Raw genomic sequence first — 57,671 nt, 5'->3', positions numbered from 1 at the left:
CGACCTGGCCCGCACGTCGCCCTTCGAGTGGGGTCTCGCGGTGGTGGACGCCGCCTTGGGTCGCGGTCTCAAACGCGACTTTCTCCAAGATGAGCTGCACAGGCATCCCCGGCTTCACGGGGTGAGGCAGGCCAGGCGGGTGCTGGCGCTCGGCGACGGACGGGTGGAGTCTCCCGCCGAGTCGCTGAGCAGGTTCCACATGATGCGGGCGGGAATCCCGGCTCCGGAGCTGCAGTTCGAGATCTTCGACGCGAACGGCGAGTTCGTCGCCCGCACCGATTTCGGCTGGCCCGAGCACGGGCTCGTCGGGGAGGTCGACGGACGCATCAAGTACCGGGAGCTGCTCGGCCCCGGCCAGTCCGCGGCGGATGTCGTGATGGCGGAGAAGCGTCGCGAACAACGCATCCGTGCGTGCGGGTACTGGATCGTCCGGTGGGGTTGGCGGGAGGCCAACGACCAGGCCTCGCTCACGGCCCTGTTGAATGCCGGTTTCGCGAGCGCCAGCCCCGCCTGGACCGCCCGTCGCAGCTCCTGACCCCGATTTGCTGGCCTTACTCCTGATTCGCTGGCCTTGGCAATGGTTTGCTGGGCTTGTTCACGTTTGCCTGCGCTGTGAGGCCAGCAAACGTGAACAAGCCCAGCAAAACCGGATTAAGGCCAGCGACCCTCAGATCTCGACCCTCGCCTCCTCCTGCGGACGACCCAGTTGCGTCAGGCAGCCCTCCAGCACCCGCATCACCTCGACGGTGTCGGACAGCGGCATCGTCGCCGACTGGGTGCGCCCGGCGAGCAGGCAGTCGCTGACCTCCATCAGCTCGTGGGCGTATCCCCTGCCGATCTGCTTGGCCTCGATGATCCGCGGCAGCACCCCCGAGCGGTGCACGGAGATGGTGGTCGGATGGTGGAACCTGGGCTGAGCCTCCACCCATCCCTTCGTCCCGAGGATGATCATCCGGCCCGGCCCGTGGACGTCGAATCCGCAGGTGAGCGCCGACGTCCCCCCGCCGACGTAGGCGATGTTGATCGTCGCCGCCGACTCCACCCCGTTCGGCGCGTACCGCCCGGCGCAGTGCACGTCCCGAGAGCTTCCCAGGAAGTCCTGGGCCATGGAGATGACGTAGACGCCCAGGTCGAGGAGGGCCCCGCCGCCCGTGGCGGGATCCCACAACCGGTTCTTCGGGTCGTAGGGGCGGAACGCACACAGGTCCCCCTGCATGCCGAGCACCTGCCCGATCCTTCCCCACGCCACGACCTCCCGGGCCGCCTCCACCGCGGGCAGGAACCGGGTCCACATGGCCTCCATCGCGAACACCCCGGCATTGGTGGCGGCCGCGACCACCTCCTCGGTTCCGGCGAGGGTGGCGGTGAAGGCCTTCTCCACCATCACCGCCTTTCCCGCGGATATCGCGGCCAGGGCGATGTCACGGTGATGAGGATGCGTGGTCGCGATGTAGACGACATCCACACCGTCGGACTCGATCAGCGAGCGGTAGTCTCGGTGAATCGCGGGAATTCCGTGTCTGCGCGCCAGTTTCCGCGACCTCTCCAGGTCACGTGACGCCACCGCGACCAGTTCGGCCTGGGGCACGAAAGCGAACTCTCCCGCAACGGTGTCCGCAATGCTTCCGGCCCCGACGATTCCCCATCGAATGCTCTCCATGGCCCAAGGCTACTCTGGAACATCGGGGGCTGACCATAACTTTGAGATGACAAATTTCGGGACGCGGACACCGCGACACCTTCGGGTTCCGCCCAGCCTCCGCTCCCGTGGGAAAATGCCGACGATGCAGTTTCAGGAACCAGCCAGAAGAATGCGCCGACTGATGGGTTTCGGCGTGGGTCTGGCCGCGGCCCTGCAGGGCCTGACCCCCGTCGAGGACCTGCTGACCCCCGGTTTGGACGGTCTCGCCGTGTCCGGGCTCGCGCTGATGGCGCTGGCCCATCTGTTGGCCGCGCTCGGGGCCTTCCTCGACCTTCCCCTGGTCTGGCCCGTGGCCCTGGTCAACACCATCGGGTTCTGGCTCGCCGGCGCCGGTATGTGGCTCGGTGAGGGCCCGGTGGTGTGGCACTCCAACCTGTGGGTCTGGACGATCCTGATCTACCTGCTGCAACACCGGCGCGACAGTCACGGCCCCTGGATCCTCATGACGGTCGGCGCGCTCGCCCCGATGATCGTGCTGCTGCCGCGCCTCGACTGGCGACAGCAGCTCCTCGACATCGGTTTCACGATCGTCGCGATCGGCATCATGACGTTGGCCTACCGCACCATGCAGGCCCAGCTGCAGGACCTCGAGGACAGCGTCGCCGACGATGCCCGTCGCCGGAGCGTGGAGCATCGCACCCGGCTGTTGGAGAGCACCCGCAGGGAGAACATCCGTCGAGTCCACGACACCCTCCTGCACCTGTTCCAGCAGGTCGCGAGCGGACGCGGGGAGATCACCCGCGAGGAGGTGCTGCGGCTGGGTGAGGAGTCGCGGGCAGGGCTGGGCACCTCCGACCTGGATCTGGAGGCCTCTCCCCTGTTGAGCGCCCTGGAGCAGGCCGTCACCGATGTCGGCTGCCCCGTCGCGCTGCGCATCGAGGACGAGGCCAGCCTGCCGTCCAAGGTGACCCGCAACATCGCCGAGGCAACCCGGGAGGCGGTGCGCAACGTCGCCAAACACGTTCCCGGCGGCACCGCCCAGGTGACGGCCCGCACCTCCGGCAGTGGCTGCACCGTCGTCATCAGCGACTGGGGCCCCGGTTTCGATCCCAGCGAGGTGCCGCGCAGCCGCATGGGCATCAAGGAGGGCATTCACGGGCGCATGGCGGAGGTCGGTGGGCACGCCACCATCCATTCCGACGTCGTCGGCGGCACCGCCGTCACCCTCACCTGGAACCCGATCCCGCACGCGGCCCGCATCGGCCCGTCGGGCCGGCGGTGGTTGTCACTGATCGCGCTGCCGAGCCTGTTCGGGACGGGCCTGCTGCTGATGTTGCGGAACGTCGGGCCGAGTCCGCTCATGGCATGGACGCTCTTCGTGGCGACGGCGTTCGTGGTGGCGCTGACCAGCCGCGTGCTGCGCAGGCGCGGCCTGCACATCCACGAGGCGATCCTGGCCAACGTCTGGGGCATCGGGCTGCTCATCGCGAACCACGCCTGGTTGTCGACGGCCTCCGGCAACAACCGCTACGACCTGTGGACCGTCGGCCTGACCACCGCCCTGATGGTCCTCACCATCCCGGGACGGCAGTGGAAGGAGGCCACCGGGTTGGTGCTCGCCAACGTCGCCGCCAGCATCGCCGGGGCGCTGGGACTTTTCGGGCGGGTACCGGAGGGCACCGACATCGGCTCCCCCGGGGTCGTCATCACCGCCGGTGTGGTGACGCTGGTGTTGGCGCTCGGCGCCTCGGACATCGGGAAACGCGCCCACCAGGCGCAGGAGGAACGCACCGAGGAGCAGCTCGCCGAGCAGCTCAGGAACGAGCGGGTGGCGGAGCAGGAGGCGTGGATCGCGGCACTGGACCGGATCTGCGGCCCCCTGTTCACCGGGCTCTACACCGGGGCCGTCGATCCCGCCGATCCCGCCGTGCGCGTCGAGGCCAGGCACGTGGAGTCGCGGCTGCGCGACGCCCTGCGGTTGTGGCCGGGGGGCATTCACCTGGCCACGGCCCTGGACCGGTTGCGTCGCGCGGGCTGGGGATGCCTGCTCGACGTGGAACAGGTGGAGGCCTTCGAGGCGACGAGATTCGCCTCCCTGCTGAACCAGCTGGACCCCGCCGTCCCCGGCCAGCACCTGACCATCACCCGCCGTCAGGGCACTCTCGTGGCGACTGTTGCAGAACCGGGTTTAACGGAGACGCGACAGGCAGGCCTCACAGGTGCCAGAATCTTGCTTACCGATCCGGATTTCACCCAGTTCAGTTGTGAGGAGGACAAGCCGTGAGCATCAAGGTGGCAGTCCTCGATGACCACGAATTCATCTGCCGCGCCATTTCGGCGCTCGGTCGCGACTACCCGGAGTTGGCGGTGGTGTACACCAGCACCTACCCCGAGGAGTTCCAGGCGTGGTGCCTCGAGAACCATCCCGACGTGGCCATGGTGGATTTGATGTTGCACGGCCAGTTGGCCGGGCACGAGACCATTCGAGTACTGAGTCAGGCGGGCATTTCGTGCCTCGCCTTCACCGCGGACCATCGTCGCGTCCCGATCAGCATGGCCATGCGGGCCGGCGCCCGGGGCCTCGCCCTCAAGGACGAGTCGCCGGACAAACACTTCGAGACGTTGCGGGAGATCCACGAGACGGGATGGTCGCCGTCCTCGGCGATGGCGGCCGCGCTCATCGAGGACGCGGCGGAACTGCCCGCGTTGTCGGCCCATGAGCTGCGCTGTCTGCGACTCGCCTCGGAGGGGGTTCCCATCAAGGCCATCGGCCGCCAGTTCAATCCCATCATCTCCCTGTCCACCGTCAAGACCTACCTGGCGCGGGCCTACGAGAAGTACGCGGCCGTCGGCAGGCCGGTCGGCAACACGACCGCGGCCGCCACCCAGACCTGGGAGGACGGCTGGTTCGATCTCGACGGGACGGCGGAATCCAACTGAGGGGTGGGGCCATCCCCGGGACCTGATCCCACCCCACCCGCCGGTTTGCTGGCTTTACCGCCGGTTTGCTGACCTTGTTGATGTTTGCTGGCCTCACAGCGCAGGCAAACGTGAACAAGGCCAGCAAACCCGGATCAAGGCCAGCGAACGCGGGACGGGAACCCGCGCAGGGGCGCCTCCCGTCGGCTCGTTTTCAGCGAAGATTGCTCATGCTGGACGGGATCTGGGGGTTCCCGGCCTCGTCCGGTAGCCTTCCCTGTCGGTGAAGGAGGTTTGCGTGGGACGCATTGTTCAGAAGTACGGTGGCTCCTCGGTGGCCGACGCCGAATCCATCAAGCGCGTCGCCCGGCGGATCGCGCGCACGCGCGCCGACGGGCACGAGGTCATCATCGTCATCTCGGCGATGGGCGACACCACCGACGAGCTGATGGACCTGGCCCTGAAGGTGAGCCCGAACCCGAAATCCCGTGAACTGGACATGCTGCTGACCACCGGGGAACGCCAGTCGGCGGCGCTGCTGGCGATGGCCCTGGCCGACCTCGGGGTCGAGGCCGTCAGCTACACCGGCTCCCAGGCGGGCATTCTCACCACCCCCACCCACGGCAACGCGCGCATCATCGACATCACCCCGGGGCGCGTCGTGCGTTCCCTGGAGGAGGGCAGCGTCGTCATCGTCGCCGGTTTCCAGGGCGTGGCGCAGACCACCAAGGACGTCACGACGCTGGGTCGCGGCGCCTCCGACACCACGGCGGTCGCGCTGGCCTCGGCCCTGGGCGCCGACCACTGCGAGATCTACACCGACGTCGACGGCGTCTACACCGCCGACCCGCGGATCGTGCCGAGCGCCCGCCGGATCACCGAGATCGGCTACGAGGAGATGATGGAGCTGGCCGCCTCCGGCGCCAAGATCCTCCACCTGCGCTGTGTCGAGTACGCGCGCCGCGAGAACGTGAAGGTCCACGTCCGTTCGTCCTTCAGTGACAAACCGGGCACCTGGGTGAAACCCCACGACGAGGTCAGGAAGGCAGGCAAAATGGAAGAAGCCATCATCACGGGCGTGGCCCACGACCGCAGCGAGGCCAAGATCACCGTCATCGGCGTCCCCGACCAGGTGGGTGCGGCCGCCTCGATCTTCGAGGTCATCTCGGACGCGGGCATCAACATCGACATGATCGTGCAGAACGTATCCAGGCTCTCGGACGTGAAGACCGACATCTCCTTCACCCTGCCCATGTCCGACGGCCGCAAGGGCATCGAGGCGCTCGAGGCGAACAAGAACAAGATCGGTTTCGAGGAGGTCCTCTACGACGACCAGATCGGCAAGGTCTCGATCGTCGGCGTCGGGATGCGGTCCCATTCGGGTGTGACCACCACCTTCTTCAAGGCCTTGGCGGCCGAGGGCGTCAACCTGCAGATGATCTCCACATCCGAGATCCGCATCTCCGTGGTGGTCAGCACAGACGAAGTGGACCGCGCCGTCCGCGGCGCCCACGCCGCCTTCGGCCTGGACGGCGAGGAGGAGGCCGTCGTCTACGCCGGAACGGGCCGCTGAGAGGACACGGGGCCGGCAGGACCGGCCCCCGGGCGCGCTCCTGGTGGGACACCGCTCCTGGTGGGACACTCGGATCGCCCGATCCAGCGCACCGCGACCGGCGTGACGTCCTAAGCTGGGGCCATGCTCACCCGACTCCAGGTCGACGGGTTCAAGAACCTGCTGGGACTCGATGTCCACTTCGGCCCCTACACCTGCATAGCGGGCCCCAATGCGGTGGGAAAGTCGAACGTCTTCGACGCCATCGAGTTCCTGTCCCTGCTGGCGGATCACACCTTCCTCGAGGCGGCCCAGCGCCTCAGGTTGCGCGGCGGGCAGGTCGTGGACCCGCGGTCCCTGTTCTGGAACAACGCCGAATCCAGTGATCCCGTCATCTCCTTCGGTGTCGAGATGATCGTTCCCGCGGAGGTGACCGACGACTTCGGTCGCGAGGTGTCGGCGACCACCACCTTCCTCCGCTACGACCTGAAGCTGCGCTACCTCCCACCCGACCCGGCCTCCCCCCGGATCGGGAGGATCCAGCTCGAACACGAGAGCCTGACCCACATCAATCTGGGCGACGCCCCCAAACATCTTCCATGGACCCGTGGTAAGAAGCAGTTCCGCGACGCCGTCGTCAGGGGGAGGCGCGCCGGTGTGGCCTACATCTCCACCACACGAGGGGAGGCCGGGGAGGCCGTGGTCAACGTCCACCAGGACGGGGGCAGCCGGGGGAAACCGCGCCCCTCGGCGGCCGCCCGGGCGCCGCGCACGATCGTGTCCACCACTACCGCCGCCGACGACCAGACGATCCTGTCTGCCCGCCGGGAGATGCAGCAGTGGCGGCTGTTGGCGCTCGAACCTTCCGCCATGCGCGCCCCGGACAGCACTCTCGTGGATCCTCACCCCACGACGTCTGGGGCGCACCTGGCGGCGACGCTGTATCGCATGGCCAGGGAACAGGGCGACGACGTCTACGCCGAGGTCGCCTCCGAGGCGGCGGTACTCACCGACATCCGCGGCATCACGGTCGACTACGACGAGCGCCGCGACACCCTCACCCTGATGGCCTCCATGGGCACCGGCCCGTGGCTGCCGGCACGTTCCCTGTCCGACGGGACGCTTCGTTTCCTCACGCTGTGCATCATGCGCGTCGACGACTCCTTCGGAGGGTTGCTGTGCATGGAGGAACCCGAGAACGGCATCCATCCGGCCCGCATCGAGGCCATGGTCGATCTGGTCCGTTCCCTCGCCGTGGACCCGCAGGATCCACCGGGGCCGGGGAATCCAATGCGCCAGGTCATGGTCAACACCCATTCCCCCCATTTCGTCCGCTATTACGACGACAACCTGCTGGCTGCGGTTCCCACCCGGGTTCGCAGGGACGGGAGGATCACGACCACGGTGCAGCTGCGCCCGCTGCCGGAAACATGGCAGGCGATACAAGGGGCACGCACCGTCCTCAAGGCCTCCCTGTCGGACTACCTGACCGAACCACCGAACACGCTGTTGTCGATCGAGGCCGTCTCGTGACAGTCGGGAGCATTTCCTTCGTGCTCCTGTGCGAAGGGTCGTCCGACGAGGGGCTCAGAGCGCACCTGGAGACCCTGTTGATTCATTTCGGCGCCCGGGAGGCCACCGGAATGACCGACGCACGGAAGGGGCCGATCGCCACACGGCTACGACAGCTGCTCAGGGAAGGCGCGAATCTCGACATGGTGTTCATCCACCGGGACTCCGACGGTCCCGATCGTGACGGACGGGAACGCGAGATCCGACGCGGAGTGGAGGACAGCGGTTTCCCACACCCACACGTTCCGGTCATTCCGGTGCAGGAAACCGAGGCCTGGCTTCTCCTGGACGAACAGGCGATCCGGGATGTCGTGGCCTGTCCAAAAGGGAAACAACCCCTGAAGCTGCCGAAACCGAATGCCATCGAGGGCATCAGGAATCCCAAGGAAATCCTGAAGAAAGCGCTTCTCGCGGCGAGCGAGACAGGCGGACGGCGGTTGCAGAAGCAGAAGAACGGCTTCAACCGTCACCGCGGGGTGTTGCTGCAACGCCTCGATCCCTTCGGCGCCGTGCGGGGCCTGCCCTCCTGGCAATGCCTGGAGCGCGACATCCAAAGGGCCCTGGCGCAGCTCGAAAATCAGAACTGAAGGGAACAGCCCGTGCTCAGCCACTTTCCCACCTGGTCCGTCCGGAAACCGGAACGCACCCGGCCCGATGTCGTCTGCAAGGTGGGCGGAGCCCCGATCGGGTGGTCGCGGGACTGGCCGGTGTGTGCCTTGTGCAACCTGCCCATGAGTTTCCTCGGCCAGTTCACCGGTGACCCCCTGGCGCCCCGGCTCCCGGCCGGGCACACGCTGTTCCTGTTCACGTGCGAACGCGACTTGGTCTGCGACTTCTGGGCTCCCGTCAACAGCGCCAACGCCTGCGTTCTTATCCCCCACGACGAGCTGGGCGCGCGCCCGACGCCCAGCTCGGAGGACACCTCCGTGCTGCTGGAACTGTGGGTGAGCGGCTGGGAGAGCAGGGACGACGGCTTCACCGCACCGTCCAGCTGGACGACGACGCGGCATCCATCGCGAACTTCTGCCTGGACGGCATCGGTTTCGTCATGACCCACGCGGGAGACCCGGGGTTCTACTTCATGATCAACCGCTGATCCCGCACGTGCGGGATCGGTGTATCCCGGTTCCACCCGGTTGCGCAGCACTCAACCCCGAAAACCGCCGCTGATGGCGGAAAATCCGAGTTGAGTGCTGCACAACCGTGATGTGGACACCGCAGCTTGGCGTCATTCCGGTTTCCTGGACCAGTGCTCGACCATCAGTCGCTTCGCATCCGGTTCCGACAGATTCGCTATTTCCTCCATCGGCAGGTGCAACTCCTCCCGAAGTCCCCTGACGAGCCAATCCGGTAATCCGGCAGGTTGGGTGGGTTCGGGAGTTGCAGGAATATCGCTGTACAGCCTTCCCATGCGCTCAAGCACCTCGGCGAGTGGTTTCGCCTGCGGATGTCCTGCCTTCCGCGCCTTTTCCACCCTGCGTTTCATCTCCGAGTAGACCTCTCCGTCCTCGCGGGCCCCAGCGGCCCAGACCTCGGAGATGTCCAGCACGGGGTTGTTTCGCACGTCCGTCGTCTCACGCCACACGATGCGCCACGAGCGATCGCCGACGACGAGCTTGCGGAACCCGACCAACGCGCCGACGAGAGGCTCACCCGCATCGCTCACCCGTTCGAGCAGAAGCATTTTTGCGAACAAGTCGCGCACGATCCGGGGATCTTTCCTGTGCAGCCTGCGGAGGTCGTCAATGGCGTCGTCGGTGAGGCGCACGCGCTTCGCGTTCTTCGTCACGGCAGGGTGTGCAGGCCGGACCTGATCTCGGACTCGAGTTCATCCCGGTTGATTCCGAAAGCCTCCATCGCGTCGTCGAGCTCCGTCCGATTGCCCGAATCGGTGATCATCCGGGTCATGACGAGGACGACATCGCGGAGAGTTTCCCGGTCACGGCGGAGCAGGTCCATCTCTTCCCGGGAAACGATCTCGGCAACAGGTTTTCCGTGACGGGACAGGGTCACCACCCGCCCGGATTCCGCGGAACTGACGAGCCCGGAGATTCCGACGCGGTTCGCATCAGTTATGGAGAACACGCTCACGACGACAATTCTACCTGGAAATCTACCTGGAACAACGAGGCCCAGGGGATCGTGGTCGCCACTCGGCCGCGCAGACTGACAACCACAGTGACACACCACATCGACAATTGTCACTGTAGATGTACATGTGTCACTGTGACGCGAGCTGCACAGCAGGGCATGCGCGGAACCAGAAGGCTTATTCACAGGCGGGGCACCGGTCAGCACAATCCTCTGGTGGTCACGTCCTGGGGATTGCGGCGGGCCCTTAGTGGTTTCGACACGGACTGCTCCTTCGTCGCGGTCCGGCTCAACCAGCTTCAGAAAGGCTGTGATAAGCCTCCAGGTACCGGTTCACGACAAGGTCACCCGGTTGCGCAGCACTCAACCCCGAAAACCGCCGCTGATGGCGGAAAATCCGAGTTGAGTGCTGCGCAACCGGGATTCCCCGCCGTTCAGGCCTCGGCCACCGGCCTGAGGAACTGGAACAGCGGCGTCTCCTCGCCGTCCGGGTGCAGGATCCGCACCTCCACCCCGTAGACCTCACGGATCAGGTCCTCGGTCAGCACGTCCGCGGGACGCCCCAGGCACACCGCCCGGCCCTTGCACAGGACCAGCACCTCGTCGCAGAACGTGGTGGCGAGGTTCAGGTCGTGCAGGGCGACGACCACTCCCAGGCCCGTCTCCCGCAGGGTCGCGAGGATGTCCAGCTGGTGGGAGATGTCGAGGTGGTTGGTGGGTTCGTCCAGCAGCATGACCTGCCCGTCCTGGGCGAACGCCCGGGCCAGGTGGGCGCGTTGCTGCTCACCCCCGGAGAGGGTGTGCCAGTCACGGTTCAGGAGGTGGTCGATGCCGGTGCGGCGGGCGGCGGCCTCCACGACCTCGCGGTCGCGGGGACTGGGACCGGCCCAGCGACGGCGGTGCGGGATCCGTCCCAGGTCGATGACGTCGCGCACGGTGACGTCCTGGTCGGTGGTCGCCTTCTGCTGCACCACCGACAGCACCCGCGCGATGTCGCGCGGCGCCCAGTCGGCGTAGGGGCGGTCGTCGAGTCTGACGACGCCCGTGCGTGGCTGAATGGTGCGGGCCAGCATCCCCAGCAGCGTCGATTTTCCCGACCCGTTGGGTCCCAGCAACCCCAGAATGCGACCGGGCATCGCGGGCACGTCGATGCCGTCGACGATGATGGCCGGACCGGCGGCCCACGACAGGTTCTCTGCTTCTATCTTCATCGTTTCCTGGTCCTGGCGAGAATGGTGGCGAAGATGGGCACGCCGAACAGGGCGGTGATCACCCCGACGGGGACCTCCAGCGGAGCGAACAGCGTCCGGGCGATGGTGTCCGCCCACAGCAGGAAGATCGCGCCCAGCAGCGCCGAGACCGGCAGCAACCCCCGGTGCCTGGAGCCGACGAGCATCCGGGAGATGTGCGGCAGCACGAGCCCGACGAAACCGATCGATCCCGACGAGGAGACCACGACCGCCGTCATGAGGGCCGCGCATCCCAGCAGCACCACCCGGGTGCGCTGCACGGACACCCCGAGCGAGACGGCCTCCTTCTCACCGAACATGAACGCGTCCAGGGAACCGGCCATGCCGATGGTGAGCACGAGGAAACACCCCAGCACCGCGGCTGTGAGCGCTACCTCCTCCCAGGAGACGTTGGCGAAGGAACCCATCAGCCAGTACAGGATGCCCCGGGTGACGTTGGCGTCCGCGCCGATCATGATGATGAACGACGTCAACGCGGAGAACCCCTGGGTCACCGCGATGCCCGCCAGCACGATCTTGTCGGTGGTGCCACCGGCCAGCCGGGACAGCAGCAGGGTCAGCGCGAAGGCCCCCAGCGACCCCACGAACGCGCCCGCCGAGAAACTGATGACCCCACCCCCGAGACCAGCGATCAGCACCAGGACTGCGCCGGTGGAGGCGCCCGAGGAGACACCCAGCAGGTAGGGTTCGGCCAGCGGGTTGCGCAGCAGCGACTGCATGATGACGCCGCACAGGCTCAACCCGGCACCCGCGACCGCGGCCAGCAGCACACGGGGTAGCCGCAGCTGCCACACCGTCGCGGTGCGCAACGGACTCAGTTCGGGGTCGGGTCCCAGCCCCAGTTTGTTCGCGACCACCCCCCAGACCTCGCCGATGCTCAGGTCGGAGGGTCCGAAGGTGATCGCGTAGAGGATGGACCCAACCAGCAGGACCAGTCCGATCAGCAGGACCGGTGTCACCGGAAGCCGCCGGCGCCGGCCCCGGGTCGTCGCGGATGGCGTCACTTGAGGCCGAACTGCTCGATCCCGGCGACCAGCTTCTCGGCCAGGTCGACGGTGCGGATCGACGGGTTCATGTCGCCGCCCGCGACCTTGATAAACCGCTCGTTCTTGACGGCGTCCATCTGGGAGGTGACCGGGTTCGACTTCAGGTATTCGATCTTCGCGTCCGCGGTCTCCGCAGTCTGGGACTTGCGGGTGAGATCACCCATCACGATGATGTCGGGGTTCTTGGCGGCGACGTCCTCCCAGCTGACCTGCGGCCACTCGTCGCGCTGGTCGGAGTAGATGTTGGTGATGCCGAGCTGGTCGCTGACGAACTGGGACGCACCGGAACCGCCCGCCAGGTAGGGGGCCTCGGAGTTCGCGAACCAGAACATCACCTTGACGGGCTTGCCGGGTTTCTGCGCTACCGCCTTCTCCAGGCGCTGCCTGAGCTGGGCGACGAGCTCCTTGCCCTTCTCGGGCACGCCGTGGATGCGGGAGAGTTCATCGACCTCCTGATACACCTTCTCAATGGTGAAGTTCTCCGCCGGGGCGTCGTCGCCGCTCTTCTTGCCGCACTGGTTCGGCGCCAGGTAGGCGGGCACCCCGAGGGATTCGTACTTCTCGTAGCTGCCCGCGACCTTGTCGGTCAGCGTGCTCGGGAAGGATGCCGTGACGAGGTCCGGTTCCTTGGCGATGACCGCCTCCGAGGTGGGGCCGCCGTCGGAGATCCGCTCCACCTTCGCGTTCTCGCTCTCCAGCGACGACAGCACCGGATCGGTCCAGGTGGCGGTGCCCACCATCTTGTCGGCGATCCCGAGGGAGAGCTGGATCTCGGTGGAGGACTGGTTCAGCGACACCGTCCGTGCGGGCGCCTTCTTGAACGTCAGCTGGTGTCCGCAGTTGTCGATGGTGAGGGGGAAACCGGCGGCGGAGGCCCCGGAGGACTGGTTGGCGGAGGCGTCGGCAGGCTGGTCCTTGGCCGCGCCCGCGCAGCTGCCCAGCAGCAGAGCCGACAGCAGCGCGAGCGAACAAACGGACTTATTCACGTGCATCTGGGTGATTCCCTTGAGTTGTGAGATGTTTTGGGGGTGACGGCAGCCACTGGAAATGGCACACAGGATCTTGTCTCGGGGGCCGTTGCGCGAGGCCCTGAACGGCAGGGCACGGTGGTTCGCGTGCCCATCGCCGATCGGTCTTCGGACTCGGGTTCTGCCACCGGACCGCCTTCCCGGGCAGGTCGCCCAGTGGCTTGATGATCCGGTGTCACCCTCACCGCTGCGCGTCAGTTCCGGAGTCGCACCGGATTCCCTGCCCGTGGGCGCTCGGCGACGCCGACAAGGCTAGCCCTCCCACCGGGTGCTGTCCACACATCGGGACGCGGTGGCGAAGATGCCGCTGCAAGGCCCCACGTGCTCGATCACCTTTTCAATCGTCTCGGCGATCGGCCCCGCTCGGTATGCCCCGCCACCGCACCTCCCCCGCTCTCCATCAAACCCTTCCGGGCGCGACGGAACCCCGCCCGGCTGGACCGCCGAAGTCGGTGTTAGGCTGCCCGAGGAAGCGGACAAGGGAATCCGGTGAGAATCCGGAGCTGACGCGCAGCGGTAACGGCGTTGTCGCCAAGTACGCCACTGGACGGGATCGTCTGGGAAGGTTCTGGGGACGGGAAAGCTGAAGCCCGAATACCTGCCGTCTCCGGTTGGTATCCCCCGGCCTCGCGAAAAGGCCCTAGCCAAGGACAGGATCGTCGTGCCCACATCCCGTGTTTCCCGAAAACCCCACCTCACCCTCGCAGCGCTGAGCGCAGCAGCCCTGCTGGTCGCCGCCTGCTCGTCCGGTTCCCCGTCGCCCCAGGCCTCCACCTCGGGTTCCGGCCCCGTCACCCTGACCAACTGCGGCACCGAGGTGACCTACCCCAAACAGGCCTCCCGCATCGTCGCCACCAGCAACTCGGCGAACATCGGAACCCTGATCCGCATCGGCGCGGTCCAGAACCTGGCGGCGGTGTCGCTGCAGAAGGGAAACGACGAGGTGCTCTCCGCCCTCTACAGCCCCGGCATCGAGAACGTTCCCCGCCTGCAGAACCCCATCTCCATGGAGTCCATCGTCTCCACCGAACCGGACCTGCTGATCGGCTCCTACAGCGGGCTGTTCTCCGGTTCCTCGGGTGTGACCCCCGAGGCGGCGGCCGAGCAGAACATCCCCACCTACGTCATCAGCGACTCGTGCAGGCAGGATCCCGCCGCCGGTTCCTCCTCGAAACTCGGCACCATGGACCCGTGGGACGCGGTGCGCACCGACATCCAGAACTACGGCGCCCTGACCGGCAGGACCGCCGAGGCCACGGAGGCCCTCACGGAGTTCAACACGCAGCTCGCGGAGCTGCAACAGGCCCCGGCCCCGACGAAGAAGCCCCGCATCCTGCTGTTCGACAGCGGCACCAATGAGCTCTACACCTCCGGGCGCAACGGGCCGCCGCAGGGCATCATCGACGCGGCGGGCGGCGTCAACGTGTTCGAAAACCAGGACACCACCTGGTTCAAGGCCAGCTGGGAGTCCGTGGCGGAAACCCAGCCGGACGTGATCGTCGTCCTCGACTACCGCAAGGGCGACGCGGACGAGATCAAGAACAAACTGGAGACCATCCGCACCCAGCCGGCGCTCGCGAACCTCGACGTGGTCAAGCAGAACCGCATCATCGTCCTGCCCCTCGTGCTGTTCACCAGCGGATACCCGAACCTGGAGGCGGCGGTGCAGATCCGCAAGGGTCTCGAGCAGATGGGCATGGCCCCCGAGAGCCCGGTCAAGGGCAAACTCCCGGAAAGCCTCGGCTACGGCGTTCTCAAGAGCTGAACGGCCCGGGACCCCTCCGGTGAACGTGAAAACCCGTTCCAGGACCGGCAGGGATCAGGTGACCTCTTGGCGAGCGCCGGTGGCTCCCCTGATCGTCTGCCTGCTGATCGCCCTGGTGGCCAGTCTCGTGCTGGCCACCGGTTTCGGCCCCAGTTCCGTGTCCCCCGGCACCGTCGTCGACGTGCTGATGGCGCACCTGACCGGCAGCCCCGATGCACCCCAGACGGCCAACACCATCGTCTGGAACATCCGCGCTCCCCGCGTGCTGCTGGGAAGTTTCGTCGGCGCCGGGCTGGCACTGGCCGGTTCCGTCATCCAGACCCTCGTGCGCAACCCCCTCGCCGATCCCTACCTGCTCGGCATCTCCTCGGGCGCGAGCGTCGGCGCCACCGCCGTGATCACCATCGGCTTGTTCAGCTCGCTGGGCACCCTGGCACTCACCGCCGGCGCCCTGGCGGGGGCGCTCGGGGCGGCCGTCGTCGTGTTCGGCATCGCCATGGCCCAGGGCGGCCTCACACCGCTGAGGCTGGTGCTCACCGGCACGGTGCTGGGCTCAGCGTTCTCGGCCATTGCGAGCTTCCTGGTCATCCGCAGCCAGGAACCGCAGGCCGCCCAGTCCGTGCTGTTCTGGCTGCTCGGCAGCCTGACACGCGCGAAATGGGATCAGCTGCTGTTCCCGCTGGTCGTCGTGGTGCTGGCATTCATCGTCATGATGGCAGGCAGCGGCTGGCTGGACGCCCTCGCGAACGGTCCCGACGTGGCCGCCAGCCTCGGTGTGCCGGTGAAGCAGGCCCGCAACGCGGTCTTCGTGCTGCAGGCCCTCCTGGTCGGCGCCCTGGTGGCGGTCGTCGGCGGGGTCGGTTTCGTCGGGCTGATCGTCCCCCACCTGGCCCGGCTCATGGTGGGGGCGCGCCACCGCTGCGTGCTGCCGGTGGCTGCCCTCATGGGGGCTCTGTTCATGGTGTGGGTGGATGTCGCGGCCCGCGTCATGGCCCCACCCATGGAGGTTCCGCTGAGCGTCGTGACGGGCCTGATCGGCGCCCCGGTCTTCCTGCTGCTGCTCGGCAGGCGCCACTACCACTTCGGAGGTGCCGGCTGATGAACACGATGCTCGCCACGCAGGACCTGGGCTGCGCGCTGGGGAAGTATCCGATCCTGAACGGGGTCGACCTGGAGGTTCCCGAGGGGGAGATGATGGCCCTGGTCGGCCCCAACGGAACCGGCAAGTCGACGTTGCTGCGGACCCTCGCGGGGCTGCTGCCGATCCCGTCGGGCAGGGTGCTGGTCGCCGGTCGTGACCTCGTGAAACTGAGCCCGCTGGAACGCGCCAGGACCTTGGCGATGGTCGGTCAGCAGGAGGAAACCCCCGCTGACCTGCGGGTCGCGGAGGTCGTCGCGCTGGGGCTGCTGCCCCACCGGCCGCCGTGGTCGGGTGGCGGCCGCAAGGAACGCAACGCCGTCGCCGAGGCCCTGGAACAGGTGTCGATGACCGCCTACGCGAACCGGGGTTTCCACCAGCTCTCGGGAGGCGAGCAGCGCCGGGTGCTGCTGGCGCGTGGCCTGGCGCAGCGCACGGAGCTGCTGCTGCTGGACGAACCCACCAATCACCTCGACATCCGGCACCAGCACGCGCTGCTGCGGATGGTGCGGGGGCTGGGACGCACCGTGATCGCCGCCATCCACGACCTCGACCTGGCCGCCACCTATTTCGACCACATCGTGGTTCTGAACGACGGCGGGGTCGCGGCGGACGGGAAACCCTCGGAGGTGCTCACCCCGGAACTGGTCGGCGACGTGTTCGGAATGGCCGCCTCGATGGTGACCGACCCGGCCACCGGGGAACCCCGGCTGCTGCTCAGCTACCCGTGAACGAGGAGCCCCACCCGGTTGCGCAGCACTCAATCTCAAAAATCGCCCCAGAAGGGGCGAAAATCGAGTTGAGTGCTGCGCAACCGGGATTAGGGACGCGACGCATCCCGGTCTTTCCGCACAGCAAGAGCAAGGCGTCAAGGTAAACTTGCAGAAGCCGACCACCCGCAACAATGTTGAATGCTTGATGATGACGGATCGGGGCAGCCCTCGAAATGCGGTCCCGTTTCCTCTCTCGCCCACCGTCTGAGCGCCGTTTGGGGAATTGAATGACGACCAGAATCACGTGTCACGGCATAACGAAGTCGTATGGCGAGAACGTCGTGCTCAAGGATCTTGATTTCTGGGTCGACGCCGGTGAGTTGGTGACGCTCGTGTCGCCGTCCGGCGGTGGGAAAACCACCTTGTTGAACATACTGGGAGGTTTGACCACGGCGGATCAGGGCGTCGTCGAGGTGGCGGGGCAGGACCTCAGCCAGTTGGACGAGGACGGCCGGGCCGGCCTCAGACGTCACGCGATCGGCATCGTCCACCAGTCGAGTTATCTGTTTCCCTGGCTCTCGGTGAACGAGAACCTGGAGATCGGTCCCGACCCCCGCGCTCCCGCGCCGTGGCTCGCGGAGGTCAGGAGAAACCTGGGAATCGACGACTTCCACGACACCGAGATCAACAAGCTCTCCGGCGGGCAGCGACGCCGGGTGTGCATCCTGAGGGCCCTGCAGATGGAGGCGGAGGTCCTGTTGCTGGACGAACCGACCACGGGCCTCGACGACCACCTGGCCTCCTGCGTCCGGCGGGCGTTGCGGGATCTGGCCGACCGGGGCTGCACGGTCGTCGTCGCGACCCATGAGGAGGCCACCTCAGCGGCGGCGGATCGCGCGGTTGCTCTCCGCGGAAGGAGGACCATCCTATGAGCACCTTCGCCCTGGTGAGACGCAGCCTGGCCAGGACCGTGCGGCGGCACAGGTTGATCGCGGTGCTGGTGCTGCTCCTGGTGTTGGCGACGGTTGTCCTGTCCTGGCTGGCCCGAGGGGCCACCCACGGCACATCCCGGGGATTGACGGAAAGCCTCGGCGCCAAGGAGATCGAGGTCATCCAGGGCTACGGCAGGCCGGACAGTCCACCGCTGAACACGGACGCGGTCAAGCAACTGGGGGAACTGGACGGTGTGGAGCACGTGTTCCCGTCGGGCATGTCGGGAATCGACCCGCCCGCGGACATCGCCGACTCCGAGGACGGCGCGGGGCCGTGGTGGTTGATGCCCCGCAACCCGTTCGACGACCGGATGAAGGACGCCCACGGCGATCCCGCCGCTTTCCCGGAGCCCGGTCAGATGCTGGTACCCGGAAAACACGAGAACCTGGTGGGAAAGACGATCGAGGTCAACGTCACGCGGGCGGTCAGTTCCAACAGCGGAACGGGCGAGGCGAAACAGTTCGAGGTGATCGGCACCTACGACCCGGCAACCATCCAGGGGGAGCCCCCGGACGCGGTGTTCATCAACTCCTCCCAGTTCAACGAGATCCAGGCGGCAGCACTGCCACCGGACACGCCTGGCTACAGCTCCATCTACCTCTACGTCGGGGATGTGAACGACGTCGCGAAGGTGCAGAAGTCGGTGGAGGACCTGGGCTACGGCACCCGCAGCGCCATTGGCTCCGGGGTCCAGCTCGACAGGGCCCGGCAGGGACTCGCGGTGGCCTCCGTCCTGGTGCTTTTCGTCACCATCCTCGGGGCGCTGTTCGCGGGCACATCCGTGGCGGGAACGTGGATGACATCGCGCATCGAGGAGATCGGGTTGTTCAGGTCCCTGGGGTGGACGCGACGGGCAATCGTGAGGTTCTACCTGCTGGAAGCCCTCATCTTTGCGCTGTGCGTCTCAGCCATCGGGGTGCTTCTGGGCACGGGGCTGGTCGTGGCACTGGCGGCGCTGCCGTCCCTGCTGACGTCGGTGACCGGCTTCAGCATGGATCCCGGGGCGTTGCTGGCCCAGGCCTGGGTGGTCGCGGTACCACTGATCGCCGTACCGCTCGGTTTCATCGCCGGAGCGGGTCGCAGGGCCGCCACGCTGCTGCGCGTCGACACGGACACGCTCCTGCGTCAGATCTGACCCAAGGCCCCGGACACCCTCACCATGGTTTCGACACGGGCCGCTCCTTCGTCGCAGCCCGGCTCAACCAACTTCAAGAAGGACAAAGCTGGTTGAGCCAGCACGTGAGCGCCAGCGAACGGCTGAGTCGAAACCGCCCCGTCACCCGGTAGACAGGCCCGACCTTTATCGCCGCCTGCCCGTGCCGAACAGGCCCCGGACGATCTCCCGGGTGACGGTGCGGATCACCTGCATGATGCCGCGGCTGGCGATCCGTTCCACCGCCGACGTGCGACCACGACCCGATCCCGACGACCGCTCCTCCGAGCGTTCCGCCTGACGCTGTTCTTTCTCCTCCTGGGCGCGGCGTTCGGCCTCGGCTTTCTCCGCCTCGGCGCGCTGCCGTTCCTCCTCGGCCGCTTTCGCGCCGGCCTCCAGTTTCGCGGTGAGGATCTCGTAGGCCGACTCGCGGTCGATGGCCTGCCCGTACTTCGCCATCAGCGGCGAGGCCGCCACCGCCTGCTGCATCACGGCGGCGTCGGTGGGTTGCATCGACGTCTCGGGGGCCCACAGCCGGGTCCAGGCGACGGGGGTGGGTGCGCCCTTGGGGTTCATGACGGTGACGATCGCCTCGCCGATCCCGAGGCCCTGCAGCACCTCCTCCAAGTCGTAGCCCGACTTCGGGTAGGTCGACACCGTCGCCCTCAACGCCTTGACGTCGTTGGGGGTGTGGGCGCGCAGCTGGTGCTGCACGCGGCTGCCGAGCTGCGCCAGGACGTCCTCGGGCACGTCCTTGGGGGTCTGGGTGACGAAGAACACCCCCACCCCCTTGGAGCGGATCAGCCTCACGGTCTGGGTGATGGAGTCGAGGAAGGCCTTGGATGCACCCTTGAACAGCAGGTGCGCCTCGTCGAAGAAGAACACCAGTTTCGGTTTGTCGGCGTCTCCGATCTCGGGAAGGGAACTGAACAGGTCGGCCAGCAGCCACATCAGGAAGGTGGAGAACATCTCGGGTCGCGACGCCAGGTCGGGCAGCTCCAGCAGCGACACCACACCGCGGCCATCGTCGGCGACGCGCAGCAGCTCCGAGGGTTCGAACTCGGGCTCCCCGAAGAACACGTCACCGCCCTGCTCGGAGAGGCCGACGAGGTTGCGCAGGATCACCCCGGCCGTGGCGGCCGAGACCCCACCGATCCCCTTCAGCTCGTCCTTGCCGTCGTCGGAGGTGAGGAACTTCAGCAGCGCGACGAGATCCTTGAGGTCGAGCAGCGGCAGGCCGTTGTTGTCGGCGTAGTAGAACACCAGCCCGAGGGAGCTCTCCTGCACCTCGTTGAGCCCCAGCACCTTCGACAGCAGGATCGGGCCGAACGACGAGATCGTCGCCCGCACCGGGATTCCGGTGCCCTGCCCGCCGAGCGCCAGGAACTCGCAGGGCGCGGCCTTCGCCTCCCACGGCTGCCCCTGCGCCTCGACCCGCGCGGCCAGTTTCTCGCTCGCCACCCCGGGGGAGGCCATGCCGGACAGATCGCCCTTGATGTCGGCGGCGAAGACGGGAACACCCGCCTTGCTGAGGGCCTCGGCCATCAGCTGGAGGGTCTTGGTCTTGCCGGTGCCCGTGGCCCCGGCGACGAGTCCGTGCCGGTTGAACATCGCCAGCGGAATCCGGATGGGCGCCTCGACGACGGGGGCGCCGTCCAGCAGAACGCCCAGCTGCACCGCGTCGCCGTCGAACCCGTATCCGGCCTGAATCGTTGCCACCAGTTCTTCACTCACCCCCCTAGGGAAGCACTGATCGGCGCCGTTCCCGGCGAGGACACCCCGGGCGGGAGAGAGGGCTTTCCGACGCGGGGCCTCCGTCGTCGCGCACCGACTCGACCGATGCCGAGCGAATTCCTGTCCGCGTGGCCCGTTCGACACCTCGTACGGGAAGGCGTTGCCCGGGTTGTATGCCGGTGAGCCGATTGACACGATGATGGCTAAACTGACCGGTGTGATCTTCAAGCGTGTCGGCGATTCCCGCCCCTACCCGGACCATGGCTACGTCCAGAAGCAGTGGGCCGCCATCGCTCCGCACCAGGTGCGGCTGGATGAGCTGGTCACGACGAAACGCACCCTCGACCTCGAGGCCCTGCTGGAGGAGGACTCCACCTTCTACGGCGATCTGTTCGCCCACGTCGTCTCCTGGCGCGGCGACCTGTACCTGGAGGACGGTCTGCACCGCGCCCTGCGTGCCGCGCTGCAGCAACGTCAGACGATGCACGCCCGCGTGCTGGAACTCTCGTGAGAGCCTGCTGAATCGTGCGCGCCTTCCGACTTCTCGCCACCCCGGCCCTGTTGATCGGTCTGCTGATCTTCCTGATCTGGGGGGCGAACCTGGGATGGAACGCCCTGACCGCACCGATTCCCAGCCCACCACCGACTCCATGCGTCACCCAGCAGGTGAGCACGCTCACACCGAATCAGGTGACGGTTCTGGTGTACAACGGCGGTTTCACCAGCGGCCTGGGCTCGAAGGTCGGGCAGGCGCTGAAGACGGCGGGCTTCGAGGTGGCGAAGACCACCAACACCAAGGAACGCGTCACGAAGACCATCATCCGCAGCGGCGAGAACAACACCGAGGCGGCGAAACTGGTCGCCAGCTACCTGACAGAGCCCACCGTGGAAACCGACTCCCGGGTCGACGGCACCGTCGACGTGCTGGTCGGCTCCGATTTCGCGGGCCTGGCGGAATCCGGCCTGACCGAGATCCCGATCGAATCCGGCACCATCTGCCTGGCGCCGAGCCCGTCGCCCTCCGCGCTGCCCAGCTGAAAACCCTGCCTGCGCAGCACCGATCACCCAACGGATCGTTCCGAGGCGCAACCAATGCTGCGCAGCCGGGGTTCCGCGCTACCACGATTCTCGTGACACAACGCCCTTCGAGGCTTGTTCACCGACGGGACAGCCGCCAGCGCAATCCTCTGGCCAGGGGTGCAGCTGAGGGGTGGAAACCGGTTGAGGTGGACTGCTTCTTCGTCGCGGCCCGACCCAACCAGCTTCAGGAAGGCTGTGAACAAGCCTCCTTGGCCGCGTTCCATTCCCACAGCAGTGAACCCCTCAGCGACTAAAATGATGCAATGCGACACCAAAACCATCGCTGTGGTTTCCCTTCGCGCTCACCGCAATTCTCGTATTCCTGTCAATCCTCGTTCTCGCCCAGTCGCCCGGGAAAGCCGTGTATTACGATTACGATCAGTCCGGCACCAGGACCTCCCCGGACAGACGAGAGGTGGCGTGCAGGCCTTTGCCCGATCCCAGCAATGGTTTGTACTGCGTTCCCGCCCGGCAAACTCACTTGGCCTGGCTGATGTTCCTGGGCCCCGCCGCCGTCGGGAGCATCGCCTACACCGGCTGGACGTACCGGCGATTCCTGCAAGCGGAATGGGAGGAGGATGAACAACGCAATAGATCCCGGGAAACCCCGAGCGACAAAAACTCATCTGCCACGTAATTCCCGAAAATCCCGTCACGGTTTTCCCGTACCGGACGAGCACTGCCTTTCGGAGGGAGCACGTTGGCCGCGAGGGCTCTGAGGGGTCACCTGCGAAGCACTTCCGCGACGCTGGCACACGGGCTTGAACCCGCGCGCGGCTACCATGTATGCATGACCGACGCGAAGCCTCCGTCAATGGCAATACCCTTCATTCTCACCGGGATTCTGATAGTTTTGAGTTTTCTCGTCATGAACCACTCCCCCCCAGAAATCCGAGATGGTTTTAGACGGCAGGACAAGTCAGCTGGTGTGCCACTCCTTGACGAAATTGACAAATGACACCGGCATAGGTGAACGTGATGAACGGAGAAGCTCTTCTTCGGGAGCACAACTGACCGAGAGTGAGGTCAGAGGGATTTTGAAGGGGCAGCTGGAGGACGTTTCCTACTGCAACTCCGCTCGGCAGGGGCTCCTTTCCTGGATGATGTTCCTCGGCCCCGCCACCATCGCCAGCGCCGCCTGCACCCTGCGGCGCGGCCGCCAGGTGTGGAGACACTGGGTGACGCACTGAATCCCCGGGGTCCGATACCCAGCAGCTCAGCGGCGCATGGTGCGCGGTGCAAGTCCAGGGCGACGATCCCAACACGGGGTATCCCTGCGTCGGATCAGGCATCTGATCGGTGAACCGGTTTTCGATGGTCCACCCGGAGGGATACACCGCACATACCGGGAAACAAGGATATTGAGGCTTATTCATGGGGTGTAGGCGAAGACGAGTCCGGTGACGGCTTGTATTGTGGTTTCAAAGGTGTCGTACGAGCGGCGGTAATCGGCGTGCAGAACACGCCAGGTCTCGAGGTTCGCGATGACACGCTCAATGAGATAACGGACACGGTTGATGGCCGTGCTGCTTCTCCTGTTGCTGTCGGCGAGTTCACCGTGAGCGGGCTTCTTCACGAGGGTGATCATTCCCAAACCGACATAGCCCTTGTCCCCAATATGACTTCCAGCATCAAGGGTTGTAAGGAAACCGGATTCCCTGACGGCCTTCGCATCATGAACACCACCCACCAGCGGTGTGGGGAGACCCAAGCGAGCTGCCGGGTCCGGGGCGCGGATCTTCCACACCGGGCACACATGCTTGGAAGAACTTCGGCGACCAAAAGGGGAGCGTGGACCGCCACCACTCGCGAGATCGTGGCCCGGGAGACCATGAGGATGTCGGCCAGCAACTCCTGGGCGAGATTGCGCCGCAGCATCAACACAGCGACCCGGATACAACGGAACAACCCCAAGGTACGGGACCCTGCCGGGGGAAGGTTTCCGGAACAGGAGGTGTGGACCAGCTCACACAGGCCAAGGACCCGATCACGCTCAAGGCTTTTGATAGTCTCCATGGCAGCGGCTTGTCTTTCATCTGAAAGTCTTTGTAGTAGAACACTGTGATTGTCTCGGATCTGGCAAGCCGCCCTCACATTACCCTCGGGTAAAACGTTAGTTGGAGAAAGTCAAAACACCCCTATGAATAAGCCTCCAGGCAAGAAATACACGCTGAAGTTCCAAGAGGCTTGTTCATGGTCTCTCCGAAGCTGGTTGAGCCGGACCGCGACGAAGGAGCAGTCCGAGTCGAAACCACCCCATAGGTGTCTGAGGACTCCGGGGTCCGAGTGTATTTCTCGGCCGCCGGGTGGTTTCGACACAGCCGTTCGCTGGCGCTCACGAGCTGGCTCAACCAGCATCCTGTGAATAAGCCTCCAAGCACTGACAGGTTACGAGTAGACGAAGCAAGGTCGGCGACACCGCCGCCGATTCGGATGTTCAACAAGGCGGGCCGCGTAGAGTTCACGGCCATCGATGCTGAAGACCTGACAATCGACGCGGGACTAGGTCGTGTTGCGAAATGTGGGGTGGGTGGCGGGGTGGTGTCTGGGGGCGCCATCCCCGCCAACGACGCGCCCGACACCCGTTCCCCAAGCCGCTTCCTGTGGTGGCCGATACGCAGCCAGGACTGTGGCGCCCGCGATGGTGCTTGCCGCGTCGTCGTGGATGATGCCGTTTGCCCTCAGCCCGTGGCTGCTGGGCCGCGCCATCGATGCGGGTGTCGTCCGCAGCGACGCCTGGGCCACTCTCTCGTGGGTGGCCGTGCTGATCGGGGTGATCGCCTTCGGCGTGATGGGAGGCATCCTCTTTCATACCTTGTCGGTGCGAATGTGGCTGTACCGCATTCAGCGCCGGGTGGCGCGGCGCTCCGCCGCGCTGGGCAACGTCCTCAACCGGCGGCTGCCCACGGGTGAGGTGGTGAGCGTCTCGGCATCCGACAGCGACCAGTTTGGCGCCACGCTCGATTCATTCGCTCATGCCCTCGCTGCCGTCATGAACTTCCTGATCGCCTGCGCCCTGATGCTGCACACATCCGTGGAATTGGCCCTCATCGTGCTCATCGCGACGCCGCTGCTGCTCGGTGTTTCCGTACCCGTGCTGCGGCCGTTGGCCGGGGCACAATCGGCGGAGCGCACGGAGAATTCGACGCTGACCTCGGTGGCCACCGACATCGTCACCGGGCTGCGGATCCTGCGCGGCATCGGCGGGGAACACAGGTTCGCCGAGAACTACCAGCGCCAATCCCAGAAGGTCCGACGCCTCGGGACCCGGCTGGGCACTTGGCAGGGCGTCGTCGAGGCGATCAGCGTGCTGCTATCCGGGCTGCTGCTCGTCGTGCTCGTCTACCTCGGATCTCGGCAGTTGCTGACCGGGGCGTTGACCATGGGGCAACTGATTCAGTTTCTTCGGCTACGCGATGTTCCTCGTTACCCCATGCAGGCCATCTTCGATTTCGGCCACAAATGGTTTCAGGGCCTGGTCAGCGCGGGCAAAACAACCATCGCGTTACAGGGGTCGCCTGGAGCCCTGACGGCGCTCTCGTCGCCACCGCCGACGTCTCGGGACTGATCCGGATCTCCCACCCCGACGGCACCCTGGAACGCGCCCTCATCTCCGTGCGACCCCGCATCCCCGGAGTGGAGAGCCACGCCAGCTGGACCCCCGCAGGCCTCGACGTCCTGGAAGGAGAGGCCTGGCGGGTTCTACGCGTCCCGAACCCGGAAGACGGAAAGTAGCTACGGACCAAGGAGAGCCAGCGGCACCACCGCCACCCCGTCGGGACGCCGGTAGGCGGCCTTGCCCGCCGGGTCGGCCACAGGCCCCGGTGGGCGTGGACCTTGGGACAGGGTGTGACACCCCCCAGGCCCTCCAGGCTGTATGAGCCGGCTGTATCGTCCCCTTGAGGCTGGTTGCGATGCCATTGCGTTCCACGACTTTGTGAACCCACCCCATGGCAGGTGGAGGCTTGTTCACAGCCTCTCCGAAGCTGGTTGAGCCGGACCGCGACGAAGGAGCAGTCCGTGTCGAAACCATCAGAGCCCACCGCAATTCCCAGGACACGACCACCAGAGGATTGCGCTGGCCGGTGCCCCCTGTGAACCAGCCTCCTTATCAAAAGTTACCCTGCCATCGCCTACTATTGGTATATTTACCTCGAGGGTGGAAATGTTACGCTAAGGGCAAGAAGCAATCGATTCAAGAAAACGGAAAGCGCGATCGTGTCAATTTCAATCAAAAAACGCCTCATCGCAGGTCTCGCGACACTTGGACTTTTGGTGGGAGCAGGGCTTCAGTCGGCACCAGCAAGCGCTCAGACAGCTAGCGAAGACGCTGCCATCTCCACGCTGACGGAAACTCAAAACAACCAAAAAGCAGAGCCGGCAGTCTGGCACCTCGTCCTCAGAATCCTCATGACCAAGGCCGGCTGTGAGAATGTGCGTCGCCTGATGCCCAACAAAAGTGATCTCAAGTGCATCAAGGCCGGTAAGGTCTGGGTTCTCATCCCTAAAGGGCAGGGCTGGTGAATGACGGAGATCAACGACGTTGATTTCGTCATACTGCAACCGGATGATCCAACGGTTGTCAGATTTCGTGATCTTTTCGATACCCGCAAGGATGAAATCATGGGTATCGATCTGAAATCCCCGTGGTCAGAAGCCTCACTTCTGGCAGCCGAGCAAGCGTATGTACAGCTATCGGAAAGCGAAGTTAACCATGTGAAAACACTCTACGAGGCCTTCCTTGGTGAAGGGCTGGTCAGACTTCATGGCGGAAACTGGGTGAAGCTCACTGCCTACCTCGAGGGGAACGACTCATCCCACGGATACGGCATTCATTACAATCTTACCGGCCATGTCGACGTGGTGACAAGCCTGCTGCCGCTGGCCCGATGTATTGCGACTGGCTCACACTGGGCGGCAACCTACACATCAACGGCCCAGCTTCTCGAGCAAGAAAACCGCTAACCACACTTTAAGCTCTTGTGGATATTTACCTAGAGGCTTATTCACAAGATGCTGGTTGAGCCAGCTCGTGAGCGCCAACGAACGGCTGTGTCGAAACCACCCGGCAGCCGAGAAGCACACTCGAACCCCGGATTCCTCAGACACCCACGGGGTGGTTTCGACACGGACTGCTCCTTCGTCGCGGTCCGGCTCAACCAGCTTCGGTGCGGCTGTGCATAAGCCTCTGGGTACCCGGCGCGGGGGACTTCGGCACTCAAGGAGGCTTATGCACAGACGGCGCACCGGCCAGCAAAATCTCTAGTCGGGAAAGGCGGTGGGTGGCTGTCTGGGCTCTAGAACGACTTTATGCCCCGGCCACACAGACCGGGCGACCGGGGTCGCATGGCATCCCACAAAGGATCTCATCGCCACCGCCGACGTCTCGGGACTGATCCGGATCTCCCACCCCGACGGCACCCTGGAACGCGCCTTCATCTCCGTGCGGCCCCGCGTCCCCGGGGTGGAGAGCTACGCCAGCTGGACCCCCGCAGGTCTCGACGTCCTGGAGGGAGAGGCCTGGCGGGTGCTGCGTGTCCCGGAGCCAGAGGGTGGAAGCAGGCGCCTCGAAATACCGGGCCTGTCCTACGAACCACCGAACGACTGAGGCGACGGACGCCCGGGACTGGGTGCCCACCCTCCAGGTGGTTTCGACTCGGGCCGCTCGTTCCTCGCAGCCCGGCTCAACCAGCTTCGTCCCCGCGCCCAACGCCAGCCCTCCCGTCATCTGCCAACCTTCCCGACAGAAAGGCCAGCCCGACCGTCGAACGCCAGCGCTACAGCGCAAGCAGATGACCACAAGGCAAGCGCAACCGGCATCGGAACTGCGGTTTCGACACGGGCCGCTCGTTCGTCGCGGCCCGGCTCAACCAGTTTCGGAGGGCATCCCCTTCGCATCCGCACCGGGTCAATCACCTATCCGGAAAGCCGCTGCAAAAATCGATCCTTTGTCAGACTTTCAGTCATTTCATTACGCAAACATCTCTCCGGATCCCGCCCTCAACCATTGGATTATTTCACGTTCAACTTCCGACACGCCCGGAAACGAACGGCACGAAACCGGCGAAAGTGCTTGTGACAATCGTTCGGCCACCTTCGGACACACCGAGAGTTCCCCAATGAGCCCCGAGACCGGAAAATCGGCATATGATCATCAGCAATGCGCAGTTCTTGCTCATGGCTTCGTGCCACATAGCCACCACCCAGGCTGCAAACACGGGCCATCCGTTCAACAGAACTGCGCACTTCTTGATATCGAGGCAAGGGGGTATCACATGCACACCCGACCACACAGCCCACGCGTGTCCGTCGTCATCCCGACCAAGGATGAGGCCAAGAACCTGGAGGTGTTACTCCCCGACATGCCGGATGTCCACGAGGTGGTTCTGGTGGACGCGGGGTCGGACGACGGCACGGTCGAGGTCGCACGCCGCCACCTGTCCAACCTCCAGGTCATCAACCAGACCCGCACCGGCAAGGGCAACGCCCTGGTCTGCGGGATGTACGCCGCCACGGGCGACATCGTCGTCACCCTCGACGCCGACGGCTCGGCCGACCCGTGCGAGATCCCCGCGTTCGTCGACGCGCTCGTCGAGGGCGCGGACTTCGCGAAGGGATCGCGATACATGACGGGCGGGGGCTCCGTGGACCTGACCCGGCTGCGCTCGGCCGGCAACTGGGGCTTGAACGTGTTGAGCAACCTCAGCCTGGGCACGAAGTTCACCGACCTGTGCTACGGCTACAACGCCTTCTGGCGGGACATCGTCCCTGCGCTGAAACTACCCGACCCCGACCTACCCCAACCCGACGACGGCGGCCGCATCTGGGGCGACGGGTTCGAGATCGAGACCCTCATCACGGTCCGCGCCGCGCAGGCCGGCCTGGCGGTCACCGAGGTGCCCAGTTTCGAACTGAGCCGCATCCACGGTGAGAGCAACCTGCGCACCTTCGCCGACGGGCAGCGGGTGCTGCGCACCATCGCCACCGAGACGGCCCGCAACGGCCGCGCCAAGCGCACCCGGCTGGTCGCCGCCCCGGCACGCCACCACCTGCCCACCTGCCGTCTGCGCTCACGTGAGTGGGATCACCTGAATGTCTGAGGACCCATCCGAATCACCGGCGGGCGACAACGTCCACGACCTGGAAAGCGTCACCGTTGTCGTCTGCGCCTACACACTGGACCGCTGGACGGACCTGCACGACGGAGTGCTGGAGGCCGCCCGGCAGCTCGAGGCCTCCGGCCGCGCCGGCCGGGTGCTCGTGGTCGTCGACCACAACGACGACCTCCTGACCAAGGCGGGTGAGCTCTCGGGCCCCCTGGTGGACGTCGTCGCGAACACTCGCAGGCGGGGGCTGTCCGGGGGTCGGAACACGGCGATCGGACTCGTCGACACAGAGGTGATCGTTTTTCTCGACGACGACGCGACCCCCGAAGCCGGTTGGCTCGAGCACCTCCTGTTTCCCTTCAGGGATCAGGAGGTGCTCATCACTGGTGGCGCCGCCACGCCCCGCTGGCCCGACGACGCCACCCGGCCCGTCTCGCTGCCCGCCGCCCGCAGCGGCCGGGGCGAACTGGACTGGGTGGTCGGCTGCACCTACGAGGGGCAACCCACCACCCTCGCCCCGGTGCGCAACGTCATGGGCTGCAACATGGCGTTCCGGACCAGCGTGTTCGACACCGCCGGATTGTTCGGTGAGGACCTCGGCCGCGTGGGTCGCGTGCCGTACGGCTGCGAGGAAACCGAGCTGTGCATCCGGGCGACCCGCCACCACCCCGACGCCGGGATCCTCTTCGAACCGCGCAGCCGGGTGCGCCACCACGTCAGCCCCGACCGTCTCACGTGGAGCTACCTGTGGCGCCGCTCCTACGCCGAGGGCATCTCGAAGTCCGCCGTGAGCGAACGCACCTCACGTCAGGCGTCGCTGTCCACGGAGATGTCCTACGCCACGCACATCCTGCCGCGTGGTTTCCTGCGGGAACTGCTGTCGGCCCCCCGCACGCGCGGGCGCGGCCTGGGGGGAGCGTTCGCGATCGCATCCGCGTTCGCGATGACCGGTATCGGCTACGTCGTCGGGCACTTCGCCATTCGACGGAACCGACGCAAGCAGGAAGGAACCCCCCGGTGAGCATCACCTGCCGCCTGTGCGGCAACAGCGACCTCATCTCCGTGCTCGACCTCGGAGCCAGCCCACCGTGCGAGTCCTTCCTGTCCGAGGAGCAACTCGACCAGCCCGAGGCGACCTACCCGCTGCACCTGAGGCTGTGCCCCGACTGCCTGCTGCTGCAGATCCCGGCCCTGATCACCCCGGAGGACACCTTCGGCGGCGACTACGCCTACCACTCCTCCTACTCCACCTCGTGGGTCGAACACGCCCGGCGATTCGTCGACCGGACCGTGGATGCCCTCGGCCTCGACCCGGACGGTTTCATCGTCGAGGTAGCCGCCAACGACGGCTACCTGCTCCAGCACGTCGTGAACCGCGGCATCAGCTGCCTCGGCATCGAACCGAGCCTCAACTGCAGCGAAGCGGCCCGCGCCAAGGGCATCCCCATGCTGCGGGCCTTCCTCGACGAGGAACTCGCGACACGGGTTCGCGCCGAACACGGCCCGGCCGATCTGGTCGTCGCCAACAACGTCTTCGCCCACATCCCCGACATCACCGGTTTCGCCACTGGGCTGCGGGGCCTGGTCGCCGACACCGGACGGATCTCCATCGAGGTCCACCACGCGCTGTCGCTGATCACCGCGGCACAGTTCGACACCGTCTATCATGAACACTTCCAGTACTGGACGGTGCTCGCCGCCCGACACGGGCTCGCAGCAGGCGGACTGAGACTCGTCGACGTGGAGCTGCTGCCCACGCACGGCGGATCGATCCGGCTGTGGGCGGTCCCCGAGGAAACGGATGTCGCCGAACATCCGCGGGTGGCGGAGGTCGAGGCAGTGGAGAGGGCCGCCGGGCTCGACACCCCCGAGGCCTACCTCGGCCTCGCGGAACGGGTCGCAGGGATCCGCGACGACCTCGTCGCGTTCCTGATCGAGGCCCGGCGGGCAGGTCGACGGGTGGTGGCATACGGTGCGCCCGGCAAGGGCAACACCCTCCTCAACTACTGCGGCATCCGCCCCGATCTGCTGGCCTACGCCGCGGATCGCAACATCTTCAAACACGGCCGCTACACCCCCGGCACCCGCATCCCGGTGGTGTCGCCGGAGCATCTCGTCGAGGACTGCCCCGACGACGTGCTCGTGCTGCCGTGGAACCTCCGCGACGAGATCACCGCCCAGCTCGCGGCCACCCTGAGGCCCGGAACCAGGCTCGTGTGGCCACTACCCGAACTTGAAGTCGAAACCCTGGGGCAACAATGAAAGTCGTACTCTTCTGTGGCGGTCACGGCATGCGCATGCTCGGATGGAGCGGCGAAGGGCTACCCAAGCCCCTCCAGCTCGTCGGTGACCTTCCGCTCGTGGTTCACGTGATGAGCCACTACGCCGCCTACGGTCACACGGACTTCGTGCTGTGCCTCGGTCACGCCGCCGACCAGATCCGGGAGGCGGTGGCGAGCGTGGTCGCGAACCATCCGCGGGCCCGGCACTGGCACGTCGAATACCTCGACACCGGCCCGGAAACCCCGGTCGGGGAACGCCTGAGACTGGCCCGCCCCCTCGTCGCCGGCGAGGAGATGTTCTTCGCGAACTACTCCGACGTGCTCACCGACGTCTCCCTCGACGACATGGTCGACAGGATGAAGGCGTCCCCGACGGCCGCGGCGATGATGCTGTCGGTGCGCCCACACGCATCGTTCCACGTGATCAACATCCGCGAGGACGACACCGTCTCCGGGTTCCACCGCCTGGAGGAGCTGCCGATCCGCGAGAACGGCGGCTACCTGATCCTTCGCCAACCGTTCTTCGACCATCTCGGCGTCGGGCGCAACCTGGACGTCGCCTTCGAGGCGCTCCTGCCGACCCGACAACTGCTCGCCTACCGGCACGACGGGTTCTGGCTGCCCGCCGACACCTTCAAGGAACGCGCCCTGCTGGACGCGATGTACGCCTCCGGAAACGTGCCCTGGGGTCGTCGCGGCGTGGTGACGGTGCCATGATCCTCGAACCGGTACGCCACCTGGTGCTGGCGGGGGCGCACTGCGACGACATCGCGATCGGCGCGGGCGCCACGGTGCGCATGCTGTGCGAATCCAACCCCGGGATGCGGGTGACGGCACTGATCCTCACCGGCGCGGGAACCGTCCGCGAGGACGAGGAACGGGCCGCCCTGGCGGAGCTGTGCGCCGGCACGAATCTCGACGTGAACATCTCCGGTTTTCCCGACAACCGGCTCCCTGCCCACTGGGGCGAGGCGAAACGGGCCGTCGTGGCGCTGCGCGAGGCGGGGGAACCGGACCTGGTGATCGGCCCCCAGCCGGGCGACGCCCACCAGGACCACCGGCTCGTCGCCGAACTGCTGGCCCAGACCTTCCGCCGCCAGCCGGTGTGGGGCTACGAGATCGCGAAGTACGAGTCCGACCTGCCCACCCCGGCCACGTTCGTGCCCGTGCCCGAGGACGTGGTGCGCCTCAAGGCCGACATCATCACCCGCCGCTACCCGAGCCAGGCCGAGGGGCATCCCTGGTTCGACGCGGAGGCGTTCACCGCGCTCATGAGACTGCGCGGCATCCAGTGCAACCACCGGTACGCCGAGGCGTTCGTCGTGCCCACCACCACGATCAAGATCGGAGTTCACGCATGAAGGTCCTGCTCACCGGCCACCAGGGCTACCTCGGCACCGTCATGGCCCCGGTGCTGCGGGCCGCGGGCCACGAGGTCACCGGCCTCGACGTCGGCTGGTTCGCCGACTGCGTGCTCGGCCCCGCCCCCACCGACCCGCCCGGCATGCGACTCGACCTGCGGGACGTGACCGCCGCCGACCTGGAGGGGTTCGACGCGGTCGTCCACCTCGCCGCGTTGTCGAACGATCCCCTCGGTCATCTCGCCCCCGAGATCACCTACGACATCAACCACGCGGCCTCGGTGCGGCTGGCGCGGCTCGCGAAACAGGCGGGCGTGGGCCGGTTCCTGTACTCCTCGACGTGCAGCGTCTACGGCGCGGCGGGCGACGGGCTCGTCGCGGGGGGCGCCGACCCGGCGCCGGGCACCCCGTACGCGATCAGCAAGGGGCGGGTCGAGTCGGATCTCGACGAGCTCACCGACGCGGACTTCTGCACCGTCTCGCTGCGCAACGCCACCGCCTTCGGTTTCTCCCCGCGGCTGCGCGCCGACATCGTGCTCAACAACCTCGTCGGGTACGCGCTGCTGTCGGGGGAGGTGCTGGTGCTCTCCGACGGCACCCCGTGGCGGCCGCTCGTGCACGCCGCCGACATCGCCGAGGTGTTCGCGGCCGCGCTGGCTGCGCCCGCCGACGACGTGCGGGGCGAGAAGATCAACGTCGGCACCGAGACCAACAACGTCACCGTCGCGGAGATCGCGGAGATCGTCGCCGCCGAGACGGGAGCGGCGGTGCGGATCACCGGCGAGGCCGGCAACGATCCGCGCTCCTACCGGGTGGACTTCTCCCGGCTGCGCCGCCTGCTGCCGGGCGCGAACATGCGCCGCAGCATCGCCGACGGGGCCCGCGAGCTGGTGGCCGCCTACCGCGACCACGGCATGACCGAGGACCTGTTCACCCACCGGTTCGTCCGGCTCGCCCGGATCCGGGAACTACAGGAGTCCTCCCGGATCGACGCCGGGCTCCGGGCCGCGACATGAGGCCGCGACTCTCAGGATCCGCGGAGCCGGGCCACCAGGTCCGCCCAGGAACCCGCCCCGAGGTCGCGTTCGCTCACCACCGGCTCCCCGGGACGCCACGCGATCCCGAGGTCCGGGTCGTCGTATCGCACCGCGACGTCCTCGGCCGGGTCGTGGGGCCGATCGATGCGGTACTGCACGTCCGCCGGGCCGCGCAGCACCTGGAATCCACTGAGACATCCGGCGGGAATCCACACCGCGACGAAGTCGTGGTCGTCGAGCAGCAGCGAGACGTGGGACCCGAAGGTCGCCGACCCACATCGCGCGTCCACCACGACGCCGAGCACCGCGCCGGCGGAGACCCGCATGAGTTTGGCCTCGCCCTCCCCCGACCTGCCGTGCAGGCCGCGCAGCACACCGGGGGCCGACCGCGACTGGGAATCCTGGGTGTGCTCGCCGAAGACCACCCCGTGGCGCGCGCCGACGGCCGCGTCGAAGGTGCGGGTGAACACCCCCCGGTCGTCGCGGCGCGGCCGGGGAACGAACGTCAGCACCCCGTCGATGCCGGTTTCGCGTACCTCCATGCCCTCATCATGCCGGAGAAGGAGACACGACGTGGCTGAGTGCATCCTGTGCGGCTCCGGTGAGGGTGTGATCGTGCTCGACCTGGGTGCCCAGCCGTCACCGCGGCACTGGCCGCTGCCCACCGACCCACTGCCCGACCCCACCCACGCGCTGGCGATGCGGCTGTGCACCGGCTGCGGGCTGGCGCAGCTCGACGCCGACGACACCACCGAACCGGAGGTCGCGGTGCCGGAGCCGCGGGCGGTCGTCGACCAGGCCCGCCGGGCGGTCGCGGACCTGGGACGGCTCGGGCACCTCGACGGCCGGGCCACGGTCGTCGAGTTCGGGTCCCCGCACGGCGGCAGCTGGCTGCCGCTGCTCGACCTGACCCCGACCGACGGGCCCGCGGACCTGGTGGTGGACAGCTTCGGGCTGATGCACGAACGCGACCTCCCGGCCACCCTGGCCCGCCACGCCGAGGCGCTCGCCGACGACGGCCTGGCGGTCTTCCTCATCCAGCCGCTCGGCGACGTCGTCGCACAACGCTCCTGGACCGCGCTGCGCCACGGCCATCACGGCTACTTCACCCTCACGTCGCTGAGGACCGCGCTCGGCACGGTCGGGATCACGCCCACCAGTGTGCTGCGCTACGACCTCTACGGCGGGGTCGCGGTGGTGCTCGCCAGCCGCGGCGGGCGTCCCGACGCCGACCTGCTGGCCGCCTACGACGACGAGTCCCGGCGGGGATTGGCGACCCCGGAGGGGCTCGCGTGCCTGGCGGAGGCGGTCTCGGTCTCGACGACGCGGCTGCGCACCTACCTGGAGGGCCACCGCGCCGCGGGTACGCGTCTGTTCGCCTACGGTGCCGCGTCGAAGGCCGTCGCGGAGCTTGCGATGGTGGGGGATGCGGCCGGCGCGATCCTCGCGGTCGGGGATGCGTCACCGGCCAAGCAGGGACGCTGCATGCCCGGGAGCCGCATTCCCGTGATCAGCCCGGCAGAACTCGTCGCGGCCGATCCCGGGGAGGTGCTGCTCCTGCTGCCGGACCTCCACGACGAACTGCTGGCCACGCATCCCCGGCTCACGGGCCGGATCGCGCTGCTCGGGGCAGGTCCTACCCGGACGCCCTCGCCCCCGCCAGCCAACGGTTGCGCCATTTACCCAGACACGCCTGGACGTAACGGAAGGGACCGGTGAGGGCACTGCGCATCTCCAATGCCCCGAGAGCGGCGGTGTATCCCTGCGGAAGTCCGAACTCCGCGTCGGCGCTGGCCGGATTCGACGAACCACCCTGCGCGATCGCCCGCATCCTGGAGATCGCGCCCGGCACCTTCCCCACCGCCAGGCGCAGCAGCGACGGCGTGAGGAGGATCTTCGTGCACCACGCCCCCATCCCGGCGCCGTACCCGCGGGCCTGGGCCCTGAGCGCGGGAAGGTCGGAACGGTGACGGTGCCAGGTGATGGCCGAGGGTTCCACACTGATCGAGTACCCGGCCGCGAGCATGCGCAGGTACAGGTCGATGTCCTCCGCCCCCATGGTGGGTTGCCCGGTTCCCAGGGTGACGTCGAACCCGCCGACGTGTTCGAAGGCCGCCCTGGTCACGGCGTTGTTCGCGCCCGTGCCGTAAACGCCGACCTGGAAAGGGAACAACGGCAGCTCCGGTGGCGGCGCGGACAGCGAGTACACACGGGGCTCCCGCGCCTCGGCCCAGGTCACGCGATGATCGAACCACGCCTGCGTGCGGGTGCGGATCTCACCGCTGGGCACCAGCCCGCACACCAGGCCGACGTGGGGATCACGGCCGAAACCACGTGCGATCCCCGTCAACCAGTGACGGTCCACCACCACGTCGTCGTCGATGAAGGCGACGTGCTCGTTCACGGCCACCCGCAGACCCCGGTTGCGTCCGTAGGAGAGTCCCGCGAGGGGCTCGTGGGCGTAGCGCACCCGGGGGTCGGGGTGGCGCAGGGCCACGTCGCGGGTCTCGGACGTGGCACCGGCGTTGTCGACCACCACGACCTCGAAACTCGGGTAGTCGCTGGCCAGGACGGAATCGACCGCGTCGCGGAGCAGCCGCCCCCGGTCGCGGGTGCAGATCACCACGCTGATCGGCGGCCGGAACGGCTCCGGTTCGGGTGCGGCTGCTGGAAGCGTCTCCACGTACCTGCGCAGATCATCGACCCGAATCCTCCCCCGCTCCACGGCGACGGTAACGAAACCACGCACTGCCTGCCCCTCGCGCACCAGGAACCGGGCCCTGCGATAGCCCGACCCGCCGGACAGCTCGAACGACGAACCGGCAGGCGCCGACGTCACGTCGCTAAGATCAAGTTGACCGACCCACACCGCACCGGCCCACTCGGGGGTTCCGCTGCTGTGCATAGGATGTTCCAGCATGGCGTGACTCTACCCGAGGACGGGCATGATCGACCGCCCACACAGCGCGACCCAGCGCATGGCAACGAGGGGAATCCCAGATGAGCATCGACTCCCGGAAGGGTGGAGAAAAACCCACCATCCCCGCGCGTGTCTCCATCGTTCCCGACCCGGAAATGGAACCCGTCGCCATCGCATCGGCCTCGACGAACGACGAGGACCTGCTGAACCGGTTCTGGGTGGCCCTGCTCGTCGCCTTCCTCGGGGTGGTGGGCACGGTGCTGACGATCACCGGCGGCCAGGGTGGCTTCCAGGGGCTGCTCGTGGCCATCCTGCTGCACACCGTGCCCGGCCTGGCCATCGGGGTGGTGTACCGGCTGCACGGTCTCGACCTGATCCTGTCGTGGTTCGTCGGCAGCCTCGCGGTGCTGATCCTGTGCTCGTTGCCGATGGCGCTGACCAGCTTCTGGCATCCGCGGGTGATGGCCACGCTGATCATGGTCGCCTCGACGGCGGTGGCCGTGTGGGTGGCGTACAAACGACCGCCGACCCTGGAGGCGACGTGGATGCGCCGGACGGGCCGGGCGATGATCGGCCCGATCGGCCTCGCCACGGCCGGGTTCCTCGTCGCGGTGCTCACCGCGGCCGCGCAGCCCCAGTCCCCGGCCTTCTACGGCGCCGCGCTGGCCGCCGGCCCGTTGTGGTTCCTCGGGCTGGGAGCGATCGTGTTCGCCGTGTGCTGGGCCTTCTCCAGCGTCGGTGGACGCAGCTGGAGCATCGTGCTGCTGGCCACCGTCGTCCCCATGAGCCAGGCCGTGATGTACGGCACACCGACGGTGCAGGTCGCGGCCCGCCACCTCGGCATCGTGAACCTGCTCATCGCCGATGGTGGCCTGGACCGCGGGGCCGGGATCTACCAGGCCTACTCGGGTCTTTTCGCGTCCAGCGCACTGGTGCAGCAGGCCGCGGGCTGGCCGGATCTGATGATGTACGCCGCCGTGTTCGGTGCCGTCGGTGCGGGCGTGAACTGCCTCGCGGTCGCGCAGCTGGCACGCTACTTCGTCGACGACGAACGCGCCTGGTGGGCGGGTCTGGTGTTCGCGCTCGGTTCCAGCCTCACCACCAGCTTCTACGCCCCCCAGGTGGCGGGACTGGCGTTCGTGACGACCGCCACCACGGCCCTGCTGCGCAACAGCACGGGCCTGAAGTGGTCGCGGGTCTGGGCCGCGTTGATGCTGTCGGTCACCGCCTGCGTCACCCACCAGCTCAGTCCCTTCCTGGCGACGCTGATCTGCATCGCCCTGGTCGTGGCGCGTCTGATGAAGATGTGGTGGGCGCCGGTGGTGCTGGTCGCGCCCGCCGTGGTCTGGGCGCTGCTCAACCGCGGCGTGCTGAAGTCGTACGTGTCCCTCGACGAGCTGTTCAACATTCTCTCGAACTTCAAGACCCCCTCCAGGCCGAGTTCCAGCGCCCTCTCCCCGGCCCTGATCAACACGATCACGTTCTGGGTGCCCGCCATCGCGCTCGTGTGCATCGGTGTGGTCGCCCTGCTGGCGTTGTTCCGTTTCCACAACCGCATGACCATCGGTCTCACACTGGCCGCGGCGAGTCCCGCAGGGCTGTTCGCGGCCTCCGCCTACGGCTCGGAGGGCATCTTCCGGGTCACGTTGTTCTGTCTGCCGTGGCTCGCGATCATCGGATCCATCAACCTGCCACAGACGGGACGACGGTTCTGGACCGTGCCGTGGCATCCCGTCCGCAACGCCGGTGTGGTCGCGCTGACCGCGGTGTTCGTCATCGGCACCACCGGCATGGACTACACCCGGGTGATGAACCCCGAGAACGTGAAGGCCGTGGCGTGGGTGGAGGAACACGTCACCCCCGAGACCCAGGTGTTCACGCTCGGCAGTGAACTCGCCGAACCGCTGCGCCTGTCCGGGAAGGACATGTTCTACCTGTCCCGGGAACTGGTGCTGCGCGACAAGACCACCGAGGTCTACCCCGCCACGACCGGGGCCGACTACGATCCGCAGGCCGACCTGGCGATGCTCATGAAGCACTGGATGGCCGTGCCGGCGAAGGTGCGCTATGTGTTAGTGAGCGACCGGATGAAGGCCTTCGACGAACGCTACGCCCAGTTGCTCGCATCCGACCAGACCCGCCTCGAACAGGCGCTCCGGAACACACCGGGGGTCACCGTCGCCTACCAGGGGGACGGGGTCGCCGTGTACGAACTCCCGGGAAGCAGCGTTTCATGAGCATCGCAGTGGTTCTCCTCGCCCACGACAAACCGCAACTCCTACGGCGACTCGTGGGGGCGCTCGACGGACTCCCGATCTTCCTGCACGTCGACGCGGGCGTGCCGCCGCAGATGCACGCCGAGCTCACCGCTGCACTTCCCGAGCGGGTGCGGCTGCTGCCGCGGATCTCCTCGGGATGGGCGACCTTCGGGTTGTTGGAGGCCGAGCTCGCCGGGTACCGGGAGGTGTGCGCCACCACCGACGCCCAACACATCGTGATGATGACGGGGGCGGACTACCCCCTGGTCGACGTCGAGGGACTCGTGGAACGCTTGGACCGGGCACGGGGCAGGTCGTGGGCCCAGATCCGCAGGCTGCCGATCAAGCACTGGGGCCCGATGGGGGGCTACGACCGTTTCGTGTTCGGCAACCGGGTCAGGGATCGCAAACGCGTCTGGTCGCTGATCCCCAGGCGCTGGCCGAAGGGGATTCGTCCCGCCGGCGGGTCGCAACTGAAGATCCTCGCCCGCCACCACGCCGAGCTGATCCTGGAGATCGTCGATTCCCGGCCAGATCTCGTCGACTACTTCCGCACGACGTGGATCCCCGACGAGACGATGATCCCCAGCCTGCTCACCTCCCCCGCGTTCGGCGCCCGATGGGAGTCGAGCCACCTGCCGGGGGCCGCGTGGTACATCGACTGGGGCACACAACCCAGCCCCAACCCGCGGTGGCTGGACGAGACCGACCTGCCCGCGCTGCGCGCCGCCCGCACCCGGGAGGTCTCGCCCGTCCTGTTCGCCCGCAAGTTCCGTGAGGACTCCACCGCCCTGCTGGACAGGATCGAGCAGGACCTGTGGCCGCTGCCATGACCCCCGGGGAGAGGGACGCCGATCCGGCGGGAACGGCCAAGGCCACGGGCAGGGGCGGCACCTCCGACCTGTTCGGCCGGGGAATGCTCTACGTCGTGATCTGGTCCATGCAGATGGTCGTGGCGACGGTGGTCTCCCCCGTGCTCACCTACACGCTGCCGGTGGCGGAGTTCGGGTCGCTGTCGGCGGCCATCGCGCTCTACCAGTTGCTGATCGTTCTCACCGTGCTCGGCCTCGACCAGGCGCTGGAGATGCAGCGGGTGGAGGACCGCGACCCTGCCCGTGCCCGCGGACTGCTGGCCGCGGGATTGGCCGTCGACGTGGTCATCGTCGGGGGCATCGCGCTGCTGTCTCCGCTGTGGGCGCCCGCCCTGGGGTTCTCCAGCTACACGCTGGTGCTCATCACGCTGGGCTGGACCGCGCCCGGCGCGGGGGTGATGCTGGCGCTGTCGCTGCTGCAGGCCGAGGACCGGTTCGCGCGGTTCGCCACCGTGTCGCTGATCTCGACGGTGGGGGGTCTGCTGTTCGGCCTCGTGCTGTTGTTCACGTGGGAGCGCACCGCGGAGGTGTACGCGCTGGGTGGGATCATCGGGCAGGTGGTCGCGCTCGTGCTGGGGCTGGCGTGGACCCGGCCGCGGCTGGCGGGCCTGTTCGACAAGGAGACGCTGCGCCGCGGGCTGCGTCTCGGGATCCCGCTGGCCCTCACCGGTTTGTCGACCTTCCTGCTCACCGCCGGGGACCGATTCATCATCCAGCGCATGCTGGGCGAGGTGCAGGTGGCGCGCTACCAGGTGGCGTTCACCATCGGCAACGTCGTCACGCTCATGCTGACGTTCACCAACCGCGCCTGGCTGCCGCGCCTGAAGAACGTCGCCGACGACACCCAGCGGTGGCGGGTGATCGCGACCTCCCGCGACGGCGTGTTCTCGCTGGTGGCGTGGGCGGTGCTCGGCGTCACGGTCGCCGCCCCGACGCTGCTGCAGATCTTCGCGCCCGCCACCTATGCGCAGGAGGAGCTGGTCTCGGTGGTCGCGTTGATCGGGTTGGCGGCGTTCCCCGTCGCGGCGGCGGCCGCGAGCAGCCAGATGCTCATCACGATCCGCTGGTCGGTGCCGTTGGCGTGGGCGTCGGTGGTGGCGGTGGCGGTGAAGATCGCCGCGACCTTCGCCCTCATCGTGCCGTTCGGACTCAACGGCACCGCGGCCGCGACCTTCCTGGCGCTGCTCGCGCAGGCGGTGGTGCTGCGTCTCGCGGTGACGCGACGTCACGCCCCCGTCCGGGTGGCCTGGCCGGTGGTGGCGCTGATCGTGGTGGCGGTGGCGGGTTGCGTCGCATCGGTCCTCGCCCCCCAGGAACCGGTCTGGAGGATCGGGCGGTTCGCGTTCTCCTGCTGCTGCCTGGTGCCGTTCTTCCTGGGTCTGCGGCGCCTCCAGGCCATCTGACCCACGACTCCCCGACGCTGGTCGAGCCGGGGCGCGAGCGCCCTTCCCTGACGCTGGTTGAGCCGGGGCGCGAGGAACGAGCGACCCGAGTCGAAACCACCCCCGGCGCCCGGTAGCCAGCACCCGACCCCGGCCTCCCTCGCCATGGTTTCGACACGACCCACTCGCTGACGCTCGCAGGCCGGCTCAACCAGCGTGGGACGTGGACCTCCGGCCCCACAGCCACTGCCGCGCCGACCAGGCGTGCCAGGAGACGTGGGCCGCGGCGGGCGCGAGGTGACGCAGGACGGTCGGGATCTCGTAGCGGGGATCGTTCGCGACCTGTTTGAGGAATCGGAGGTGTTCGCCGAGTTGCTGCCGGTTGTGGCTGCTTGAGAACGATTCCGTCCACATGCGGAACGCGGCGTGGGCCTCGGGTTGGCCGATCATGTCCCCGCGGGTGAGGATCCGCAGCCAGGCGTCGATGTCCATGGCGAACACGATCGCACCGTCGAAACCGCCGATGGCGTCGTAGTCACGGCGACGAAACATCACGCACGCGGGTTCACCGACCGGGTTGATCCCGAACCGCACCGCCACCCTGGCGACCTCGGAGACGCCGTGGCGCCCCAGCAGACCCGGTAGGCCCGCGTTGCGGGTCAGGACGTTGCCGTTGCCGTCGATGAAATCGCGGCGGCACGCGACGAGGGCGAGCGTCGGATCCTCCATGAGCGTGGCCTGGGATGCGAGACAGTCCGGACGGATGAGGTCGTCGGCGCACACCACCTTGATCAGTTCCCCACGGGCCTGTTCGACGGTCGCACACCAGTTGGCCGGCAACGGAAGGGTTTCCTCGGAGCGGATGGATCGGATGCGGGGGTCGTCGAAACCGGCGATCACGTCGCCGGTGCCGTCGGTCGAGCCGTTGTCCCGGATCACCACCTCGAAGTCGGCGCATTCGCTGGCCAACACCGATCGCAGGGTCGCCGCCAGGGTTGACGCCCCTTGATAGACCGGGATGCAAACGGAAATGTGCGGTTTCATCAGTTGTTCACCGGGCTCCTCAAGAACCTGCGGGTGCCGTACCGACCCCCCGACCCGCTCGTCCCTGAATCGTAGCGTGTCGCTCCCCTTCTGGTGGGGATCACACGGGTTTCCGAGTTCGATCGGGGTTGGGTGATGGCCGATCGCAAGTTAGGGTTCTTCCGTACCGTTAAGGGAGGGACTTTGATACCAAACCGAATAACTCGACCCCTGATGGCCCTGGGCCTTGCCGCCGCGACGATCACAGGTGGGTTGTTCTTACAACCCCACGGCACGGACCAGGAAGTGGCCGCGAACCCGGCCTCCCTCAGTTCCAGCAGGGTCACTCCGAAGGCGGCATCGCCCAGCCCGAGCAGGGCCGTCAGCGCGGAGGCAGCAGTTACGCCGTCATCAGAAATTACGGGGAGCGAGAGCTCACCCACGGCGAGCGAATCACCAACCCAGTCGGCAGCAGCCGAGTCGTCATCGACCGGAGCCTCCACGTCAACGCCGTCGGCGAGTGACTCCCCGGCCGCGGAGAAGTCCTCCGTGTCGAGGGCGTCGGGGGAGCGTTCGCCCCTGAGTTCCCCGTCCGAGTCCGACCAGTCCCCGGCGGCCGAGTCCGCAGCGCCGCAGCAGACCTCCGGGGGATCGTCCGGCCAGGGCCGCTCCGAGGCCGAGATCAACGGCTGGAACATCGACTACTTCGAGGGCTTCGACTCCTCCCTCGAGGAGCTGGGCTGGGAGCATTACGGGTGGGGCAAACCCGAGGTAGGACACGGCGCCATGGGGGTGATGTCCGACGAGAACACGTTCGTGCGCAACGGCGAGTTGATCGTGCGCACCGAGTACAAGGGCGGCAAGTGGCACGCCGGCGGCACCGGAACCGAGAAGGTCTTCTCGGCCTCGCGTGGCCGCTGGGAGGTTCGCGCGAAGTTCCCGAAGGCCAAGGGCATCGGCTACGTCTTCCTGCTGTGGCCGAAGAACCAGAGCTGGCCCCCGGAGATCGACTTCGCCGAGGGACGGGTCAACGGACCCGAGATCATGGGCACCTACCACTGGGATTCCGACGACAAGCAGGACCACAAGTTCGTCGACCACGAGGACATGACCGGCTGGCACACCTACGGCGTGATCGTGGAGCAGGATCACATCATCTTCACCATCGACGGCAAGGAGTGGGGCCGAATCGATCAGCCGAACGTCACCGACACGCAGATGTGGTTCGGGGTTCAGACAGGCGCGATGGATCCCAACGGCAAGGAGAGCCACACCGAGACCGTCGACGGCGGTGTTCCGGGGGACCTCACCCCGCAGGTCTCCGACATCCAGATCGACTACGTGGCGCACTACACCAGGAGCTAGGAGCTGGTGCGGGAACGAGGCGCTGTGCGTCCGACTGGTGGTCGGGCACACAGCGCCTCGTCGCTTCGGACCCTTTGAAACCGGTTGAGCCGGGGTAGCGGTCCGAGTCGGGACCACCCCGCTGCTCCACATCATTCGTGGCACCGCCGGAACGCCAGCGCTACAGCGCAAGCACATGACCACAAGACAGGCGAACCACGGGAAGGTGGACAATCGGTGCGACAGGCCCACCGGACCGCGATCCCAGAGTCGCCTGCCCGTGGCCTACGTCTCCGGTGCCTGTGGGCAATCAAAGAACAGACGTATTGCTTCCGTTTCTTCCCCAATACTCACGCGAACCTCGTATTCTCCGGGTTTGAGGTCCGTCACGTCCCAGCGGCGCATGTCGAACGCCAGGGTGATGCGCACCTGCTCATCCTCGCCCGCATTCTCGAAAGCCTCCTGAGGCGGTGGCGGCACGCGCAGCAGTTCGCTTCGGTGACCCGGACCGTTCACATCGACGACCAGGTCGGAAGCGCAGAGCTGGGTGGGCGTTCCATGGATGAAACCTGCGAGATACAGGGGCGCTCCTGGCACGTGCGTGTTGGTTCCGGCGCCCACGATCGTGAGCAGTCCGTTTGCCTCCTGGGCGAACGAACACAGATGCAGGACGAACTTCACCCACGTCTCAGGCCGGGACACGGTCATACCTGTACGCCCGCGTGGTGGCCATGAGCGGTTCCCCCCGCTTGGTGATGGTAGGGCGATGATCCGCCGGGCGCCTCGGATCGAGGGATGCGGCGAACCATTCGTTGATCCTGGCGACCTCCGCTTCCGTCGGGACGTCCCAGTCGTCGTGCCGATGCCCCTTGGCCCGCAACCATTCGTTGACGAACTGCCACTGCCACAGCGGGGAGCTGTCGGTGAAACAGTGGGGCTCCGGGAACTCGTTGTCCCTCGAGTTGTTCACCCATTTCGACACGGCCTGCTTGGACACACCCGAACGGCGATGGATGTCGGCCATCGTGACCAGCTCCGGCATGACCGAGCGTACGCTCACGCCGCTGAGTCGCAGGTGCTCGGCCATGGCCTTGGCGGCGGCGACGGCATCGGCCGCGGAATCCTCGCCCTCGATCAGAGTCCGACCGCACCGTCGCGAGACGGCGAAACGCCCGTCGGACAGCAATGCTTCCTCAACGTCCCGAGGTACGTCCTCGACCAGGAACGTCACAACATAGTCACGCTGCATGAGCTTCTCCTGTCCTCGGCTGTCAATTCCACACCCAGCGGTTGACTACAGTCAACCCTACCCGTAGATCAATCAGTTCCGGAATCCGGTTCATGGACGCAGCTCTCCAGAAAGCGACGGAGACGTTTCCCCTCATTGCCGTCGCTGCGCGGGGTCCCGGCCACCGAGCGCATGCACCCGTCCCGCGTGGCCAAGGGGCAGAACATCTTGACGCCGTGCCCCAACTTGCACACCCTCCATCCCCGATCCAGCGCCGCGAGCAGCACCTTGGCTGTCTCCGGGTACCCCTTGTACATCTTGCGGAGAGCTGCCGCATCGAGTTCCTTCCCGTCTCCCATGATCAGCCACCGGTCATGGGATTGCAGCACACGAGCATAGCGCCCGAAGCAACGACGCGACGCATGGTCCTCCCTCGGGGATTCAAGCCGTTTGGATGACAGAAGAATAGCCCCAGCCTCGCCTCCGGGCTTTCCGGGAACGTCTCCGTTAGGCTTGCCCGCTCCTCACTTCGCCGGCTACTGGTAGCCGTCGATCAGGGCCGCGGCGACCTCGGCCCACGCCTCCTTCGTGCGGGGATGGACCCGTTCCAGGCTGATGCGGTCGCCGTCGGCGACGGTCTGGTCGTTCGGCACCACGAACACATGCCGGCTGTGACTTGCCAGATGGGTGCGCACCATGTCCTTCTGCACCCGGATGGACACGTTGTCCTTGTCGGTGAGGACGATGATCGCTTCCTGGGCCAACTTCTCGTAGCCGTGATGCACGAGCCAGTCGACGGTGCTGACGGCCCGTTTGACACCGGAGAAGGCGTAGCCGGTGGCGATCACCACGCTGTCGGCCTTCGCGAGGATCCCGCTCATGGCGTTGTGTGTCACGCCGGTGCCGCAGTCGGTGAGAACCACGGAGAAGAAGTTCTGCACGAGCTCGTGGACGCGCCGGTAGCCGTCGGCGGTGAGGCTGTCCGAGACCGCCGGGTCCTGCTCGCCCGCGACGACGTGCAGCCGGTCGACCTGTGTGATGTAGCCGGACAGGTCCGTCCACGTCTTCACCCGTGGGATGTCACGAACCAGGTCGGTGATGCTGCGCGGTTGCAGCCGCAGCATCTCGTCCTCGCCGAGCAACCGCTCGGCCAGGTCGCCCGAGTCCGGGTCGGCGTCGATGGCGATGGGAGGCACGCCCCGCGCCTGGGCGAGGGCCAGGCCCACCCCGACAGCCGTCGAGGTCTTGCCGATGCCACCCTTGAAGGAGAGGAACACGGTGCTGTAGGGGCGTTCCAGCGACCGGGAGATCCGCGAATCCCTCTCCGCGAGACGGATCTGGGTCTGGCTGGGGCCGAAATTCACACGCCCCGACGTCAGCCGGTACATCGCGCCGCGGAGTCCTCCCTGCGGCACGGCCTTCGGAGGACGCACGAGCAGCGACGACGGCGCCGAATCCGGCACGGAGGGCTGCGGCGCGGGCACGTTCATGGAGATCGATCGGAACGGCACATCCGGGAGGCCGTGGGCGGGGAGACCTCCTGTGGTTCGGCCTCGGGGGGCCCTGCCTCGGGGACCGTCCGGTCTGCGGGGGTTCGACCGCGGGGCCCCGGGGGCTTCGGGGCCTGCCTCACGGACGTCGGCGGGACCGGGCCCGGCGGCGCCTTGCGCGGCACCCCTGGTCGGGGTCCCTCCAGCTGTCGGGGAGCCTCCGAGCGGCCGGGGGCCGTCGTCTGCCGGGGAGGTTCGGATGGCGGAGGTGCGTCCGGCGGCACCGGGGAGACACCGGTCTCCGGTGGTTCCGGCATTCGCGCCCGCGCGGGGGAGGCCGAGACCCTGGGGCTGGAGGTCTGCGATTCCGCCTTGGCCAGGGCCCGGGCGGGCGACGGCTCCACCGATGGTTCGGGGGCTTCGTGGGCGGCTTCCGGTTGCGGGGCGGGAGCGCGGCGCGGCTTCGGCAGGGCCGCCCTGCTGGGGGCCGCGGACCGGGTGCTGTTGGACATCGCCGCGGGCGGCTGCGCTGCGGCCGCCTGCCCATCGGCGTCCACCGTGAACCACGACACCCGACCGCCCCGGGTCTCGTCCACGCCACGGGCGAGCACGGGACGACCGGCCTGGCGCGCCTCGGTGGCGAGGTGCTGGAAGACCGACGAGTAGACGTTGCTGGGCACCACCATCTCGACCTGCACCCCATTGACAGTCGCATCACTTCTACCCGTGATGATGACGTCCCAGTAGGGCGACTTCATGGGTCTCCTTCCTGTCGAGAGAGCTTCGCCTGACCTAAAGTCAATGCCCGAACGGTACCTAGGCTAGCCCTTGCGGAGAGCCAGCCCAATATGCTGCCCCTCCTCCTGCGCGCCGGGTTTCCGGAAGCATGAAGCTACTATGACCTCCCCCTTCACCGACAGTCCCTCTTCCCTCGACGGCGCCGCCTCGGAGGGGTTTTCCCGGTCACCCGGGCCACCTCGACGACGAACCCCCTAGTCAGCGAGCTTCTCCGGGACCGGAAGGAATCAGGTTCCCGACCAAAAGGAGGACAGGACCCCGACACGATCAGGTCAAGGGTCCTGTCCATTTCGCGAGATCGTCGCGTACCTCAGGTGCCGGTTCTGGGCAGGCCGGGTTTCACGGCCTTCCCGCACGTGGGGATCGCGACCGTCCGGGTGAACACGAAGGATCCGTCCCCGGCGGCGGCCCATCCGTCCGGCAGGTTCTGCTCGTCAATGGTCCTGCCCGCCTCGGCGGTTGCGGTGACCTGGATCGTCGCGCGGTTCCCGTTGCTGCTGATCCTCGGTTCGGAGTAGACGACCCCGTCGGTGGGAGTGACCCTGACCGACGGTTCCGTCGGCTCGGTGCCGCCGGGAGGACACACCCCGACCTGCACATCGACCGCACCCAGAACCGCATGGTCGCTCACCGCGCGATCGCTCGCCGGAGCGCCCACCGGGTTGGTGAGGGTCACATCGAGGGTCTTCAGGCCCGCGACCGTCACCTGGGCGCTGTTGGCATCCGGGGTGTCGTCGGTCACGCCCTCCCCGGAGAAAGCGGGATCACCGAAGCCGACCCCCGCCACGGAGGGAACCTTCTCCGTGAGGGTCACGACAGTCCCGTCGGGAATGTTGTTGAGGGTTTCCACGGTACCGTCGCCCTTCAGCGACAACTCGCCGCTGCGGGTGGCGCCCCCGTGCTGGTAGGACCAGGTCACCGGGTAGGCGACCCCGGGGTCAACCGTGCCACCGGTGACGACCTTCTTCACCCCGATGTGTCCGACGACCTCACCGGTCCCGCTGCCCGCGCACGAGTGGTTCTTCTCGGCGCTGCCCAGGAGCTGCTTGTCGCTCACGGTGGCCCGGTTGACGTACTTGGACCCAATGGGGATGTCCCCGCCGGTCCTCAGCTCCAGATCGAACACGTAGATCCGATCGGTCTGGAAGTTCTGTCCCTTGTTGTCGAGGGTGACCCTCACCTGGTCCTTGTCCTCGTCGATGGCGACCTCGGCCGACGGCACACTGGCGTTGCCCAGGTCATGGCGGCAGGCCGAGCTGCTGAGTTCTCCCCAGCACTCGGGCGACGCGGGGACCCAGAAGATCTTGGGATCCCCCTCGGACACGGTCAGCGTGGCCCCCGCCTGTCGGTAGTCGTCGACGATGGTCACGCTGGAGTGTCCGGAGATCTTGGAGCCGGGAATCACGACGCGCCAGTACACGGCGGTCCGGTCGGTTCCGGGGAACCACCCGGATTTGCTGGTCTCGGTCGGGAGGACGGGGTTGTATCCAATTCCCCGCTGGCCGTCGGGAAGCGGAACCTGAACCTTAACCCCATTGTTCGTTTCAAACTCAAGCGTATTGGCCGTCGTCAATTCCTTCACCTGGGTCCTCACCCAGAGTGATCCGTTGACGTCGTGTCTGTTTTCAACATTCTCGCTGAGAATGCACACGACCTCCGCGAGGGTGGCTTCGCATCTTCCATAGGTGAGCGATTCGTCATCCTCGTCCCTCAGATCGAAGGTGTCTGCGAACGCCCCGAGCTCCTTGGGCAGCACGAGCCTGAAGGTGTCTCCGGCCTTCCCCGAACCATCCGGGATGCTCCAGTTCACATCCACCCGGGCGACGCTCCACTTGTAAATCGCGGCTTCCTCGGCGGTCAGTTTCGTGATTCTGATACTGGAAACGTCGATCGCGGGGATCTCGTCGGCCCTGGCATCGGAACTCGTTGCGACAATCCCGAACAGGCCGAGCAGAAATGCGAGGAAGAACGCCACCGAACTTCTCGCTCCACGAACTTTGGCTGTTTTCAACATTTCCCCTCCTTATGCCACGAAATTCTATGCCACCTGCCCTTTTCTCGACGACCCGTACATCAGCCAGTTCACAAAGTCAGCACTCACCGCGACGAAAAGCACCGATCGTCCAATCCGTCGGAATCCGCCGGCGTCTTTCGTCAATTCTCCTTCGGCGATCCTGTTGATTCCGAGATGGGTCTGAACGTGATGGAAGTGTTCGTGAATGAGGTTTGTTCACAGCCGCTCCGAAACTGGTTGGGCCGGACCGCGACGAAGGAGCAGTCCACCTCGACACCACCCCGTGGATATCCGAGGACTCGGGGTCCGAGTGTGCTTCTCGACCGCCCGCTGGTTTCGACACAGCCGTTCGCCAGCGCTCACGAGCTGGCTCAACCAGCATCCTGTGAACAAACCTCAAGATGTCCGGGCCACGGTCTCCTGTTCAAGTTCTCCCGCTCAGCCAGCCGCCTGAGGCTGCGGGGACGTGTCGGGGTCGGATGCCTCCAGGTACTGCAGCACGGCGATGACGCGACGGTTGTCGTCGCCGGAGGGCGCCAGCTGGAGCTTGCAGAAGATGTTGTTCACGTTCTTGGCGACGGCCTTCTCGGTCACGAACATCGCCCTGGCGATCGCGGCGTTCGTCTTGCCCTGCGCCATGTGGGTCAGGGTCTCGATCTCCCTCGGGGTGAGTCGGTCGAGCGGGGGACGTCCCGTGCGGCGTCCGAGGATCCGGGCGACGACCTCCGGGTCGAGGCAGGTGCCCCCGGCCGCCACCTGCTGCACGGCGTCGAGGAACTGATCGCCACCCAGCACGCGGTCCTTGAGGAGGTAACCCACCCCGCCGCGCCTGTCCTCCATGAGTTCGCGGGCGTAGAGGGTTTCGACGTACTGCGAGAGCACCAGCACCGGCAGCCCGGGGCGTTTCCTGCGGGCCTCAATCGCGATTCGCAGTCCTTCGTCGGTGAACGTCGGGGGCAGCCGAACGTCCACGATGGCGACGTCCACGTCCTCGGTCAGCAACGCCCTGCGCAGCTCGGAAGCGGTCTGTACGACCGCGACGACCTCATTGCCCAGCGCCTGCAGCATCCGGCTGAGACCGTCGCGCAACAGGAACTGGTCCTCAGCAATCAACACACGCACCACTCATCACCTCCGGGAAGGAGTCTGCCATCCCACACGAGGCTACGCGGGGCAGGGTGTTTCCCGAGGCCGGGTGTGCAGCCCAATCATCAGATGGTTTCGACACGGGCAGCTTCTCCGTCGCAGCCCGGTTCGGACCATTCTGAAAAGTGGTATTTTCACCACTGTTTTCCGGGCCGGACGCCAGCAGGATTGTGGGCATCAGAGAGTCAAGGAGATGACATGAACACCCACCTCAGCGCACCGGCCTCACGCAGATCGGTCATCGGTTCGAGCTTGCGAGCCCTCGGCCGGTGTCTTCTGCTGCTGACCCTGTGGCCGGTGTCGATCGCACTGTTCTTCGCGATCTGGATGGCCGCCGCCCTGATCCCACTCGGCATCGGAATCCTGCTGGTGCCCGTCGCGGTGAAGGCGATGCGATCACTGGCCGAATGGAAACGCCGCATGGCCCATCAGTGGTCGGGGATCCGGGTCGAGTCCCCGTACCTGCCGCTGCCACCGGCCGAGCCGGGTTTCAGGGGCCGGTTCGACGAGGCCGTGCGGCTTGTGAAGGACCCCGGAACCTGGCGCGACGTCGCCTGGCTGCTCATGGACCTGTGCGTTTCCCCCATGCTCGCGCTTTTCAGCATGGCCACTGTCATCGGCGGGCTGTTGGGGTTGGCGATGCCCATCATCTGGGAACCGTTCGCCAAGAACTGGCCCGACGGCAGTTTCTACCTGTTCGTCCCCGTGAACGAGACCACCGCGCCCTTCATGCCCATTCCCGGCCTGCTGGTGCTGCTCGCCGGGCTGCTTCTCGCACCCTGGTGGGTGAAGCTGCACAGCCGTTTCGTTCGGTGGGCGCTGGGCCCGACCAAGCGCACCCGGATGGCTGCCCTGTCACAGACCCGGCGGGAGACCCGCGACTCCTCCGCGGCCGAGCTGCGCCGCATCGAACGCGACCTCCACGACGGCACCCAGGCCCGTCTGGTGGCGATGGGCATGACCATCAACACCGCCCAAGCAATGATGCGCAGCAACCCGGAGGCCGCCGAGGCGCTGCTGACCGAGGCCAAGAACGCCTCCGCCACGGCACTCGGCGAGCTGCGTGACCTGGTGCGCGGAATCCATCCTCCGGTGCTGGCCGACCGCGGGCTGGGCGACGCCGTGAGGGCCCTGGCGGCGGACTGTGCGATATCTGCGGAGGTGAACATCGAGATTCCCGAGCGAGTGGGTCCGGCACTGGAGTCGGCTGCCTACTTCGCGGTCTCCGAGCTGCTGGGCAACGTGGTGAAACACTCCGGCGCCAACCGGGTCGACATTGACCTGCGGGTCGAGAACGACGAGCTGCGGATCAGCGTCACCGACGATGGTCGGGGCGGGGCCAATCCCGAAACCGGCACCGGTCTGCGCGGAATCGAACGACGCCTGGCGGCCTTCGACGGCCTCCTGGTGATCCAAAGCCCGATTGGCGGTCCGACGTCCGCGCACATCACACTCCCCGTCGAGTCCTGAACATCTCGGGCTTCTGCCCTGACCATCCCCGGTCTCCTGTCGTCATGTCATTCGGAAAGGTTTTGCGTCGCACTCGACACACAACCTTTCACGACGCGAGCAGAAATCTTCTCACTGGAAAGAGAAATCCATGTCAAAAATCCCCATGTCCCGACCCGCCCGGTCGGTCTCCGCGCCGGCCGAGAACACCGTCGACCGGTCGTGGAAACCGATCATCATCTACACAGCCCTGGCCTTCGGCCTGGGATGGATGATGTTCATCCCGGGGCTCCTGCTCAACGCCGGACCCACAACACTCATCGGCACAATCTTCTCCACCACCTTCATGTGGACCCCGGCGGTGGCAGCAGCAGCGGTGGTCCGCTTCATCGAGAAGAAGCCCCTGTTCTCCACCCTCAAGATCAGCCTGAAAGGGGTCTGGAAGAAAACCCTCCTCTGGTCACTGCTCTCCATCCCCATCGCCTTCATCCTGATCCTCGCCTCCCTCGGTTCCTCGGCCCTGCTGGGCACCTACCACTTCGACCTGATGAACCTCTCCGAATTCCAAAAGGTCCTGGAAGCATCAGGGCAGACCGGACTCACCACTTCCCAGGTGTGGGACGCTTTCTGGCCGCGAATGGCAGGAGTCATCCCCATGCTGTTCCTGGCCGGCATGGTGGGAGCCCTGGGTGAGGAGATCGGCTGGCATGCCTGGCTCTACCCACGCCTGCGCGACCGCCTCGGCGTCACCGCCTCCCTCGCCCTGACCGCCATCATCTGGGGTCTGTGGCACGCCCCCATCATCCTGCTCGGGCACAACTACCCCGACAACCCCCAGCTCGGCGTCCTCATGTTCATCATCACCTGCGCAGGCCTGACCATCCCCATCCAGCTCCTCATGAACTGGGGCGGCTCCGTCTGGGCAGCAGCATCCGCCCACGCCGCCATCAACGCCATAGCGCCAGCACTGCTCATCTTCGCGCCTCTCAACGACGTCAACCACCCCTACGACCCCGTCGCCGCCGCATTCACCGGATGGGGAGGCTGGCCCGTCATCGTGATCCTCTTCATCGCAGGCGCCATCATCCTCAAGCGGGACAACACTTCCCAACCCAGCACTCCCGCCGCTGGCTGAAGAATCACCCGACGGAATCGTTATGTCATTCGGAAAGGTTTTGTGCCGTGTACGGCACAAAACCTTTCACGATATGACCAAAAGTTTTCCACGTAACATAACGATGAGGCTTATTCACAGACGGTGTGCCGGTCGGAAAACTCCTGGTCAGCGCACACTTGGGGAGGGCCATGAATTAAGCCTCGATGGATCTGGCCGGCTCAGCCGGCGTGGGAAGACGGAGCGGTCAGGTCGGCGACCGTGGCGTCGAGGGCCGCGATCGCGTCGTCGGCCTGGAGTTTCACTCCCACCCCGTGGGCCCCGCCTCCCATGGAGATGGACCGGCCGACGATGGAGGAATCGGCGAACACCGGCCAGGGATGGGTGGAACCGAAGGGTGTGATGGTGCCCCGTTCATATCCGGTGGCCCGTTTTGCCTCGGCGGCATCGGGCATTGAGAGCCGGGAGACCCCGAGCAGGGTCCGCAACTTCGACCAGGAGAACTCGCGGTCCCCGGGCACCAGGACGAAGACGTAGTCGCCGGCGCCGCGACGCACGACGATGGTCTTCACGAGGTCGCGCACATCGATGCCACGCACCGCCGCCGCCTCCGCGACCGAACCGACGGGCCCGTGCCGCACCTCGGTGTGCTCCACCCCGAGTTCCCGGAGTCTCCTGAGCGCTGGGGTGTCGTCCATGGGGCGAGTCTACGGCGCCTCGAATGAGGGCTGGCCTCGATTCCGTGGAATCGGGGCCAGCCCTCGGGTGTTCGGGATCAGGCGCCGGTCTTCGGCAGACCGGGCCTGATCGGGGTCGGCGTGACGGTTGCCGTCGGGACCGGGGTCGGGGTCACCGACGGAGGGGCCGTCGGTGTCGGCGAGACGCCGCAGGCCGGCTGGTCCTTCACCGTCGTGAAGGTGGCGGAGGTCTCGTTCACCCGCGTCCACCCCTCGGGCAGCGGACCACCGATCTGGTATCCGGCCTTCGCCGTAGCGGTGGCCGTGACCCTCACCTTGCCGTCCCTCACCTCGATACTCGGCTCGGAGAACTCCAGACCCTCCACCTCATCAAAGACCGCACTCGGAGCAGTCGGAGTGGTCGCCCCGGCAGGACAGGACCCCACATCAATCCTCGGAACCACCGGAACCACGCATGTGGGAACGTCGACCTCACCGGTGTAGGTTGAGGCCCCGTTCACGGGGGCTCCCCAGCCCGCACCGAGATTGTCGGTGTCGATCGCGAACACCTCGTTAGCCGGGCTCGCGGTGACGGTGTACCTGAACTTTCCGCCCACGACCTCACGGCTGGTCACCGCGTAGGTGATGCCCTCGGTGGTCGGCAGCGTGATCTCGGGTTCGCTGGGCGTGGTGGAATCTGCCTTGCAGACGCTCGCCGAGACCGTCGGTGCCACCGGAATCACCTTCGTGGGCTGACACACCGGTTGGTCCTTGGTGGTGGTGAAGGTGGCGGAGGTTTCGTCCACCCGCGTCCACCCCTCCGGCAACGGACCGCCGATCTGATACCCCGTCTTCGCCGTCGCAGCAGCAGAAACGGTCACCTTGCCGTCCCTCACCTCGATCCTCGGTTCGGAGAACTCCAGGCCCTCCACCTCATCGATCGACGCGCTCGGAGGCGTCGGGGTCAGCGAATCCGCCGGACACGTACCCGCATCAATCCTCGGGACCACCGGCACCGCACACCTCGGCTGGGTGAGCGTCGAGGTGTAGGTCACCACACCACCGACCACACCCCACCCCTCGGGCAGGTTCGCCACATCGATCCGGTGCCCGGTCTTCGCGGTGGCGGTCACGGTCACCGTCACCCGGTCGCCGTTCACGACGAAGACGGGTTCCCCGTAGTCGATCTGTCCGGTGTCGTCGATCCCCGTGACGCCCGGCCGGGTGGGGGTGGTCGAATCCACCGGGCACGCGCCCGGAGTCACGTTCGGGACGGCCGGCACCACGTCGCGGATGCAGGTCGGTTGGGTGACCGTCGTGGTGAAGGTGAAGGTGCCGTCCCCGTTGGCGACCCATCCGCTCGGAAGGTTCTGGTCATCGATTTCCCGGCCCGCCGCCGGGGTGGCGGTCACCTTGACCGTCACCTGATCCCCGGCTTTGGTGAACTCCGGCGCCGAATACGTGATCCCGTCGGTGGGAGCGATCTCAACCGTGGGGTCCGACGGCTCCGCCGCACCCGGGGCACACACCCCCGGAGTCACGCTGACCGTGGCCAGCTTCGGATTGACCGGATTGATGAGGGTCACCTCGGCGGTTTTCAAGCCCTCGACGGTGACCTGGGCGCTGTTGGCGTCCGGAACCCCGTCGGCCACCCCGGTACCGGAGAACACGGGATCGCCGAAATCGACCCCGGAAACCGCCGGGATCCTCTCCGTGAACGTGACGACCACACCGTTGGGGATGTTGTTCAGAGTTTCCACGGTGCCGTCGCCCTTGACGGACAGTTCTCCGGTGTGGGTGGCGCCCTTGTACTGGTAGGTCCAGGTCACCGGGAACATGGTGTCACCGGGGACGTTGCCGTTCGCAACGGTTTTCTTCACGCTGATGTGCCCGACGGCGTCGCCGGCTCCTGTGCCGCCACCCGAGGAGGTTTTCTCGGCGCGGGCGGTGCGCAGCACGCCGTCCACGAAGCCCCGGTTGACGTACTGGGATCCGACGGGGATTTCGCCGTCGGTCTTGATCTCCAGGTCGAACACGTAGATCCGGTCGGCCTGGAAGTTCTGGCCGTTGTTGTCGAGGATGACACTCACCTGGTCCTTGTCGTCGTCGACCGTGACGGTGCTCGACGGCACGCTGGAGTCGCTCAGGTCGTTGCGGCACTCCGCGGTTCCGAGTTCGTTCCAGCACTTCGGGGTGCTGGGGATCCAGAAGATCTTCGGATGTCCCTCGGACACGATGAGGTTCGATCCCGCCTGCCGGTAGTCGTCGATGATGGTCACTCTGGAGCGGTCGGCGATCTGGACCCCGGGTACCACGATGCGCCAGTGGACGGCGGTCTGGTCGGTGCCGGGGAACCACCCGGACTTGTCGATCTCGGTCGGGACGTAGGGCTTGTAGTCGATGCCCTGCTGCCCGTCGGGGAGCGGCACATCCACCTTCGTCCCGTTGTTCACCTCGAAGTTGAGCTTGGAGGCCGTCGTCAGGGCGACGACCTGGGTTTTCAGCCAGAGCGAGCCGCCGACGTTGTTCTTGCCCTCCACGTTGGCGTTGAAGGTGCAGACCACCTCGGGCCTGGTGATCTGGCAGGTGCCATAGGTCAGCGGATCGCCCGCCCGGCCCTGGAGGTCGAAGGCGCCCTCGACTCCCCCGAGTTCCTTCGGCAGCACGATCTTGAAGGTGTCACCGGACCTCCCGGTGCCGTCCGGGATGCTCCAGTTCGCATCCACCCTCACGTTGCTCCACATGTAGATCGCGGCCTCTTCGGCGTCCATTTTCGTGAGTGTGATGCTCGCCGTGTCGATGGCGGAAACCTCGTCGGCCCTTGCCTCGGAGCTCGTTGTCACGATCCCGGCCAAGCCGATCAGAAATGCCAGGAAGACCGCCAACGATCTCCGCTTCCCGCGGGTCCTGATTGTCCTCAATTTCTTCCTCCTCGTCACGGCATTGTATGTCATCGATCAGTTCCCGAACGACCTGCTTTTCAGGAATTGCGGAAGGTTGATGTCAAGCGACGCAGATGCCGTCCATCGAGGCTTGTTCACAGGATGCTGGTTGAGCCAGCTCGTGAGCGCCAGCGAACGGCTGTGTCGAAACCACCCGGCGGCCGAGAAACACACTCGACCCCCGGATTCCTCAGACACCCGCGAGGTGGTTTCGAGGTGGACTGCTCCTTCGTCGCGGTCCGGCTCAACCAGCTTCGGAGAGGCCATGAATTAAGCCTCACTGAAGAATTCAAACAGCAGGTCGTGTCGGGTGGTCGTTGAGAAGCCCCGCCCGGTCAGCAGCCGTGTTTGTTGTGGTTGGTGGGGCAGGGAGCCTCCACGCTGGGGGTACCGGTCGGATTCGGTGACGGGCTGGGACTCCACAAGCGACGATGCCCGTCACCGGGCACATTGGGGTGGGTTCGGGCGTGTCTCGTCCGACGCCGACCTGACCGCCGCCCTCGACCTGTTCCGGGGCCGCCCCACCGTCGTGCTCACCGGTGCGGGCATTTCCACCGGCTCGGGCCTGCCCGACTATCGCGGTCGCGACGCCGTGCCGCGCTCGCCCATGACCTTCGAGGAGTTCACCGGCAGCGACCTCAGCCGTCGCCGCTACTGGGCCCGTTCGACGGTGGGCTGGAGTTGGTTCGAGACGGCCCGTCCCGGTCTCGCCCACCTGGCCCTCGCCGAGATCGGCCGCCGCACCCCGCTGACCGGGATCATCACGCAGAACGTCGACGGCCTTCACCAGGCGGCGGGATCCGCTCCGGTCGTCGATCTCCACGGCACTCTGGCACGCGTGGTCTGTCTCGGTTGCGGGAGGTTCTCCGGACGCGCGGACCTGCAGTCCCGGCTGCTGGCTCTCAATCCAGGCCTCGCCGCCGGCCTCGACGCTCTGGCGGAGAGGGCCCGCACCGCACCCGATGGTGATGCGGAGATCGACGACATGACCGGGTTCGTGTATCCCGCGTGTCCCGTCTGCGGCGGCATGCTCAAACCGGATGTCGTCTACTTCGGCGAGAACGCCCGGCGCGAGACGGTGGAGGCCGCCAACGCCCTGTTCGACGCCGCCGATGTTCTTCTCGTGCTGGGTTCCACGCTGACGGTGATGAGCGGCCTGCGGTTCGCGCGCCGGGCCGTGAAACAGGGAAAGGACGTGATCATCGCGGGAGACGGGGCCACCCGGGCCGACGACCTGGCCACTCTGCGTGTCCACGGCCGCCTGGAGCGGATTCTGCCCTTCTGGGCGAGGGCATCGCGGACCAGCTGAATCGGCACGGGCTCCCGCGACCGGTATCAGGAAGTCAGGTCGGTGACATGAGGGCCCCGATCCCTGACGGGATCGGGGCCCATGTGAGATGTTGCCGTGATCAGGCGCCGGTCTTCGGCAGGCCGGGCCTGACCGGCGTCGGAACCGGAACCGGAACCGTCGGGGTCACCGTCACCCCCGGAACCGGAACAGACGACGACGGCACAGGAGACGGCGACGGATCAGGCGTCAAGGACACCGACG

The 57,671-nt window shown here is 66.7% G+C and carries 55 protein-coding genes and 2 riboswitches (1 of these 57 running past the window's edge); of the genes, 35 read left to right on the top strand and 20 right to left on the bottom strand.

Features of this window, described 5'->3' with window-relative positions:
* Positions 1-535 carry the 3' portion of a type IV toxin-antitoxin system AbiEi family antitoxin domain-containing protein gene (locus tag E0E39_RS00670; protein ID WP_130873027.1) on the top strand. Its footprint begins 398 nt before the window's first position, so 535 of the gene's 933 nt are visible here — the last part of the coding sequence; its start codon lies beyond the left edge, outside the window; its stop codon occupies positions 533-535.
* Between the two features lie 132 nt (positions 536-667).
* On the opposite strand, the gene E0E39_RS00665 is transcribed toward E0E39_RS00670, so the two are convergent.
* Positions 668-1,660, bottom strand: a complete 993-nt coding sequence (locus tag E0E39_RS00665; RefSeq protein ID WP_130873026.1) for a Gfo/Idh/MocA family protein — start codon at positions 1,658-1,660, stop codon at positions 668-670.
* Between the two features lie 151 nt (positions 1,661-1,811).
* On the opposite strand from E0E39_RS00665, the gene E0E39_RS00660 reads away from it, so the two are divergent.
* From E0E39_RS00660 to E0E39_RS00635, 6 genes are all read left to right on the top strand, one after another.
* On the top strand, positions 1,812-3,926 hold the full coding sequence (locus E0E39_RS00660; RefSeq protein ID WP_130873025.1) for an ATP-binding protein: 2,115 nt from the start codon (positions 1,812-1,814) through the stop codon (positions 3,924-3,926).
* Positions 3,923-4,582 carry a response regulator transcription factor gene (locus tag E0E39_RS00655; RefSeq protein WP_130873024.1) on the top strand — a complete coding sequence of 220 codons (660 nt, stop codon included), beginning with the start codon at positions 3,923-3,925 and terminating at the stop codon, positions 4,580-4,582. The genes E0E39_RS00660 and E0E39_RS00655 overlap by 4 nt, the downstream gene beginning before the upstream one ends.
* Positions 4,583-4,859: 277 nt before the next feature.
* Positions 4,860-6,134, top strand: coding sequence for an aspartate kinase (locus E0E39_RS00650; RefSeq protein WP_130873023.1), 1,275 nt, complete (start codon positions 4,860-4,862; stop codon positions 6,132-6,134).
* A gap of 123 nt (positions 6,135-6,257) precedes the next feature.
* Positions 6,258-7,646, top strand: a complete 1,389-nt coding sequence (locus E0E39_RS00645) for an AAA family ATPase (protein WP_130873022.1) — start codon at positions 6,258-6,260, stop codon at positions 7,644-7,646.
* Between the two features lie 20 nt (positions 7,647-7,666).
* Positions 7,667-8,272 (top strand): DUF4276 family protein, encoded by a 606-nt coding sequence (locus tag E0E39_RS00640; protein ID WP_165444580.1) that lies wholly within the window; start codon positions 7,667-7,669, stop codon positions 8,270-8,272.
* Positions 8,273-8,284: 12 nt separating this feature from the next.
* Positions 8,285-8,737 carry a hypothetical protein gene (locus E0E39_RS00635; protein WP_130873020.1) on the top strand — a complete coding sequence of 151 codons (453 nt, stop codon included), beginning with the start codon at positions 8,285-8,287 and terminating at the stop codon, positions 8,735-8,737.
* Between the two features lie 176 nt (positions 8,738-8,913).
* Here the strand turns inward: E0E39_RS00635 and E0E39_RS00630 are convergent, their stop codons facing one another.
* From E0E39_RS00630 to E0E39_RS00610, 5 genes are all read right to left on the bottom strand, one after another.
* Positions 8,914-9,474, bottom strand: coding sequence for a type II toxin-antitoxin system RelE family toxin (locus tag E0E39_RS00630; protein ID WP_207302370.1), 561 nt, complete (start codon positions 9,472-9,474; stop codon positions 8,914-8,916).
* Entirely contained in the window at positions 9,471-9,776 is a 306-nt protein-coding gene (locus E0E39_RS00625) for a type II toxin-antitoxin system Phd/YefM family antitoxin (protein ID WP_207302369.1), read from the bottom strand. Before E0E39_RS00625 ends, E0E39_RS00630 begins: the two co-directional genes overlap by 4 nt.
* A 434-nt stretch (positions 9,777-10,210) precedes the next feature.
* Entirely contained in the window at positions 10,211-10,987 is a 777-nt protein-coding gene (locus E0E39_RS16510; protein ID WP_130873019.1) for an ABC transporter ATP-binding protein, read from the bottom strand.
* Positions 10,984-11,985: a FecCD family ABC transporter permease gene (locus E0E39_RS00615; protein ID WP_130873018.1), complete on the bottom strand. Its 1,002-nt coding sequence runs from the start codon at positions 11,983-11,985 to the stop codon at positions 10,984-10,986. The genes E0E39_RS16510 and E0E39_RS00615 overlap by 4 nt, the downstream gene beginning before the upstream one ends.
* Positions 11,986-12,026: 41 nt before the next feature.
* A complete protein-coding gene (locus tag E0E39_RS00610; RefSeq protein ID WP_130873017.1) occupies positions 12,027-13,064 on the bottom strand; it encodes an ABC transporter substrate-binding protein in 1,038 nt (345 codons plus the stop codon).
* A 139-nt stretch (positions 13,065-13,203) separates the two neighbouring features.
* Positions 13,204-13,321, bottom strand: a riboswitch (cobalamin riboswitch).
* Positions 13,322-13,533: 212 nt separating this feature from the next.
* Positions 13,534-13,720: riboswitch (cobalamin riboswitch) on the top strand.
* 41 nt (positions 13,721-13,761) lie between these two features.
* Between E0E39_RS00610 and E0E39_RS00605 the strand changes: the two genes are divergently transcribed.
* From E0E39_RS00605 to E0E39_RS00585, 5 genes are all read left to right on the top strand, one after another.
* The gene (locus E0E39_RS00605; RefSeq protein ID WP_061787620.1) at positions 13,762-14,865 is read left to right on the top strand and encodes an ABC transporter substrate-binding protein; all 1,104 of its coding nucleotides are present in this window, start codon (positions 13,762-13,764) and stop codon (positions 14,863-14,865) included.
* 79 nt (positions 14,866-14,944) lie between these two features.
* On the top strand, positions 14,945-15,964 hold the full coding sequence (locus E0E39_RS00600) for a FecCD family ABC transporter permease (protein WP_051015158.1): 1,020 nt from the start codon (positions 14,945-14,947) through the stop codon (positions 15,962-15,964).
* Positions 15,964-16,734, top strand: a complete 771-nt coding sequence (locus E0E39_RS00595; protein WP_130873016.1) for an ABC transporter ATP-binding protein — start codon at positions 15,964-15,966, stop codon at positions 16,732-16,734. The genes E0E39_RS00600 and E0E39_RS00595 overlap by 1 nt, the downstream gene beginning before the upstream one ends.
* 269 nt (positions 16,735-17,003) lie before the next feature.
* On the top strand, positions 17,004-17,648 hold the full coding sequence (locus tag E0E39_RS00590) for an ABC transporter ATP-binding protein (RefSeq protein WP_130873015.1): 645 nt from the start codon (positions 17,004-17,006) through the stop codon (positions 17,646-17,648).
* A complete protein-coding gene (locus E0E39_RS00585) occupies positions 17,645-18,844 on the top strand; it encodes an ABC transporter permease (RefSeq protein WP_130873014.1) in 1,200 nt (399 codons plus the stop codon). The genes E0E39_RS00590 and E0E39_RS00585 overlap by 4 nt, the downstream gene beginning before the upstream one ends.
* Positions 18,845-19,009: 165 nt before the next feature.
* Here the strand turns inward: E0E39_RS00585 and E0E39_RS00580 are convergent, their stop codons facing one another.
* Positions 19,010-20,596, bottom strand: a complete 1,587-nt coding sequence (locus E0E39_RS00580; RefSeq protein ID WP_130873013.1) for a helicase HerA-like domain-containing protein — start codon at positions 20,594-20,596, stop codon at positions 19,010-19,012.
* 217 nt (positions 20,597-20,813) lie between these two features.
* On the opposite strand from E0E39_RS00580, the gene E0E39_RS00575 reads away from it, so the two are divergent.
* The 4 genes from E0E39_RS00575 to E0E39_RS15620 all read left to right on the top strand — a co-directional run bounded on the left by E0E39_RS00575 (position 20,814) and on the right by E0E39_RS15620 (position 22,866).
* A complete protein-coding gene (locus tag E0E39_RS00575) occupies positions 20,814-21,107 on the top strand; it encodes a type II toxin-antitoxin system VapB family antitoxin (protein ID WP_014847804.1) in 294 nt (97 codons plus the stop codon).
* A 14-nt stretch (positions 21,108-21,121) separates the two neighbouring features.
* Positions 21,122-21,634 (top strand): LytR C-terminal domain-containing protein, encoded by a 513-nt coding sequence (locus tag E0E39_RS00570; protein ID WP_165444579.1) that lies wholly within the window; start codon positions 21,122-21,124, stop codon positions 21,632-21,634.
* A gap of 832 nt (positions 21,635-22,466) precedes the next feature.
* On the top strand, positions 22,467-22,634 hold the full coding sequence (locus tag E0E39_RS15625; protein WP_165444578.1) for a hypothetical protein: 168 nt from the start codon (positions 22,467-22,469) through the stop codon (positions 22,632-22,634).
* Between the two features lie 79 nt (positions 22,635-22,713).
* Complete coding sequence (locus E0E39_RS15620) at positions 22,714-22,866, top strand: hypothetical protein (protein WP_165444577.1); 153 nt, start codon at positions 22,714-22,716, stop codon at positions 22,864-22,866.
* 182 nt (positions 22,867-23,048) lie between these two features.
* Here the strand turns inward: E0E39_RS15620 and E0E39_RS15945 are convergent, their stop codons facing one another.
* Entirely contained in the window at positions 23,049-23,366 is a 318-nt protein-coding gene (locus E0E39_RS15945; RefSeq protein WP_245988389.1) for a transposase family protein, read from the bottom strand.
* Positions 23,367-24,317: 951 nt separating this feature from the next.
* Here E0E39_RS15945 and E0E39_RS00560 point away from each other — a divergent pair.
* From E0E39_RS00560 to E0E39_RS00510, 10 genes are all read left to right on the top strand, one after another.
* Positions 24,318-25,244 carry an ABC transporter transmembrane domain-containing protein gene (locus E0E39_RS00560; protein ID WP_130873011.1) on the top strand — a complete coding sequence of 309 codons (927 nt, stop codon included), beginning with the start codon at positions 24,318-24,320 and terminating at the stop codon, positions 25,242-25,244.
* A 650-nt stretch (positions 25,245-25,894) separates the two neighbouring features.
* The gene (locus tag E0E39_RS00550) at positions 25,895-26,200 is read left to right on the top strand and encodes a hypothetical protein (RefSeq protein WP_130873009.1); all 306 of its coding nucleotides are present in this window, start codon (positions 25,895-25,897) and stop codon (positions 26,198-26,200) included.
* Positions 26,201-26,641 (top strand): hypothetical protein, encoded by a 441-nt coding sequence (locus E0E39_RS00545; protein ID WP_130873008.1) that lies wholly within the window; start codon positions 26,201-26,203, stop codon positions 26,639-26,641.
* A 313-nt stretch (positions 26,642-26,954) separates the two neighbouring features.
* The gene (locus tag E0E39_RS00540; RefSeq protein ID WP_130873007.1) at positions 26,955-27,284 is read left to right on the top strand and encodes a WD40 repeat domain-containing protein; all 330 of its coding nucleotides are present in this window, start codon (positions 26,955-26,957) and stop codon (positions 27,282-27,284) included.
* Positions 27,285-27,978: 694 nt separating this feature from the next.
* Entirely contained in the window at positions 27,979-28,776 is a 798-nt protein-coding gene (locus E0E39_RS00535; RefSeq protein ID WP_130873006.1) for a glycosyltransferase family 2 protein, read from the top strand.
* Positions 28,769-29,803: a glycosyltransferase family 2 protein gene (locus tag E0E39_RS00530; RefSeq protein WP_130873005.1), complete on the top strand. Its 1,035-nt coding sequence runs from the start codon at positions 28,769-28,771 to the stop codon at positions 29,801-29,803. Before E0E39_RS00535 ends, E0E39_RS00530 begins: the two co-directional genes overlap by 8 nt.
* On the top strand, positions 29,800-31,044 hold the full coding sequence (locus E0E39_RS00525; protein WP_130873004.1) for a class I SAM-dependent methyltransferase: 1,245 nt from the start codon (positions 29,800-29,802) through the stop codon (positions 31,042-31,044). Before E0E39_RS00530 ends, E0E39_RS00525 begins: the two co-directional genes overlap by 4 nt.
* Positions 31,041-31,781 (top strand): glycosyltransferase family protein, encoded by a 741-nt coding sequence (locus E0E39_RS00520; protein WP_130873003.1) that lies wholly within the window; start codon positions 31,041-31,043, stop codon positions 31,779-31,781. The genes E0E39_RS00525 and E0E39_RS00520 overlap by 4 nt, the downstream gene beginning before the upstream one ends.
* The gene (locus E0E39_RS00515) at positions 31,778-32,425 is read left to right on the top strand and encodes a PIG-L deacetylase family protein (RefSeq protein ID WP_130873002.1); all 648 of its coding nucleotides are present in this window, start codon (positions 31,778-31,780) and stop codon (positions 32,423-32,425) included. Before E0E39_RS00520 ends, E0E39_RS00515 begins: the two co-directional genes overlap by 4 nt.
* On the top strand, positions 32,422-33,441 hold the full coding sequence (locus tag E0E39_RS00510) for an NAD-dependent epimerase/dehydratase family protein (protein WP_130873001.1): 1,020 nt from the start codon (positions 32,422-32,424) through the stop codon (positions 33,439-33,441). Before E0E39_RS00515 ends, E0E39_RS00510 begins: the two co-directional genes overlap by 4 nt.
* 11 nt (positions 33,442-33,452) lie before the next feature.
* Here E0E39_RS00510 and E0E39_RS00505 read toward each other — a convergent pair whose 3' ends face one another.
* Positions 33,453-34,004 (bottom strand): dTDP-4-dehydrorhamnose 3,5-epimerase family protein, encoded by a 552-nt coding sequence (locus tag E0E39_RS00505; protein WP_130873000.1) that lies wholly within the window; start codon positions 34,002-34,004, stop codon positions 33,453-33,455.
* Between the two features lie 31 nt (positions 34,005-34,035).
* Here E0E39_RS00505 and E0E39_RS00500 point away from each other — a divergent pair, with 31 nt between their 5' ends.
* Positions 34,036-35,181, top strand: a complete 1,146-nt coding sequence (locus E0E39_RS00500) for a class I SAM-dependent methyltransferase (RefSeq protein WP_165444576.1) — start codon at positions 34,036-34,038, stop codon at positions 35,179-35,181.
* On the opposite strand, the gene E0E39_RS00495 is transcribed toward E0E39_RS00500, so the two are convergent.
* Positions 35,099-36,382 carry a glycosyltransferase family 2 protein gene (locus E0E39_RS00495; RefSeq protein ID WP_130872998.1) on the bottom strand — a complete coding sequence of 428 codons (1,284 nt, stop codon included), beginning with the start codon at positions 36,380-36,382 and terminating at the stop codon, positions 35,099-35,101. The two genes, E0E39_RS00500 and E0E39_RS00495, sit on opposite strands and share 83 nt — an antisense overlap.
* Positions 36,383-36,462: 80 nt before the next feature.
* Here E0E39_RS00495 and E0E39_RS00490 point away from each other — a divergent pair, with 80 nt between their 5' ends.
* From E0E39_RS00490 to E0E39_RS00480, 3 genes are read left to right on the top strand one after another with little or no spacing between them, the layout of a single operon-like run.
* Positions 36,463-38,619 (top strand): hypothetical protein, encoded by a 2,157-nt coding sequence (locus E0E39_RS00490; RefSeq protein ID WP_130872997.1) that lies wholly within the window; start codon positions 36,463-36,465, stop codon positions 38,617-38,619.
* Positions 38,616-39,473, top strand: coding sequence for a beta-1,6-N-acetylglucosaminyltransferase (locus E0E39_RS00485; protein WP_130872996.1), 858 nt, complete (start codon positions 38,616-38,618; stop codon positions 39,471-39,473). Before E0E39_RS00490 ends, E0E39_RS00485 begins: the two co-directional genes overlap by 4 nt.
* Positions 39,458-40,915, top strand: a complete 1,458-nt coding sequence (locus E0E39_RS00480; protein ID WP_245988149.1) for a lipopolysaccharide biosynthesis protein — start codon at positions 39,458-39,460, stop codon at positions 40,913-40,915. Before E0E39_RS00485 ends, E0E39_RS00480 begins: the two co-directional genes overlap by 16 nt.
* 186 nt (positions 40,916-41,101) lie before the next feature.
* On the opposite strand, the gene E0E39_RS00475 is transcribed toward E0E39_RS00480, so the two are convergent.
* Complete coding sequence (locus tag E0E39_RS00475; protein ID WP_130872995.1) at positions 41,102-41,938, bottom strand: glycosyltransferase family 2 protein; 837 nt, start codon at positions 41,936-41,938, stop codon at positions 41,102-41,104.
* A gap of 528 nt (positions 41,939-42,466) precedes the next feature.
* Here E0E39_RS00475 and E0E39_RS00470 point away from each other — a divergent pair.
* Positions 42,467-43,282, top strand: a complete 816-nt coding sequence (locus tag E0E39_RS00470; protein ID WP_130872994.1) for a glycoside hydrolase family 16 protein — start codon at positions 42,467-42,469, stop codon at positions 43,280-43,282.
* A gap of 264 nt (positions 43,283-43,546) precedes the next feature.
* Here E0E39_RS00470 and E0E39_RS00465 read toward each other — a convergent pair whose 3' ends face one another.
* From E0E39_RS00465 to E0E39_RS00435, 7 genes are all read right to left on the bottom strand, one after another.
* Positions 43,547-43,942, bottom strand: coding sequence for a hypothetical protein (locus tag E0E39_RS00465; RefSeq protein WP_130872993.1), 396 nt, complete (start codon positions 43,940-43,942; stop codon positions 43,547-43,549).
* A 7-nt stretch (positions 43,943-43,949) separates the two neighbouring features.
* Positions 43,950-44,510, bottom strand: coding sequence for a helix-turn-helix transcriptional regulator (locus E0E39_RS00460; RefSeq protein WP_130872992.1), 561 nt, complete (start codon positions 44,508-44,510; stop codon positions 43,950-43,952).
* Positions 44,511-44,578: 68 nt separating this feature from the next.
* Complete coding sequence (locus E0E39_RS00455; RefSeq protein ID WP_130872991.1) at positions 44,579-44,878, bottom strand: hypothetical protein; 300 nt, start codon at positions 44,876-44,878, stop codon at positions 44,579-44,581.
* Positions 44,879-45,025: 147 nt separating this feature from the next.
* Entirely contained in the window at positions 45,026-45,979 is a 954-nt protein-coding gene (locus tag E0E39_RS00450; protein WP_130872990.1) for a MinD/ParA family ATP-binding protein, read from the bottom strand.
* The gene (locus tag E0E39_RS00445; protein WP_130872989.1) at positions 45,976-46,737 is read right to left on the bottom strand and encodes a hypothetical protein; all 762 of its coding nucleotides are present in this window, start codon (positions 46,735-46,737) and stop codon (positions 45,976-45,978) included. The genes E0E39_RS00450 and E0E39_RS00445 overlap by 4 nt, the downstream gene beginning before the upstream one ends.
* 350 nt (positions 46,738-47,087) lie before the next feature.
* The gene (locus tag E0E39_RS00440; protein ID WP_130872988.1) at positions 47,088-48,791 is read right to left on the bottom strand and encodes an Ig-like domain-containing protein; all 1,704 of its coding nucleotides are present in this window, start codon (positions 48,789-48,791) and stop codon (positions 47,088-47,090) included.
* Positions 48,792-49,229: 438 nt separating this feature from the next.
* A complete protein-coding gene (locus tag E0E39_RS00435) occupies positions 49,230-49,913 on the bottom strand; it encodes a response regulator transcription factor (protein ID WP_130872987.1) in 684 nt (227 codons plus the stop codon).
* Positions 49,914-50,135: 222 nt separating this feature from the next.
* Between E0E39_RS00435 and E0E39_RS00430 the strand changes: the two genes are divergently transcribed.
* Both E0E39_RS00430 and E0E39_RS00425 read left to right on the top strand, forming a co-directional pair.
* Positions 50,136-51,407 carry a sensor histidine kinase gene (locus E0E39_RS00430; RefSeq protein ID WP_165444575.1) on the top strand — a complete coding sequence of 424 codons (1,272 nt, stop codon included), beginning with the start codon at positions 50,136-50,138 and terminating at the stop codon, positions 51,405-51,407.
* Positions 51,408-51,537: 130 nt separating this feature from the next.
* Positions 51,538-52,521: a CPBP family intramembrane glutamic endopeptidase gene (locus E0E39_RS00425; RefSeq protein ID WP_130872985.1), complete on the top strand. Its 984-nt coding sequence runs from the start codon at positions 51,538-51,540 to the stop codon at positions 52,519-52,521.
* Positions 52,522-52,721: 200 nt separating this feature from the next.
* Here E0E39_RS00425 and E0E39_RS00420 read toward each other — a convergent pair whose 3' ends face one another.
* Complete coding sequence (locus E0E39_RS00420; RefSeq protein WP_130872984.1) at positions 52,722-53,198, bottom strand: aminoacyl-tRNA deacylase; 477 nt, start codon at positions 53,196-53,198, stop codon at positions 52,722-52,724.
* Between the two features lie 77 nt (positions 53,199-53,275).
* Positions 53,276-56,098 carry an Ig-like domain-containing protein gene (locus E0E39_RS00415; RefSeq protein ID WP_130872983.1) on the bottom strand — a complete coding sequence of 941 codons (2,823 nt, stop codon included), beginning with the start codon at positions 56,096-56,098 and terminating at the stop codon, positions 53,276-53,278.
* Positions 56,099-56,522: 424 nt separating this feature from the next.
* Between E0E39_RS00415 and E0E39_RS00410 the strand changes: the two genes are divergently transcribed.
* Both E0E39_RS00410 and E0E39_RS15615 read left to right on the top strand, forming a co-directional pair.
* Positions 56,523-57,428 (top strand): Sir2 family NAD-dependent protein deacetylase, encoded by a 906-nt coding sequence (locus tag E0E39_RS00410; protein WP_130872982.1) that lies wholly within the window; start codon positions 56,523-56,525, stop codon positions 57,426-57,428.
* Between the two features lie 47 nt (positions 57,429-57,475).
* On the top strand, positions 57,476-57,671 hold a 196-nt coding region (locus E0E39_RS15615; protein WP_207302367.1), incomplete at its 3' end, for a hypothetical protein.

The sequence above is a fragment of the [Pseudopropionibacterium] massiliense genome, assembly GCF_900607225.1.
Lineage (GTDB): Bacteria > Actinomycetota > Actinomycetes > Propionibacteriales > Propionibacteriaceae > Arachnia > Arachnia massiliensis.
Note: the sequence above shows the minus strand (reverse complement) of the source record. Positions and strands in the feature narration are given on the sequence as shown.

Bases quoted from the DNA above. Each gene is read 5' to 3' on its own strand.
- E0E39_RS00665 (WP_130873026.1), bottom strand. From the start codon at position 1,660: ATGGAGAGCATTCGATGGGGAATCGTCGGGGCCGGAAGCATTGCGGAC.
- E0E39_RS00660 (WP_130873025.1), top strand. From the start codon at position 1,812: ATGCGCCGACTGATGGGTTTCGGCGTGGGTCTGGCCGCGGCCCTGCAG.
- E0E39_RS00645 (WP_130873022.1), top strand. From the start codon at position 6,258: ATGCTCACCCGACTCCAGGTCGACGGGTTCAAGAACCTGCTGGGACTC.
- E0E39_RS16510 (WP_130873019.1), bottom strand. From the start codon at position 10,987: ATGAAGATAGAAGCAGAGAACCTGTCGTGGGCCGCCGGTCCGGCCATC.
- E0E39_RS00610 (WP_130873017.1), bottom strand. From the start codon at position 13,064: ATGCACGTGAATAAGTCCGTTTGTTCGCTCGCGCTGCTGTCGGCTCTG.
- E0E39_RS00595 (WP_130873016.1), top strand. From the start codon at position 15,964: ATGAACACGATGCTCGCCACGCAGGACCTGGGCTGCGCGCTGGGGAAG.
- E0E39_RS00590 (WP_130873015.1), top strand. From the start codon at position 17,004: ATGACGACCAGAATCACGTGTCACGGCATAACGAAGTCGTATGGCGAG.
- E0E39_RS00585 (WP_130873014.1), top strand. From the start codon at position 17,645: ATGAGCACCTTCGCCCTGGTGAGACGCAGCCTGGCCAGGACCGTGCGG.
- E0E39_RS15625 (WP_165444578.1), top strand. From the start codon at position 22,467: ATGACCGACGCGAAGCCTCCGTCAATGGCAATACCCTTCATTCTCACC.
- E0E39_RS00560 (WP_130873011.1), top strand. From the start codon at position 24,318: ATGGTGCTTGCCGCGTCGTCGTGGATGATGCCGTTTGCCCTCAGCCCG.
- E0E39_RS00545 (WP_130873008.1), top strand. From the start codon at position 26,201: ATGACGGAGATCAACGACGTTGATTTCGTCATACTGCAACCGGATGAT.
- E0E39_RS00530 (WP_130873005.1), top strand. From the start codon at position 28,769: ATGTCTGAGGACCCATCCGAATCACCGGCGGGCGACAACGTCCACGAC.
- E0E39_RS00520 (WP_130873003.1), top strand. From the start codon at position 31,041: ATGAAAGTCGTACTCTTCTGTGGCGGTCACGGCATGCGCATGCTCGGA.
- E0E39_RS00515 (WP_130873002.1), top strand. From the start codon at position 31,778: ATGATCCTCGAACCGGTACGCCACCTGGTGCTGGCGGGGGCGCACTGC.
- E0E39_RS00510 (WP_130873001.1), top strand. From the start codon at position 32,422: ATGAAGGTCCTGCTCACCGGCCACCAGGGCTACCTCGGCACCGTCATG.
- E0E39_RS00505 (WP_130873000.1), bottom strand. From the start codon at position 34,004: ATGGAGGTACGCGAAACCGGCATCGACGGGGTGCTGACGTTCGTTCCC.
- E0E39_RS00495 (WP_130872998.1), bottom strand. From the start codon at position 36,382: ATGCTGGAACATCCTATGCACAGCAGCGGAACCCCCGAGTGGGCCGGT.
- E0E39_RS00490 (WP_130872997.1), top strand. From the start codon at position 36,463: ATGAGCATCGACTCCCGGAAGGGTGGAGAAAAACCCACCATCCCCGCG.
- E0E39_RS00485 (WP_130872996.1), top strand. From the start codon at position 38,616: ATGAGCATCGCAGTGGTTCTCCTCGCCCACGACAAACCGCAACTCCTA.
- E0E39_RS00475 (WP_130872995.1), bottom strand. From the start codon at position 41,938: ATGAAACCGCACATTTCCGTTTGCATCCCGGTCTATCAAGGGGCGTCA.
- E0E39_RS00460 (WP_130872992.1), bottom strand. From the start codon at position 44,510: ATGCAGCGTGACTATGTTGTGACGTTCCTGGTCGAGGACGTACCTCGG.
- E0E39_RS00450 (WP_130872990.1), bottom strand. From the start codon at position 45,979: ATGAACGTGCCCGCGCCGCAGCCCTCCGTGCCGGATTCGGCGCCGTCG.
- E0E39_RS00445 (WP_130872989.1), bottom strand. From the start codon at position 46,737: ATGAAGTCGCCCTACTGGGACGTCATCATCACGGGTAGAAGTGATGCG.
- E0E39_RS00440 (WP_130872988.1), bottom strand. From the start codon at position 48,791: ATGTTGAAAACAGCCAAAGTTCGTGGAGCGAGAAGTTCGGTGGCGTTC.
- E0E39_RS00430 (WP_165444575.1), top strand. From the start codon at position 50,136: ATGAACACCCACCTCAGCGCACCGGCCTCACGCAGATCGGTCATCGGT.
- E0E39_RS00425 (WP_130872985.1), top strand. From the start codon at position 51,538: ATGTCAAAAATCCCCATGTCCCGACCCGCCCGGTCGGTCTCCGCGCCG.
- E0E39_RS00420 (WP_130872984.1), bottom strand. From the start codon at position 53,198: ATGGACGACACCCCAGCGCTCAGGAGACTCCGGGAACTCGGGGTGGAG.